Annotated in this window: 43 protein-coding genes; 22 read left to right on the top strand and 21 right to left on the bottom strand. The window is 71.0% G+C overall.

The window, feature by feature from the left end:
* Nucleotides 1–219: 219 nt before the first annotated feature.
* A complete protein-coding gene (locus ACFVJX_RS30610) occupies nt 220–1,065 on the top strand; it encodes an alpha/beta fold hydrolase (protein ID WP_384134060.1) in 846 nt (281 codons plus the stop codon).
* Nucleotides 1,066–1,075: 10 nt separating this feature from the next.
* Here the strand turns inward: ACFVJX_RS30610 and ACFVJX_RS30605 are convergent, their stop codons facing one another.
* Nucleotides 1,076–1,963, bottom strand: coding sequence for an NYN domain-containing protein (locus ACFVJX_RS30605; protein ID WP_384134057.1), 888 nt, complete (start codon nt 1,961–1,963; stop codon nt 1,076–1,078).
* 222 nt (nt 1,964–2,185) lie between these two features.
* Between ACFVJX_RS30605 and ACFVJX_RS30600 the strand changes: the two genes are divergently transcribed.
* Nucleotides 2,186–2,338: a hypothetical protein gene (locus ACFVJX_RS30600; RefSeq protein WP_384134054.1), complete on the top strand. Its 153-nt coding sequence runs from the start codon at nt 2,186–2,188 to the stop codon at nt 2,336–2,338.
* Nucleotides 2,339–2,415: 77 nt separating this feature from the next.
* Here the strand turns inward: ACFVJX_RS30600 and ACFVJX_RS30595 are convergent, their stop codons facing one another.
* From ACFVJX_RS30595 to ACFVJX_RS30585, 3 genes are all read right to left on the bottom strand, one after another.
* Nucleotides 2,416–3,021, bottom strand: coding sequence for a MarC family protein (locus ACFVJX_RS30595; protein ID WP_384134051.1), 606 nt, complete (start codon nt 3,019–3,021; stop codon nt 2,416–2,418).
* 156 nt (nt 3,022–3,177) lie between these two features.
* Nucleotides 3,178–4,044, bottom strand: coding sequence for a PHP domain-containing protein (locus ACFVJX_RS30590; protein ID WP_384134048.1), 867 nt, complete (start codon nt 4,042–4,044; stop codon nt 3,178–3,180).
* Nucleotides 4,045–4,120: 76 nt separating this feature from the next.
* Nucleotides 4,121–4,765 carry a DUF6758 family protein gene (locus ACFVJX_RS30585; RefSeq protein ID WP_384134046.1) on the bottom strand — a complete coding sequence of 215 codons (645 nt, stop codon included), beginning with the start codon at nt 4,763–4,765 and terminating at the stop codon, nt 4,121–4,123.
* Between the two features lie 156 nt (nt 4,766–4,921).
* On the opposite strand from ACFVJX_RS30585, the gene ACFVJX_RS30580 reads away from it, so the two are divergent.
* Complete coding sequence (locus ACFVJX_RS30580; protein WP_384134044.1) at nt 4,922–6,154, top strand: MFS transporter; 1,233 nt, start codon at nt 4,922–4,924, stop codon at nt 6,152–6,154.
* A gap of 60 nt (nt 6,155–6,214) precedes the next feature.
* On the opposite strand, the gene ACFVJX_RS30575 is transcribed toward ACFVJX_RS30580, so the two are convergent.
* A complete protein-coding gene (locus tag ACFVJX_RS30575) occupies nt 6,215–6,799 on the bottom strand; it encodes a suppressor of fused domain protein (protein ID WP_384134041.1) in 585 nt (194 codons plus the stop codon).
* A 411-nt stretch (nt 6,800–7,210) separates the two neighbouring features.
* Here ACFVJX_RS30575 and ACFVJX_RS30570 point away from each other — a divergent pair, with 411 nt between their 5' ends.
* Both ACFVJX_RS30570 and ACFVJX_RS30565 read left to right on the top strand, forming a co-directional pair.
* Entirely contained in the window at nt 7,211–8,332 is a 1,122-nt protein-coding gene (locus tag ACFVJX_RS30570) for a magnesium and cobalt transport protein CorA (RefSeq protein WP_384134038.1), read from the top strand.
* Between the two features lie 66 nt (nt 8,333–8,398).
* The gene (locus ACFVJX_RS30565) at nt 8,399–8,917 is read left to right on the top strand and encodes a hypothetical protein (protein ID WP_384134036.1); all 519 of its coding nucleotides are present in this window, start codon (nt 8,399–8,401) and stop codon (nt 8,915–8,917) included.
* 32 nt (nt 8,918–8,949) lie between these two features.
* Here the strand turns inward: ACFVJX_RS30565 and ACFVJX_RS30560 are convergent, their stop codons facing one another.
* Nucleotides 8,950–9,723, bottom strand: a complete 774-nt coding sequence (locus ACFVJX_RS30560) for a hypothetical protein (protein ID WP_384134033.1) — start codon at nt 9,721–9,723, stop codon at nt 8,950–8,952.
* 208 nt (nt 9,724–9,931) lie between these two features.
* Between ACFVJX_RS30560 and ACFVJX_RS30555 the strand changes: the two genes are divergently transcribed.
* The 3 genes from ACFVJX_RS30555 to ACFVJX_RS30545 all read left to right on the top strand — a co-directional run bounded on the left by ACFVJX_RS30555 (nt 9,932) and on the right by ACFVJX_RS30545 (nt 12,981).
* Entirely contained in the window at nt 9,932–11,200 is a 1,269-nt protein-coding gene (locus ACFVJX_RS30555) for a magnesium transporter MgtE N-terminal domain-containing protein (RefSeq protein ID WP_384134030.1), read from the top strand.
* Nucleotides 11,197–11,751 carry a DUF1003 domain-containing protein gene (locus ACFVJX_RS30550; RefSeq protein ID WP_384134027.1) on the top strand — a complete coding sequence of 185 codons (555 nt, stop codon included), beginning with the start codon at nt 11,197–11,199 and terminating at the stop codon, nt 11,749–11,751. The genes ACFVJX_RS30555 and ACFVJX_RS30550 overlap by 4 nt, the downstream gene beginning before the upstream one ends.
* Before the next feature lie 96 nt (nt 11,752–11,847).
* Complete coding sequence (locus tag ACFVJX_RS30545) at nt 11,848–12,981, top strand: Mrp/NBP35 family ATP-binding protein (protein ID WP_148020573.1); 1,134 nt, start codon at nt 11,848–11,850, stop codon at nt 12,979–12,981.
* 392 nt (nt 12,982–13,373) lie between these two features.
* Here the strand turns inward: ACFVJX_RS30545 and ACFVJX_RS30540 are convergent, their stop codons facing one another.
* The 5 genes from ACFVJX_RS30540 to sigE all read right to left on the bottom strand — a co-directional run bounded on the left by ACFVJX_RS30540 (nt 13,374) and on the right by sigE (nt 18,310).
* The gene (locus ACFVJX_RS30540; RefSeq protein ID WP_384134025.1) at nt 13,374–14,033 is read right to left on the bottom strand and encodes a hypothetical protein; all 660 of its coding nucleotides are present in this window, start codon (nt 14,031–14,033) and stop codon (nt 13,374–13,376) included.
* 118 nt (nt 14,034–14,151) lie between these two features.
* A complete protein-coding gene (locus ACFVJX_RS30535) occupies nt 14,152–14,628 on the bottom strand; it encodes a sec-independent translocase (RefSeq protein ID WP_384134022.1) in 477 nt (158 codons plus the stop codon).
* 99 nt (nt 14,629–14,727) lie between these two features.
* The gene (locus ACFVJX_RS30530; RefSeq protein ID WP_384134019.1) at nt 14,728–16,455 is read right to left on the bottom strand and encodes a S1C family serine protease; all 1,728 of its coding nucleotides are present in this window, start codon (nt 16,453–16,455) and stop codon (nt 14,728–14,730) included.
* A 110-nt stretch (nt 16,456–16,565) separates the two neighbouring features.
* On the bottom strand, nt 16,566–17,552 hold the full coding sequence (locus ACFVJX_RS30525; RefSeq protein WP_384134015.1) for a zf-HC2 domain-containing protein: 987 nt from the start codon (nt 17,550–17,552) through the stop codon (nt 16,566–16,568).
* Nucleotides 17,549–18,310: an RNA polymerase sigma factor SigE gene (gene sigE / locus ACFVJX_RS30520; RefSeq protein WP_384134012.1), complete on the bottom strand. Its 762-nt coding sequence runs from the start codon at nt 18,308–18,310 to the stop codon at nt 17,549–17,551. The genes ACFVJX_RS30525 and sigE overlap by 4 nt, the downstream gene beginning before the upstream one ends.
* Nucleotides 18,311–18,491: 181 nt before the next feature.
* On the opposite strand from sigE, the gene ACFVJX_RS30515 reads away from it, so the two are divergent.
* On the top strand, nt 18,492–19,157 hold the full coding sequence (locus tag ACFVJX_RS30515) for an O-methyltransferase (protein ID WP_384134009.1): 666 nt from the start codon (nt 18,492–18,494) through the stop codon (nt 19,155–19,157).
* A gap of 147 nt (nt 19,158–19,304) precedes the next feature.
* On the opposite strand, the gene ACFVJX_RS30510 is transcribed toward ACFVJX_RS30515, so the two are convergent.
* Nucleotides 19,305–19,472, bottom strand: a complete 168-nt coding sequence (locus ACFVJX_RS30510) for a DUF3117 domain-containing protein (RefSeq protein WP_003966491.1) — start codon at nt 19,470–19,472, stop codon at nt 19,305–19,307.
* Between the two features lie 312 nt (nt 19,473–19,784).
* Between ACFVJX_RS30510 and ACFVJX_RS30505 the strand changes: the two genes are divergently transcribed.
* Nucleotides 19,785–20,588 (top strand): enoyl-CoA hydratase/isomerase family protein, encoded by an 804-nt coding sequence (locus ACFVJX_RS30505; protein ID WP_384134006.1) that lies wholly within the window; start codon nt 19,785–19,787, stop codon nt 20,586–20,588.
* A gap of 34 nt (nt 20,589–20,622) precedes the next feature.
* Here the strand turns inward: ACFVJX_RS30505 and ACFVJX_RS30500 are convergent, their stop codons facing one another.
* Together ACFVJX_RS30500 and ACFVJX_RS30495 are read right to left on the bottom strand one after the other, a co-directional pair.
* The gene (locus ACFVJX_RS30500; protein WP_384134003.1) at nt 20,623–21,210 is read right to left on the bottom strand and encodes a DNA-3-methyladenine glycosylase I; all 588 of its coding nucleotides are present in this window, start codon (nt 21,208–21,210) and stop codon (nt 20,623–20,625) included.
* Nucleotides 21,207–21,620 carry a hypothetical protein gene (locus tag ACFVJX_RS30495; RefSeq protein ID WP_384134000.1) on the bottom strand — a complete coding sequence of 138 codons (414 nt, stop codon included), beginning with the start codon at nt 21,618–21,620 and terminating at the stop codon, nt 21,207–21,209. Before ACFVJX_RS30495 ends, ACFVJX_RS30500 begins: the two co-directional genes overlap by 4 nt.
* A 122-nt stretch (nt 21,621–21,742) precedes the next feature.
* Here ACFVJX_RS30495 and folP point away from each other — a divergent pair, with 122 nt between their 5' ends.
* Nucleotides 21,743–22,615: a dihydropteroate synthase gene (folP, locus tag ACFVJX_RS30490; RefSeq protein ID WP_384133997.1), complete on the top strand. Its 873-nt coding sequence runs from the start codon at nt 21,743–21,745 to the stop codon at nt 22,613–22,615.
* A gap of 249 nt (nt 22,616–22,864) precedes the next feature.
* Here folP and ACFVJX_RS30485 read toward each other — a convergent pair whose 3' ends face one another.
* Both ACFVJX_RS30485 and dapE read right to left on the bottom strand, forming a co-directional pair.
* On the bottom strand, nt 22,865–23,650 hold the full coding sequence (locus ACFVJX_RS30485; RefSeq protein ID WP_384133994.1) for a TIGR00730 family Rossman fold protein: 786 nt from the start codon (nt 23,648–23,650) through the stop codon (nt 22,865–22,867).
* Nucleotides 23,651–23,745: 95 nt separating this feature from the next.
* Nucleotides 23,746–24,825, bottom strand: coding sequence for a succinyl-diaminopimelate desuccinylase (gene dapE / locus ACFVJX_RS30480; protein ID WP_384133992.1), 1,080 nt, complete (start codon nt 24,823–24,825; stop codon nt 23,746–23,748).
* A 35-nt stretch (nt 24,826–24,860) separates the two neighbouring features.
* Here dapE and ACFVJX_RS30475 point away from each other — a divergent pair, with 35 nt between their 5' ends.
* Nucleotides 24,861–25,805 (top strand): hypothetical protein, encoded by a 945-nt coding sequence (locus tag ACFVJX_RS30475; protein ID WP_384133989.1) that lies wholly within the window; start codon nt 24,861–24,863, stop codon nt 25,803–25,805.
* Nucleotides 25,806–26,092: 287 nt separating this feature from the next.
* On the top strand, nt 26,093–26,494 hold the full coding sequence (locus tag ACFVJX_RS30470) for an ATP-binding protein (protein WP_384133986.1): 402 nt from the start codon (nt 26,093–26,095) through the stop codon (nt 26,492–26,494).
* 111 nt (nt 26,495–26,605) lie between these two features.
* Here ACFVJX_RS30470 and dapC read toward each other — a convergent pair whose 3' ends face one another.
* Nucleotides 26,606–27,703 (bottom strand): succinyldiaminopimelate transaminase, encoded by a 1,098-nt coding sequence (gene dapC / locus ACFVJX_RS30465; protein WP_384133984.1) that lies wholly within the window; start codon nt 27,701–27,703, stop codon nt 26,606–26,608.
* 117 nt (nt 27,704–27,820) lie between these two features.
* A complete protein-coding gene (fdxA, locus tag ACFVJX_RS30460; RefSeq protein ID WP_018956287.1) occupies nt 27,821–28,141 on the bottom strand; it encodes a ferredoxin in 321 nt (106 codons plus the stop codon).
* A 117-nt stretch (nt 28,142–28,258) separates the two neighbouring features.
* Here fdxA and ACFVJX_RS30455 point away from each other — a divergent pair, with 117 nt between their 5' ends.
* Nucleotides 28,259–29,260 carry a GNAT family N-acetyltransferase gene (locus ACFVJX_RS30455; protein WP_384133981.1) on the top strand — a complete coding sequence of 334 codons (1,002 nt, stop codon included), beginning with the start codon at nt 28,259–28,261 and terminating at the stop codon, nt 29,258–29,260.
* Between the two features lie 4 nt (nt 29,261–29,264).
* On the top strand, nt 29,265–30,104 hold the full coding sequence (locus tag ACFVJX_RS30450; RefSeq protein ID WP_384133978.1) for a transglutaminase-like domain-containing protein: 840 nt from the start codon (nt 29,265–29,267) through the stop codon (nt 30,102–30,104).
* Between the two features lie 27 nt (nt 30,105–30,131).
* On the opposite strand, the gene ACFVJX_RS30445 is transcribed toward ACFVJX_RS30450, so the two are convergent.
* A complete protein-coding gene (locus ACFVJX_RS30445) occupies nt 30,132–32,150 on the bottom strand; it encodes a GTP-binding protein (protein ID WP_384133976.1) in 2,019 nt (672 codons plus the stop codon).
* A gap of 430 nt (nt 32,151–32,580) precedes the next feature.
* Between ACFVJX_RS30445 and ACFVJX_RS30440 the strand changes: the two genes are divergently transcribed.
* The 3 genes from ACFVJX_RS30440 to thrS all read left to right on the top strand — a co-directional run bounded on the left by ACFVJX_RS30440 (nt 32,581) and on the right by thrS (nt 35,676).
* On the top strand, nt 32,581–33,345 hold the full coding sequence (locus tag ACFVJX_RS30440; RefSeq protein ID WP_384133973.1) for a hypothetical protein: 765 nt from the start codon (nt 32,581–32,583) through the stop codon (nt 33,343–33,345).
* Between the two features lie 167 nt (nt 33,346–33,512).
* Complete coding sequence (locus ACFVJX_RS30435) at nt 33,513–34,232, top strand: class F sortase (protein ID WP_384133970.1); 720 nt, start codon at nt 33,513–33,515, stop codon at nt 34,230–34,232.
* A gap of 130 nt (nt 34,233–34,362) precedes the next feature.
* Complete coding sequence (gene thrS / locus ACFVJX_RS30430; RefSeq protein WP_384134065.1) at nt 34,363–35,676, top strand: threonine--tRNA ligase; 1,314 nt, start codon at nt 34,363–34,365, stop codon at nt 35,674–35,676.
* On the opposite strand, the gene ACFVJX_RS30425 is transcribed toward thrS, so the two are convergent.
* Nucleotides 35,666–36,871: an MFS transporter gene (locus tag ACFVJX_RS30425; RefSeq protein ID WP_384133967.1), complete on the bottom strand. Its 1,206-nt coding sequence runs from the start codon at nt 36,869–36,871 to the stop codon at nt 35,666–35,668. The genes thrS and ACFVJX_RS30425 overlap by 11 nt on opposite strands.
* Before the next feature lie 83 nt (nt 36,872–36,954).
* Here ACFVJX_RS30425 and ACFVJX_RS30420 point away from each other — a divergent pair, with 83 nt between their 5' ends.
* Nucleotides 36,955–37,533, top strand: a complete 579-nt coding sequence (locus tag ACFVJX_RS30420; RefSeq protein ID WP_384133965.1) for a sugar O-acetyltransferase — start codon at nt 36,955–36,957, stop codon at nt 37,531–37,533.
* 14 nt (nt 37,534–37,547) lie between these two features.
* The gene (locus ACFVJX_RS30415; RefSeq protein WP_384133962.1) at nt 37,548–38,105 is read left to right on the top strand and encodes a TetR/AcrR family transcriptional regulator; all 558 of its coding nucleotides are present in this window, start codon (nt 37,548–37,550) and stop codon (nt 38,103–38,105) included.
* Between the two features lie 56 nt (nt 38,106–38,161).
* On the opposite strand, the gene ACFVJX_RS30410 is transcribed toward ACFVJX_RS30415, so the two are convergent.
* Nucleotides 38,162–38,800, bottom strand: a complete 639-nt coding sequence (locus tag ACFVJX_RS30410) for a class I SAM-dependent DNA methyltransferase (protein WP_384133959.1) — start codon at nt 38,798–38,800, stop codon at nt 38,162–38,164.
* Between the two features lie 308 nt (nt 38,801–39,108).
* Here ACFVJX_RS30410 and ACFVJX_RS30405 point away from each other — a divergent pair, with 308 nt between their 5' ends.
* Nucleotides 39,109–40,908: a coagulation factor 5/8 type domain-containing protein gene (locus ACFVJX_RS30405; RefSeq protein ID WP_384133956.1), complete on the top strand. Its 1,800-nt coding sequence runs from the start codon at nt 39,109–39,111 to the stop codon at nt 40,906–40,908.
* A 170-nt stretch (nt 40,909–41,078) separates the two neighbouring features.
* A complete protein-coding gene (locus tag ACFVJX_RS30400) occupies nt 41,079–42,071 on the top strand; it encodes an Ig-like domain-containing protein (RefSeq protein WP_384134063.1) in 993 nt (330 codons plus the stop codon).
* Nucleotides 42,072–42,175 lie beyond the last annotated feature (104 nt).

The following is a 42,175-nucleotide window of genomic DNA, read 5'->3' as shown; positions in this document are numbered from 1 at the left end:
GGGCGGGGGGCGCGCGCCGCCCGCGGCCGCCCCCAAGACCGAGCGCTGCGCCGGGCCCCGGGGGTTTGGGGGGGGGCCCGCGGGGCCGGCGGGATTCCCTCGGGCCCGTCGGGCGTTCCACGGCCGGGGGTCCGTCCGGCGGATCACGGCCGGGTCCGTCCGGCGGAGCACGGCCGGGCCCCCGGCCCCGATCCGCCGGACAGGCTCTAACCTCGTTCCATGAGCCGGCCACCGACCTTCACTCCGCCGCCCAGCGCCCGAGCCCGTGTGCTGCACACCTCGCGGGGGGACTTCGCCGTGCTGGACGCGTCGCCGAGTGGTGCGCCCCGCGGCACCGCCCTCCTGCTGCCCGGCTTCACCGGCAGCAAGGAGGACTTCATCGCGATGCTGGAGCCGCTCACCGACGCCGGTTACCGTGCCGTCGCGGTCGACGGGCGGGGGCAGTACGAGACGGACGGCCCGGAAGGCCAGGAGCCCTACGCCCAGGCCGAGTTGGCTCGTGACGTACTCGCGCAGTCGGCCGCGCTCGGTCTCGGGGACGGCCGGCTCCAGCTGCTCGGGCACTCGCTCGGCGGACTCATCGCCCGCGCCGCGGCGATCCTCGATCCCACCCCGTTCAGCTCACTGACCCTGATGTCCTCCGGGCCCGGCGCGGTCGTCGAGCCCCAGCAGGTCAGGCTGAAGATCCTCGATGAAGCGCTGGCGACCATGCCCATGGACCGGGTCTGGGAGGCCATGCGCGCGTTCGACCCGCCCGCGGAGGCCGAGACGGACGGCGCGGACATGCGGCGGCGCTGGATGCGGCACAGCCCCGCCCAGCTGATCGCCACCGGCCGCCAGCTGGCGGCCGAACCCGACCGGGTGGCCGAGGTCGCCGCGACCGGACTGCCGGTCCATGTGATCTCCGGCGAACGCGACGACGCCTGGCCGGTGCCGGAGCTCGACGGGATGGCGAGCAGGCTGGGCGCCCACCGGACCCGCATCGAGGGCGCCGAGCACTCCCCCAACACGGACCGGCCGGAGGCGACGGCTGCCGCACTCGTCTCCTTCTGGGAGAGCCTGTAGACCGGTCGGGTCAGTACTGCGCCTGGAGGTGCTGCCAGAAGCCGTCGCGCAGCGCCCGGCGCAGATGCGCGTGGCCGCGCAGCGAGTGCTGGAGCAGACGTTCGGCCTCGACCAGCAGGTCCTGGTCGACGGAGCCGGGCAGATACGGGTGTCCGGGCAGCAGATCGGCCAGCGATTCGCGGCCGCGGGCCGAGAGCCAGGTGGCGGCGATCTGCGCACCGACGAAGCGCACGTCGTCGCGCGAGGGAGCCGGCGAGTCGTCCTCGTAGGTGGTGACGGGGCGTCTGGTCACGTACGGGCGGCAGAAGTCGAGGTCGAAGGTGCGCTGGCTGTCGACCTCCCAGAGCAGCGGTTCGGCCTGGTTGCGGCCCTCGCCGGCCTCGATGCCCCACAGGTGCACACGGGCCCCGTACCCCTGTGCGGCCTCGACGGCCGAGACGAGGTCCTCGTCACCGCCGACGAGTGCGGCGTCGCTGATGGCGCGGTGCCGGGCGAGGGATTCGAGGTCGGTGCGGATGAGTGAGTCGACGCCCTTCTGCTGGTTGTTGGCGTTGAGGTTGCCGAGTCTGACCTTGACGTCGGGGAGTTCCGCGATGGACTGCTGCTCGACGGTGTGGATCCGGCGCCTGGCTCCGTCGTACCAGTACACGCGCAGGAGTCTGCTGTCCGCGAAGATCGTGCGGGCCTTGTCGATGAAGGCCTCGATCAGTCCCTCCGCGTCGAGGTCGAAGGAACGCCGGTCCTCGGTACCGGTGACGAGCAGCCCGGCCGCGGCGTACACATAGCCCGCGTCCACGAAGATCGCGTGGGTCGAGGGGGTCTTCGACACCTCGGCGAGCATGCGCTGGAGCAGCTCGTTGGCGCGGTCCAGACGCTCGCCGATCTCTGCCTCGTTCATAGCTGCCTCGTCGCGGATGTAGTCATCCGCGCATGCCCGGTTACCCGCTGGTACTTAGACATCCAAAAAATTTCCTTAGCGTAGGGAATCATTGCAGGGGGCAAGCCGTTGTACCCCTCGTGGGGCGCAAGACGAAACCAGCCTGGCGCTCCTCATCCTTGCGGACGGTCACCCGTCCTCCCAGTAGTTCTCCAGCAGGAGGATCAGACGAAGGGAAGCCATATGCGCTTCGAGATCACGCGACTCGACGATGTCGACGGTACCGCCGTGGACAGCACCGTCGTGGACGCCGCCTCCGTCAACCGGATCGTGCAGCAGGCCGCCGCAGTGGGCCAGCGCATCTACATCCGCCCGGCCGACACTTCGGCTTCGTAACGCATTTGACGACCTAAAGACGAGGCGCCCCCGCACGGATCGATCGTGCGGGGGCGCTGTGGTGCGCGGCGGAACGGTCAGGCGTTCTGGATGACCTGGGTGACACCGTTGATGATCTGCTGCACGGCGATGGCCGACAGCATCATCCCGGCGAGCCTGGTGACCAGTACGACGCCGCCGTCCTTGATGACGCGGATGATCAGCAGCGAGTAGCGCATGGTCAGCCAGAGCACGATGTGCATGGCCACGATCGCCGCCCAGACCGAGATCTGGCTGCCCACGCCGTCCGCGTGCTGCACGGCGAGGATCACCGACACGATCGCGCCGGGTCCGGCGAGCAGCGGCATGCCCAGCGGTACGAGCGCCACGTTGACGTCCTTGGTCTGCGTCGGCTCGTCGGTCTTGCCGGTCAGCAGGTCCAGCGCGATCAGCAGCAGGAGCAGTCCGCCCGCGATCATCAGCGCGGGTACCGAGACGTGCAGGTAGTCCAGGATCTGCTGGCCGAGCACGCCGAACACGGCGATCACGCCGAAGGCGACGGAGACCGCCTGGAGCGCCATCCTGCGCTGCATCTTGGCGGGGCGGCCGGCGGTGAGGGCCAGGAAGATCGGGGTGATTCCGGGCGGATCCATAATCACAAAAAGCGTGAGAAAAAGGGATCCGAAGACAGCGACGTCGAACACAGTGAGCCTTGCGGGAGAGAGCGGGAATTCGGCTGGAGGGTGTGCACCGCGGACATGCCGGGCGGCGGTCGGGGCGTCCTGACGGCAGCATCGGCGGGCCGGTGCGCGGGGAGGGGAACGGGGCGGCGCGGGCGGAAGGGTGTTGCGCGGGGGCCGTTACGGGACGAGCGGTCCGCCGGCTCCCGGCACCGGGAAGGCTCCCGTGGCGCGCCGGGTGATCTCGCCGTAGATCTCGGGGTCGGTGACGTTCTCGCCGAGCCGCACGGTCTTGCGGCTGCCGTGGTAGTCGCTCGACCCGGTGGTCAGCAGCCCCAGCTCGCGGGCGAGCCCGCGCAGCCTGGCCCTGGTCGGCTCGTCGTGGTCCATGTGGTCGACCTCGATGCCGTCGAGGCCCGCGGCGGCCAGCTCCGCGATCGCGGAGTCGGCGACCACCTCGCCGCGTTTGGCGGCGCCCGGGTGGGCGAAGACGGTGACACCGCCGGCGGCCTTGACCAGCCGGACGGCCTCGAAGGGGTCGAGCTCGTGCTTCTCGGCGTGCGCGCGACCGCCGTCGGCGAGCCACTGCGGCGTGAAGGCGTCGGAGACGGTCGGTACGACGCCGAGCTCGACCAGCGCGGTGGCGATGTGCGGCCGTCCGACCGATCCGTCCCCGGCGATCCGTGCGACCTGCTCCCACTCGACCGGTACGCCCAGCTCCTGGAGCTTGCGCACCATCGTGCGGGCACGCGGTACCCGGTCGTCGCGCACCAGCTCGCGCTCGCGCGCCAGCTCGGGCTCGTCGGCGTCGAAGAGGTACGCCAGCATGTGCAGGCCCACGCCGTCGAGCCGGCAGGACAGCTCGGCACCGGTGACGAGGGTGAGCCCCTCGGGGAGGGCGGCTATCGCCTCGGCGTGCCCGCGGACCGTGTCGTGATCGGTGAGGGCGACGACGTCGAGACCCGCGGCGGCGGCGCCCAGCACCAGCTCGGCCGGGGTGTCCGTGCCGTCGGACGCGGTGGAGTGGGTGTGCAGGTCGATGCGCACGACACGTACTCCGTTGCTCGCGGCCGAAAGGGGGACACCCAAGGATAACCGGCGAACGCGCAGCTTCCGGCCCTGCTCAGGCCCCGCCCAGCAGGCGGGGCGTCAGCGCACCGCAGGGCACGAGATCGACCTCCGCTCCGGCGTCGCGCAGATCGGTCAGCACCAGCTCGTCGTACATCAGGAGTCCCGACTGCTCGGGCCAGACGATCGCCCAGAGCCACAGGCCGCGCGCCTCGCCCGCGAAGACCGCACGGTCGTCCGGGGCGTCCTTCACGTGCCAGAGCGGGGTGGGGCGTCCGGCGGCGAGCACCTTGACGTCCGGCGGTCCGTCCACCCGCAGGTGGGGGCCCGGGTCGGGGCCGTCGATCCCCGCGTACCGCGCACCCAGTCCGACACCGAGCTCCTCGGCGACGAGCAGCAGCTCACCGATGCCGCCGAGCGGCCCCGGTCCGGAGCAGGCGACGGCGGTGGCCCGGCCGCCGCTGCGGTCGTCACCCGCGCAGGCCACGCCCGTGAAGAGCCAGCCGACCGGCAGGGGCCAGGGCATCCACACCGGCACCTGGGCGCGGTGCACCGCCACACCGAGTGCCTCGACGCTGGGCGGGACGACCGGCTGCATCGGGTGCACGCTGCCGTGCACATCGCACTGCCAGGTGTCGTCGAAGAAACCGGGCGCCTTGACCCGGCCTCCGCACTTCGGGCAACTGGGTTCGCCCCTCATAGCCACCAACGGTCCTCCCCGGCCGTCGCCCCGTCAAGGACGATCACCCTTCCGGAGCGCGGCTCCCATCAGCAGATTTAGATGTAGCTTGCATTCATTAGCTCCTCTAACTTATTCTGTGCATAACACAACGATCTAGTGGAGAGCGAGGAGACCATGCAGGGAGAGGATCCGTTCGACCAGGAGACGGTCAGCATCCTGCGCCAGCCGAAGGCCGTCTGGGCCACGGCCGGCGCCTCTGTTGTCGCGTTCATGGGAATCGGCCTGGTGGACCCGATTCTGCCGTCCATCGCCAAGGGCCTGGAGGCGACGCCGAGCCAGGTGTCCCTGCTCTTCACCTCGTACTTCCTGATCACCGCCGTCGCGATGCTGGTCACCGGCTTCGTCTCCAGCCGGATCGGCGGCCGCAAGACGCTGCTGGCCGGACTGGCGCTCGTCGTGGTCTTCGCCGCGCTCTCGGGCACCTCGTCCTCCGTGGCGGAACTCGTCGGCTTCCGGGCCGGCTGGGGCCTGGGCAACGCGCTCTTCGTCTCGACCGCGCTCGCCGTGATCGTCGGCGCGGCGGCGGGCGGCAGCTCGGCCGCGATCCTGCTGTACGAGTCGGCGCTCGGCCTCGGCATGGCCTGCGGACCACTGCTCGGCGCGCTGCTCGGTGACGCCAGCTGGCGCTACCCGTTCTTCGGGACGGCCGCCCTGATGGCCATCGGCTTCGTCTGCATCACGGCCTTCCTCAAGGAACAGCCGAGGCCCGCGCGGAAGACCTCGCTGCTCGACCCGGTCAAGGCGCTCGGCCACGGCGGGCTCGCCTCCGTCGCCACCTCGGCGTTCTTCTACAACTACGCGTTCTTCACGATCCTGGCGTTCACGCCGTTCGTGCTGAACATGTCCCCGTACAAGTCCGGTGCCGTCTTCTTCGCCTGGGGCCTGCTGCTCGCGGTCTTCTCGGTACTCGTCGCCCCGAGGCTGCAGCGGCGCTTCGGCTCTCTCAAGGTGGTCGGCGCCTCACTGGTGCTGCTCGCCGCGGACCTGGTGATCCTCGGTTACGGCAACCACACCGCGGCCGTCGTGTGCACCATCGTCTCCGGCGCCTTCATCGGCATGAACAACACCGTCTACACGGAACTCGCGCTCGGCGTCTCCGACGCACCGCGCCCGGTGGCCAGCGCCGGCTACAACTTCGTCCGCTGGTTCGCCGCGGCCGCCGCGCCCTACCTGGCCCCGAAGATCGAGGAGTGGAGCAACATCCACATCCCGTTCGTGGTCGCCGCCGTCGCCGCGGTCGTGGGCGCGATCGTCATCTGGATCCGGCGCTCGGCACTGACGCACGACGCGCGGGAGCTGGAACCGAAGCACGCCACCGAGGACGGCGTCACGGTCTTCGCCAGCTGAGGACCCGCCCCGCCCCGCGGCCACCTCCACGCCGCGCGGCGGGGCTCCGCGCGTCCCGCTTCAGTCCAGGGCCACCGAGGCGCGCAGCGGATCGCGCAGGTCCGTCCCCTGGGACAGCCACCGCTCCTGGAGCTCCTGCGCGCCCCGGACCCGCTTCCAGGCGGCCTCGTTGTGCGTCATCGGCAGCAGCGGAAGGAACCGCACCGCCTCCATGGGCGCCTCCAGCTCCAGATCCCCGACCAGGCCCCCGGACTCGGCGACGAGCACCGAGCTGAACGGCGCTCCCGGCCACAGCGGCTCACCGAGGTCCAGCGAGGCGCCGGGGGCCACGATCAACCCCTCCACCTGCGGCGAGGCCGCCAGAACGGCGAGCTTGCGCAACACCTGGTCGGTGTCGGCGAGACCGCCCCGCACCGAGAGGACCAGCTCGGCCCGCGGTCCCTTCACCGGGTCGGCGAGTGCCTCGGTCGGATCGGACATCGGCTGCGCGGACATACCGAGCGTGGCGTACCTCACCACGTCGCCGTCGATGAACCGGAGCACCTCGATCCGGTCCGTCCCGAGAAACGTCACTGCCGCGCGTGCGTCCGGTTCGCCCAGGGCCGTCCTGAGACGGGCCTCGACCGGAGCCAGAATTTCTGCCATGCGGCGAGCATAGGACGCGTATCGAACGGGCAAAGTAAGAGATTGGCCCGTTGACGGCTGATAGCCTGAGGCCGCCGGTCGGGACAGCACGCAGAAGCGTCGCTCTCAAGTCCCGACGAAACGTCATCCCCTACGGGGGACCGACCGGAGGAGGTGGGGCTGCGGTGGATCCAAGTCGACCGTGCAGTACCAATCGCTCTTCCGCTCGACACCTTTCTTCTGTGATCTGACGCCTTCGCGGTCTAGGCCCATGGCATTTCGCACGACGGAAGAGCACTCCTTTTTTGCCTGTCTGTAGCGAACGCCGTCATCGCGCCGCCGCGGTGCCGCCCGCTTTGCGGACGTGAGCCCACGTCCCCATTCCGGGCTGTTCCACGCCCTCGCCGACGGCCCTCCGTGAAGGAGCCAGCCATGTCGATGATCCGTGACCTGCGCGCTGTGGTGCGCCCGTCCCTGCGCAAGACCAACACCCTGCACAGTGGTTACGACGCCACACGTGACCCCTCGGCCTCCAGCGCGGTCGTCGACTGCGCGGTCTACCGCGACGGCCGTCGCCTCGCGGAGGTGGACGGCACCTGCCGTACGCCGCACGAGGCGATGCTCCGGGTGCGGGAGGAGGGCGGCTTCGCCTGGATCGGCCTCCACGAGCCGACCGAGGAGGAATTCGCGGGCATCGCCCGGGAGTTCGGGCTGCACCCGCTGGCCGTCGAGGACGCCGTCCACGCCCACCAGCGGCCGAAGCTGGAACGGTACGACGACACCCTGTTCACCGTCTTCAAGACGATCCACTACGTCGAGCACGCCGAGCTGACCGCGACCAGCGAGGTCGTGGAGACCGGCGAGGTGATGTGCTTCACCGGCCGGGACTTCGTCATCACCGTGCGGCACGGCGGCCACGGCTCCCTGCGCGCCCTGCGCCACCGGCTCGAGGAGGACCCCGAGCTGCTCACCAAAGGGCCCTCATCGGTCCTGCACTCCATCGCCGACCATGTCGTCGACGGGTACATCGCGGTGGCGGGCGCGGTCCAGGAGGACATCGACGAGGTGGAGATCGAGGTCTTCTCCACCCCCGACAAGGGCAGCCCACGCGGTTCGGACGCCGGCCGGATCTACCAGCTGAAGCGTGAGGTGCTGGAGTTCAAGCGGGCCGTCTCACCCCTGCTGCGCCCGATGCAGCTGCTCAGCGAGCGGCCGATGCGGCTGATCGACCCGGACATCCAGAAGTACTTCCGGGACGTCGCCGACCACCTCGTGCGGGTGCAGGAGGAGGTCATCGGCTTCGACGAGCTCCTCAACTCCATCCTCCAGGCCAACCTGGCGCAGGCGACCGTCGCGCAGAACGAGGACATGCGCAAGATCACCTCATGGGCGGCCATCATCGCCGTCCCGACGATGATCTGCGGCGTCTACGGCATGAACTTCAAGCACATGCCGGAGGTGCACTGGCGGTACGGCTACCCGCTGGTGATGGGCTTCATCGGAGTGGTCTGCTTCTCCATCCACCGGATGCTCAAGCGCAACGGCTGGCTCTGACGGCCGTCGGGCCGGACTCCGGCCCGGCCGGCCCCGGCCCGGTCCCGTCCGTCTAAGCTCTGCCGCATGACTGCTGCTGACGCGCTGCTCGGACCGGCCCTCGTCGAGGAGGCCACCAAGAAGTCGGGCCTGGTCTGGGTGCGCGGCACCGGGCCCGCGCGGGCCCTGTGGCACGTGTGGCACGAGGGCGCGGCGCTCTTCGTCGGGGACGGCCCCGGCGAGCAGCCCCTCCCGGAGGGCCTCACGGACGGTGCCACCGCCGAGGTGACCGTCCGCAGCAAGGACAAGGGCGGCCGGCTGGTCGCCTGGGCCGCCTCGGTGTCCCTGCTCGCGCCGCACTCCGAGGAGTGGGAGGCGGCGGTCGCCGAGCTCAAGGGCAAGCGGCTCAACGCACCGGACGCCGAGCAGATGACGGAGCGCTGGGCGCGCGAGTGCCGGATCGTACGGCTCACGCCCCTCGACTCCCGTACGGAGCTGCCGCGGACCTCGGGGGCGGCGGCGCCGCTGCCCACCACCGCGACCACCCGGCTGCCGGTGCCGGCCGGGCTGCCCCGGCTGCTGAAGCGCTCGCTCAGGAAGTCCTGATCGGGGAGCGGTCCCGGGAAGCGGACCAGGGGCTAGGAAGTGGACTTGGGAAGCTGCTGCCCGTAGTCGACGGTGTCGTCCTGGGCCGGGGCCTTCAGCGAGAAGTCCTTGCCCCAGTCCGCGAGCGTGATGACGCCCCCGCCACCGGCCCGGGCGAAGCGCAGCGGATACGGCTTGCCCTCCAGGGACACGTCCAGCATGCCGCCCTCGCCCTCGCCGCCCGTGACCCGGATGGTGCGCACCCCGCCGACCTTGTCGCGGTCCCCCTTGCCGACCTCGCCGTTCAGCTTGAGCAATCCGTCGAGCAGGACCTTCTTGTCGGTGAAGCCGCGCAGCTGCTTGTACGTGGGGTCGTCCTCGGGAACCTTGACGTACTTGTCGTCCAGCTTGTGCGCCGCCGTCCCGTCCGCGTCGCCCGTCTTCTTGCCCGCGGCGCTCGCGCCGTGGCTCCAGAAGCCGGCGTCGGCCTTGAGGTAGAGCACGTCGCCGATCCGCAGCAGCTCGAAGGTACTGTTCTTCGACGTGACGGAGCCGGTCCCGCCCTTGTCCTTGAGCCGCATGTCGATCTTGTACGTGCCGCCCTTGCTGACCAGCGTGCCGGCCAGCCGGACCGTGCCGGAGGAGTCGGCCGCCGCCTGCGCCTTCTTCTCGATCTGCGGCGCGTCCAGTCTGCCGATCCCGTTGGTCCCCTCGTCCGGGTCCTCGCCCGCGCACGCGGTCAGAGCCGCGGTCAGCCCGGCGCAGAGCACGACGGCGAGGGAGACGGTCCGGCGGCGGGCCCGGACGGGCGGGACAAAAGAGGTCACAGGCGCACTGCCTCTCATCTGCATGGTGGGGGGTGGCAGACGGCAGCGTACCTGTGCGGCCTACGCCATCCGGCAGAGTGTCATAACGACAGCTCGCCGGGGCGACCCGGAGCGGTACGGGCTAGCCTGATCCCGTCATAACGGTGCAATAAATGTCAGAACAGACCGGACGCGTAAGCCCGGCAGCACAGAAGAAGGAGGTGCGGGCGTGGCAGCAGGAACGCCGCGGGTCTTCGTCTCGCACCTCTCCGGTGTGCCGGTCTTCGACCCGAACGGCGACCAGGTGGGCCGGGTCCGCGACCTGGTCGCGATGCTCCGGGTCGGCGGCCGGCCGCCCCGGCTGCTCGGCATCGTCGTCGAGGTGGTGAGCCGGCGCCGGATCTTCCTCCCGATGACGCGGGTGACCGGCATCGAGTCCGGACAGGTCATCACCACAGGCGTGGTCAACATGCGGCGCTTCGAACAGCGGCCCACGGAACGCCTGGTGCTCGGCGAGTTCCTCGACAGCCGGGTCAGCCTGGTGGAGACCGGCGAGGAGGTCACCGTCCTGGACGTCGCGATCCAGCAGCTGCCCGCGCGCCGCGACTGGGAGATCGACAAGTACTTCGTGCGCAAGGGCAGGGGCGGGGCGCTGCGCCGCAAGGGCGAGACGCTCACGGTCGAGTGGTCCGCGGTCAGCGGCTTCTCGCTGGACGAGCACGGGCAGGGCGCGGAGTCACTCGTCGCCACGTTCGAGAAGCTGCGCCCGACCGATGTGGCCAACGCCCTGCACCACCTCACCCCGAAGCGGCGGGCAGAGGTCGCGGCCGCGCTCGACGACGACAGGCTCGCGGACGTCCTGGAGGAGCTTCCCGAGGACGACCAGGTGGAGATCATCGGCAAGCTCCAGGAGAGGCGCGCGGCGGACGTCCTGGAGGCGATGGACCCCGACGACGCGGCCGACCTGCTCTCCGAACTGCCCGAGGAGGACAAGGAGCGGCTGCTGACGCTGATGCGGCCGGACGACGCGGCCGACGTGCGGCGCCTCATGTCGTACGAGGAGCGGACCGCGGGTGGTCTCATGACCACCGAGCCGATCATCCTGCGCCCGGACGCGACGGTCGCCGACGCCCTCGCCCGGGTCCGCCAGTCGGACCTGTCCCCGGCGCTCGCCGCGCAGGTGTACGTATGCCGGTCACCGGACGAGACGCCCACGGGCAAGTACCTGGGCACGGTGCACTTCCAGCGGCTGCTGCGGGACCCGCCGTTCACCCTGGTCAGTTCGATCGTCGACAGCGACCTGGTCGCCCTGCCGCCCCGCACCCCGCTGTCGGTGGTGACGAGCTATCTGGCCGCCTACAACCTGGTCTCGGTGCCCGTGGTGGACGAGAGCGGCTCGCTGCTCGGCGCGGTGACCGTGGACGACGTGCTCGACCACCTGCTGCCCGACGACTGGCGGGAGACAGATTTCCACGGCCGCGAGGGGGTTGCCCCGTGACCGGTGAGGACCGCGCCAGGGCGTCGAACGGTTCGTCGGCCCTGACCCGTACCGCCAGGGCCCGGCTGGACCAGCCGAAGGACCCGAGGCGCCGGCTGCTGCCGGAGTACGACCCCGAGGCGTTCGGCAGGTTCTCGGAGCGGATCGCGCGCTTCCTGGGGACCGGACGGTTCATCGTCTGGATGACGCTGATCATCATCGTGTGGGTGGTGTGGAACATCTTCGCGCCCGAGGAGCTGCGGTTCGACCAGTACCCGTTCATCTTCCTGACCCTGATGCTGTCCCTCCAGGCCTCGTACGCGGCCCCGCTGATCCTGCTCGCGCAGAACCGGCAGGACGACCGCGACCGGGTCACGCACGAACAGGACCGCGCGCAGAACGAGCGCTCCATCGCCGACACCGAGTACCTGACCAGGGAGATCGCGGCGCTGCGGATGGGCCTCGGCGAGGTCGCCACCCGTGACTGGATCCGTTCCGAGCTGGAGGACCTGGTGAGGGACCTCGACGACCGCCGGGCAGCGGCCGGGGCCGAGAGCGACGAAGACCGCTGACGGGGCTACCCACGCGTAGGGAAGGCCCCGCCCCTCCCGCCCGTCGCCCGCCACCGCCCTTTCAAGGAGCGTTGCGCGCACCCGTACTATCGAGGTATGGCTACGGAAGACGCGGTGCTTGAGGCACTGGCGACAGTGAACGACCCGGAGATCCACCGCCCGATCACCGAGCTGGGCATGGTGAAATCGGTCGAGATCGATCCTGACGGTGTGGTCGCTGTCACGGTGTATCTCACCGTTTCCGGCTGTCCGATGCGCGAGACGATCACCAAGAACGTGACCGACGCGGTGGCCCGCGTCGAAGGCGTGTCACGGGTCGAGGTCACGCTCGACGTGATGAGCGACGAGCAGCGCAAGGACCTGGCGTCCTCGCTGCGCGGCGGTACGGCGGAGCGTGAGGTGCCGTTCGCCCAGCCCGGCTCGCTGACCCGGGTGTACGCGGTCGCCTCCGGCAAGGGCGGCGTCGGCAAGTCGTCGGTGACGGTGAACCTGGCGGCCGCGATGGCCGCCGACGGCCTCAAGGTCGGAGTCGTGGACGCGGACATCTACGGGCACAGCGTGCCCCGGATGCTCGGTGCGGACGGCAAGCCGACCCAGGTCGAGAACATGATCATGCCGCCGTCCGCGCACGGCGTGAAGGTCATCTCCATCGGCATGTTCACCCCGGGCAACGCCCCGGTGGTGTGGCGCGGACCGATGCTGCACCGCGCGCTCCAGCAGTTCCTGGCCGATGTGTACTGGGGCGATCTGGACGTCCTGCTGCTCGACCTGCCGCCGGGCACCGGTGACATCGCCATCTCCGTGGCCCAGCTGGTGCCGAACGCGGAGATCCTGGTCGTCACGACCCCGCAGCAGGCCGCGGCCGAGGTGGCCGAGCGGGCGGGCTCGATCGCCGTGCAGACCCACCAGAAGATCGTCGGAGTCGTCGAGAACATGTCGGGCATGCCGTGCCCGCACTGCGACGAGATGGTCGACGTGTTCGGCTCGGGCGGCGGCGCCCGGGTCGCCGAGGGGCTGACGAAGACCGTCGGCGCGGAGGTGCCGGTGCTCGGCTCCATCCCGATCGACGTGCGGCTGCGCGAAGGCGGCGACGAGGGCAAGCCGGTGGTCCTGTCCGACCCCGACTCCCCGGCGGGCAAGGCCCTGCGCTCCATCGCGGACAAGCTGGGCGGCCGTCAGCGAGGCCTGTCCGGCATGTCCCTGGGCATCACCCCGCGCAACAAGTTCTGACAACGGCGCACACGTGAAGTGCCGGGGGCGACAACCCCCGGCACCCACGACCGAGCCACTCAGCCCCGGCCGACTCCAGCTCCGGCTGACTCCAGCTCCGCCCGGGCAAATTCCAACCTCGCCCGGCAAATGCCGGCTCCGCTCGGCCAAATTCCAGCCCCGCCCGGCCAATGCCAGCTCCGCTCGGCCAAATTCCAGCCCCGTCCGGCCGATTCCAACGTCGCCCGGCCGATTCCAACGTCGCCCGGGCAAATTCCAGCCCGCCCGGCGATTGAGGGCGTCTTTCAAGCCCGCCCGGCGATTGAGGGCATCCTTTCAAGCCCGTCCGGCGACTGAGGACAACGCGCCCCGCCGGACGGACCCCGCGTCCCGCACCCGCACAGGCCCACCGGCTACGCGTACGACGTGATGTCCCCGACCACCGAGAACCCCAGTCCGTACGCGCTCATCCCCCGCCCGTACGCCCCGATGTGCACTCCACCGTGCGCCGACCCGGCAAGCACCCAGCCGAACTCGGACTCGCGGTAGTGGAAGTCCACCGGCACACCGTCGACCGGCAGCGAGAGCGCCGACCAGGCGGGACCGTCCAGATCGTCCGCGAGCTCGAAAGCCGTCTCCGTCTGCTGGTCGAGCCAGTCGTCGCGCAGGGTGTGGTCCATCTGCGCGGGCCAGGTGTAGGCGAGCAGGCCGGAGCCGGCCAGCCAGGCCGCGGAGGAGACAGTCGTCGCGTCCAGGACACCCGTGCCGTCGCCGGTGCGCCGCACCGGGCTGCTGGCCACGGTCACGACGACCGCGAATCTGTGTCTGTCCTCACCGGCGTCACTGCGCACCGAAGGTTCGTCGCCGTGTCCGGTGGAGCCGTGCTGCACCGTGCCGTCCGCGGCGGTGCCCACCTGCATCAGCCAGCGCGGGCCGGTGAAGGCCTCGTCCAGTCCGTACCAGGGGAAGGGCGCCTTCAGATAGCCGTCGACCGTGAGCCGGGCCGCCGGCGCCCCCTCTGCCGTGCCTGTGTCCGGCGCACCTTCCGCGCCCACCCGACTCGTTGTCTCCATCTGTCCGGCCGCCTCCTCGATCGTCAAGGTCCGGAGCGGCCCGCCCCCCTCGGGCGTCCTCACAACCGGACAGATGGAGAATAGCCATACCGTCCGGACGAGTCGGGATTGACGGGGGTCAGGTGGCGTCCGCGTCGAACGGCGGGTGATCGTCCTTCGCGGGCTTTTCGCGCTTCTTGAGCAGGTCGGGGGCGTCCGACGAGCCGTTCGCCGCGGTGATCGCGGAACCGCCCGACACGGCGCTCTTCGCCTCCACCGCCGAGGTCTCGCGGCCATTGACCGCATCGGTGACCTCGGCGACCTCCTTGCGCAGGTCGAAGCTCTCCCGGATCTCCTTCAGCCCCAGATCGTCGTTGCCGTCCATGAGCTGCTTGCGGACGAACGTCTTGGGGTTGAGGTCCTCGAACTCGAAGTCCTTGAACTGCGGTCCGAGCTCCGTACGGATGTCTTCCTTGGCGCTTTCCGAGAACTCGCGGATCTTGCGGATGAAACGCGAGGCGTCCTGAATGACCTTGGGCAACTTATCCGGACCGAAGACGAGCACGCCGATGATCACGAGCGTCACCAGCTCGAGAGGTCCTATGTCATTGAACACCTTGCGGCTCCTCGTGTTCTCCGCGACCAGGTCGGATGAGGTCCGGACTCGGCCCACGGTACCCGGCGAAACCTTCCCCGCGGTAGCTTCCCGTGGCCGTCACGTGCCTGTTGCCGAGCCGAGCGTCAAAGTCATGGACAGGTCTTTACCACCGCGGGTCAGCTTGAGCTCCAGCCGGTCGCCCGGCCGGTGCGAGCGGATCTTGACTATCAGTTCCTCACCGCTGTGCACGCGCCTGCCGTCCACTTCCGTGATGACGTCACCGGGCTCGATTCCGGCCTCGGCCCCGGGTCCGTCCGCCGTGACGGACGACTTGCCGTCGGCGCCCTTCTGGCCGACCTTGGCGCCGTCACCGGTGTACTTCATGTCCAGCGTGACGCCGATCACGGGGTGCGTGGCCTTCCCGGTGTTGATCAGCTCCTCGGCGACGCGCTTGCCCTGGTTGATCGGGATGGCGAAGCCGAGGCCTATGGAACCGGCCTGGCCGCCCTCGGTGGACGAGCCGTTGTCCGCGCCGCGGATGGCGCTGTTGATCCCGATGACGTGCGCGTCGGTGTCGACCAGCGGGCCGCCGGAGTTCCCCGGGTTGATCGGGGCGTCGGTCTGCAGCGCGTCGACATAGCTGATGTCGCTGCCGTCGCCCTTCTCGCCGCCCGCCGTGATCGGCCGGTCCTTGGCGCTGATGATGCCGGAGGTGACGGTGTTGGACAGGTCGAAGGGCGCCCCGATGGCCACCACCGGATCACCGACCTGCACGTTGTCGGAGTTACCGAGGGGCAGCGGCTTGAGCCCGGAGACCCCGCTGACCTTGACCACGGCCAGGTCGTAGCCGCTGTCCTTGCCGACGACCCGGGCACTCGCGGTCTCGCCACCGCTGAACGTCACGGTGATGTCGCCGGACGAACCGGCCGGGGCGACGACGTGGTTGTTGGTGAGGATGTGCCCCTGGTTGTCGAGGACGAAGCCGGTGCCGGTGCCGGACTCGGTGGTGCCGCTGACATGCAGGGTGACCACGCTGGGCAGGGCGCTGGCGGCGATGCCCGCGACGCTGTCGGGGGCGCGGCCGCCGCCGTTGCGTTCGTCCTGGGGCAGTTCGACCTGGGTGAGTCCGCCGTTGCGCTCTACGTAGGCGCCTATCCCGCCGCCGATGCCACCCGCCAGCAGCGCGAGGAGCAGCGCACCCACGAGCAGCGAACCGCGCCGGTTCCCGCGCCGGCCGCCGCCGGGGCCGAGCGGAGGGCCGGGGTTGGTGATCAGGGGCTGCCGGGGCGCGCCCCACGGGTCGTACTGGAGCCACTGCGGCGATGGCGGCTGCTGGTGGGAGTGCTGGGGCGGCTGCGGGGGCCCCTGTGGCTGCTGCGGCGGGGACGGGGGCGGGAACGCGGCCGACGGGGCGGGCGCCGGCGGGGTGGGAGCCGGCGCGGATGCCGTCGTGACGCCGGCCGCGTTCGTCCCCGAGTAGGGCGGGGGCACGGGGGTGCCGTGCGCCGGTGTCGGGACCGGCCGCTGCACGGGGGGTGCGGGGGCCCAGGGACCGGGGCCGCCGTAGGGCGGAGTGCTGTACTGGTCGGGCTCATGCAGCGGTACGGCCGCCGGAGCCTCGGCCGGCACGGGCTGGGGGACCTCCGCCGGCGCGGGCCCGGGGGCCTCGGCCGGCCCGGCCTCGTTCGGCTCCGCGTCCGCCACGTCGTTCACTCCGGTCGCCTCCACCGGAGGCACCGCGTCCTCGACGGGCGACGGCTCCTGAGGCGCTGTGCTCGTCACGCGCCCCGATGTGGGCCGGCTCCACCACTTCGCCTTCGGCTCGGTGGGCTTCCCGTCGTCCATGCTCTCCCCGCAACTGCCGCAACTGGCCTCTGCACGCCCCAGGGGGGCGTCCCTCCCGGAAATCCTGCCGGAATTCAACCAGGTTTACCCAGGCCCTGCGCTGACCGGTGTCAGCGACGGGGAAGGAGCGGCAGTCCGTGGTTGGCGGGAACCGGCAGTCCGGCGGCCGACGTGGGGGTGCGGGACGGCTCAGGGGAGGCCTGGGAGAGTCCGCTGCCGAGAGCCTGGGCGAACAGCGGGCTGTTGCCGCCGGGACGTATCAGCGACGGCGCGGACACATTGCTCTGGACGGGCAGTGCGTACCGGCTCGCGCTCAGACCGCCGGTGCCCAGCAGGGGTGAGGCCGAGGAGAACGCCAACGGCGCGGCGTTCGAGGTGAGGGAGACCGGGCGGTCGCCGTAGCCGGTCGCGGCGAGCGTGCCGTGGCCGCTTCCACCGCGGCGGCTGACGGTGCCGCTCTCCGCACGGGCGTCGGCGTCCAGCGGGGTCACGCTGCTGCCGGAGCCGTCGGCACGGGCGGGTCCGTCGGGCCCCGCGTCCGTCGGGAGGGCGCCGCCCAGGGCGATGGCGGCCAGTGAGACTGCGCTGGCCGCTGCGAACGCGAACCGGCGGCCGCGCCACGGCGAGCGGTCGGCCTCGCGGCTGACCTCGTGGATCCGGAAGGCGGGGCGGTCCGGGCCGGTCGGCAGGACGGCGGTCGAACCGTGCACGGTCGGGAGGTAGCCGAAGCCGTCCAGCGGGGAGCCGCCGGAGGGTGCGTCGGGCCGGCTGCCGGAGGGCTGCATCACGGGGAACACCCCGTCGCCGAAGCGGCCTGAACCGCCCGGCGGTCTTCCCCGACCGTCGTCGTCACCACCCGGTCCACCGGGAAGGCCCTGCAAGCGGGCAAGGAAGCCCTCGGAGGGAGAGGGCGGGGCCGACTGCGCGAAGACACTCTTCAGGCGCCGCTGGGCGGCAGCCTCGGCCTTGCACTTGGCGCAGGTCGCGAGGTGGGCGAGCACCCGGTCACGGGCGTCGTGTTTGAGCTCCCCGTCGACAAGCGCGGCGAGCCGGTCCCCCAGGTGTTGTTCCGCGGAGGTCGGACCTGTGCCACTCACGCCGCTCCGCCCTCCCCTGCCACGAGGGCACCGGTCAGCGAGCGCTGCTCCGCACGGGCCTCGGGCGAACGGTGCTGGAGCGCCTTGCGCAGGTGCGAGCGACCGCGGTGGATCCGGCTGCGCACGGTGCCGAGCTTCACGCCGAGTGTCGCGGCGATCTCCTCGTAGGAAAGTCCTTCGATGTCACAGAGCACGACCGCGGCCCGGAACTCGGGGGCCAGGGTGTCCAGCGCCTGCTGGACGTCCGCGTCGAAGTGGGTGTCGTTGAAGACCTGCTGCGGTGACGGCTCACGGCTCGGCAGCCGCTCGGCGGCGTCGTCGCCGAGGGAGTCGAAACGGATCCGCTGCTTACGACGCACCATGTCCAGGAACAGGTTGGTCGTGATGCGGTGCAGCCAGCCCTCGAAGGTGCCGGGCGTATAGGTCGACAGCGAACGGAACACCCGGACGAAGACCTCCTGGGTGAGGTCCTCGGCGTCGTGCTGGTTTCCCGTCAGTCGGTAGGCAAGGCGGTAGACACGACCGCTGTGCGTGCTGACGATCTCTTCCCATGAGGGCGGCGTCCACGCCTGGGATTCCGCATCCGAGGCGAAGGTCGCGGTCGTTGCGGAGTCGTTGGAAGAACGGTCAGCAATGTTGGTCACGGATTTCGGCTCACCCGCCGACCTGAGAAAGCGCCACAGCACTCCTCCCCGATCCACAGGCGCAGCCGCACCTCCCCTGTCGGCTCTGGTGGTGTCCAGTGGAGCCCCTACCATAGCCACCTCGCCCGTTAGCTCCGGATAAGCCTTTTTCCTGCTGGGGCCGGGGTCGTCCCCGGTAAACGCCTGCCCGTGGACTGCGGCCCGATCCGCGGGCCCGTTCCACAGGCTTTCCCCTGTCCTTTCATAACGCCCGGTCCCATCTGCGGGTTCCCGGGTGCAGCGGATACAGTCACCGTTGCGCCAACTACGGGGACAGGAGAGGGCCATCACCGCCAACCGGCAGACGAGCTGGGCGTTCGCCGACGCCTTTGTCGCCGAGGACGAAGCACTGCGCTGGGCCCGGGACCGGGCCCGGGAGGCAGGACTCCGCTCGGTGTCACCAGGCACCGGCGCAGCGCTGCGCCTGCTCGCCGCCACGACGGACGCCAAAGCGGTCGCCGAAATCGGCACGGGCACGGGCGTGTCCGGCATCTATCTGCTGCACGGCATGCGGCCCGACGGGGTGCTCACCACGGTCGACCCGGAACCCGAGCGCCAGCAGTTCGCCCGCGAGGCATTCCGGGCCGCGGGTTTCGCCGCCAACCGGGCCCGCTTCATCCCCGGCCGCGCCCTGGACGTGCTCCCCCGGCTGGCCGACGGCGGATACGACCTCGTGTTCTGCGACGGCGACCGGCTGGAGAGTCTCGACTGCCTCGCCGAATCGTTGCGTCTGCTGCGACCCGGCGGGCTGGTGTGCTTCGAGGGCGTATTCGCCCACGGCCGTACGGTCGACTCCGCCCCTCAGCCCGCGGAGGTGCTGCGCCTGCGCGAGCTGTTGCGCGCGGTCCGCGAGAGCCAGGAGCTGATGGCCACGCTGCTGCCGGTGGGCGACGGCCTGCTCTGCGCCGTACGACGCGGCTGAGGGGTGCGCTCGCGACTGCGGGCTGCGGCTTCGGACGACTCCCGCCCGTCCCCGGCGCGGCGGCCCGCTTCGCACCGCACCGGAACGCACTACTGCCCCGGCACGGACTCCGTGCCGGGGCAGTAGTGAAGTGTGGGCGCCTCTGCGTCAGCCGACGACCTTCTTGAGGGCATCGCCGAGCGCATCGGCCTCGTCCGGAGTCAGCTCCACGACAAGCCGACCGCCGCCTTCGAGCGGAACGCGCATGACGATGCCCCGCCCCTCCTTTGTCACCTCGAGCGGGCCGTCGCCCGTCCGCGGCTTCATGGCCGCCATGCTCGTTCCCCTTCCTGAAACCAGCTCATCGCAACCGGCGGCCCCATGACAGGCGCTGCCTCACCGGCATCGAACACATTGCTTCCAGGTCATTATCCCGCATCAGAGACCCCGATGACCAACATCGCTCTGCATCGCTTGCGCAACGCGCTCACTCAAAACCACCCAATTCGGCGAACCGACTGCGATACTCCGTCCCCCTTGTCCCTTCATCGGGGCGGAATTGTTAGACGCAGGTCACATGTTCGCCTTCGCCGAAGTCGGACATGCTTGCCCCGACAGGCTTTGAACGAGGCGCAAAGGGGACCCCACATGGCCGACGACGTGCTCTGCGACGTGAGCGACGGGCTCGCGACGATCACGATCAACCGTCCCGACGCGATGAACGCGATGAACACCGCGACCAAGGTGGCGCTGCGTGACGCGCTGACGTCCGCCGGCGCCGACCCGGCCGTGCGGGCGGTCCTGCTGACCGCCGCGGGGGGCCGGGCCTTCTGCGTCGGCCAGGACCTCAAGGAGCACGTGGCGAAGCTCGCGGAAGCCCGGGAAGCGGGCGGCGGCAACGCTCTGAGCACCGTGCAGGAGCACTACAACCCCATCGTGCGGGCCATCACCGGGATGCCGAAGCCGGTCGTCGCCGGGGTCAACGGGGTCGCGGCAGGCGCGGGCTTCGGTTTCGCCCTCGCCTGCGACTACCGGGTGGTGGCCGACACCGCGTCGTTCAACACCTCGTTCGCCGGGGTCGCGCTCACGGCCGACTCGGGCGTCTCCTGGACGCTGCCCCGGCTGATCGGCCACAGCCGCGCCGCCGACCTGCTGCTCTTCCCGCGCTCGATCTCCGCGAAGGACGCCCATGAGCTGGGCATCGTGAACAGGCTGGTGCCCGCCGCCGAGCTGGCCACCGAGGCCGCCGCGGTGGCCCGGGCACTGGCGGACGGCCCGACGGTGGCCTACGCGGCGCTCAAGGAGTCCCTCGCGTACGGAGCCGGTCACACCCTGGACGAGGCGCTGGAGAAGGAGGACGAACTCCAGACACGGGCGGGCGCGTCGCAGGACCACTCGATCGCGGTGCGGGCCTTCCTCGGCAAGGAGAAGCCCAAGTACCTCGGTCGGTAGCCGCCGCCACCGGCCACCGTCCGCCGGACGGGCCCTACGCCCCCGTGCCGCGTGCCACGCAGTCGGCGAGATGGTCGTCGACCAGCCCGCACGCCTGCATCAGGGCGTAGGCGGTGGTGGGTCCGATGAACCGCAGTCCACGCTTCTTGAGGTCCTTGGAGAGCGCCGTGGACTCCGGGGTGACCGCCGGGACGTCCCCGAGGACGCTCGGGGCGGGACGGGTGGCCGGGTCGGGGGCGTAGGACCAGATCAGCTCGTCCAGCTCGTCGGCGCGCCAGCCGGCCAGCACCTTCGCGTTGGCCAGGGTGGCGTCGATCTTCGCGCGGTTACGGATGATGCCCGCGTCGGCGAGCAGCCGCTCCCGGTCCGTGTCGGTGAACTCCGCCACGGCGGGGATGCTGAACCCGGCGAACGCGCTGCGGAAACCCTCCCGGCGGCGCAGGATCGTCAGCCAGGACAGCCCGGACTGGAACGCCTCCAGGCACAGCCGTTCGAAGAGCGCGTCGTCACCGTGGACCGGGCGGCCCCACTCGGTGTCGTGGTACGTGAGGTAGTCCTCGGTGGACAGCCCCCAGGGACAGCGCAGCCCGCCGTCCGCCGCCGCTTCCGCGCCGCCGCTCACCGGCCGTGCTCCTCGTCCGGCCGGGTGGCATCCGGCGGCAGCTGCTGCGTCTGCCAGGGCTCCACGGGCCCCTCCTCGGGCTCATCGAGGAGGTCGGGGCGGCCGGTTCTGGTGGCCTGCGCGCCGGCGAGCGCCGACTCCAGCTCCGCGATCCGCGCGTCCCGTTCGGCGAGCTCCGCGCCGAGCCGGCCCAGCGCCTCGTCGACATCCGTCATCCGGTAGCCGCGGGCGGCGACCGGCAGCCGCAGCGCCTCGACATCGGCGCGGCCGACCGGGCGCGTCGCGGGCAGCGGATCCGTCAGCTGCTCGGGCGCCACGTCCTGCAGGATGGCGCTCTTCCCTCCGCCGACCACCACCAGGGTGACCGCGGCGACCACCACCACCATCGCGAGCAGCAAGAACCAGAACACGCGCATCTCCCCGGGAGCGGAATTTCGTCCGGGTCCGATCGTGCCATGCGCCACTGACAGTTAGGGTCGCAGTCGGCTCCGGCAGGGAATCTGCCGGGCGGATTCACAAGGAGAGTCACGGGATGCGAAGCGGTGCGCTCAGGCTGGGGCGGCGCGAGTTCGGTGCGCACGAGCCGGTGATCATGGCGATCGTGAACCGCACCCCGGACTCCTTCTACGACCAGGGCGCGACGTTCCATGACGAGCCGGCGCTCTCCCGGGTGGAGCAGGCGGTGGCGGACGGTGCCGCGATCATCGACATCGGCGGTGTGAAGGCCGGTCCGGGCGAAGAGGTCACCGCCGAGGAGGAGGCGCGGCGGACCGTCGGCTTCGTCGCCGAGGTGCGCCGCCGTCACCCGGACGTGGTGATCAGCGTCGACACCTGGCGCCATGACGTCGGCGAGGCGGTCTGCGAGGCCGGTGCCGACCTGCTGAACGACGCGTGGGGCGGTGTCGACCCGAAGCTCGCGGAGGTCGCCGCGCGGTACGGGGCGGGGCTGGTGTGCACCCACGCGGGCGGCGCCGAGCCGCGGACGCGGCCGCACCGGGTCGGGTACGACGACGTGATGGCCGACATCCTGCGGGTGACGGTGGGGCTGGCCGAGCGGGCGGTGGAGCTGGGCGTCCGACCGGACGGGATCATGATCGACCCCGGGCACGACTTCGGGAAGAACACCCGCCACTCCCTGGAGGCGACGCGGCGTCTCGGCGAGATGGCCGAGACGGGGTGGCCGGTGCTGGTCTCGCTGTCCAACAAGGACTTCGTGGGCGAGACGCTCGACCGGCCGGTCAAGGAACGGCTGCTCGGCACGCTGGCGACGACCGCGGTGTCCGCGTGGCTGGGGGCGCGGGTGTACCGGGTGCACGAGGTGGCGGAGACCCGGGATGTCCTGGACATGGTGGCGACCATCGCCGGGCACCGGGGGCCGGCGGTGGCCCGGCGCGGGCTGGCGTAGCCCGCGCGGACGGGGGCGTTGGTGAGCGGGGCGCCGGATCCGGGTGAGCGGGGCGCCTGCGGCGGGCCCGTTCCTGTTCCCGTATCCGGGGCTCCGCCCCGGACCCCGCGCCTCAAACGCCGGCGAGGCTGAATATCAGGGCTCCGTCCCCGGCCCCGCGCCTCGAACGCAGGCAAGCCTGAATATCAGGACTCTGCCCCCGGCCCCGCGCCTCGAACGCGGGCAAGGCTGAACATCAGGGCGAAGGCCTCAGCGGCCGACCTCCTTCGTCACCAGGGCCACCGCCTCGTCCACGTCGTCCGTGACGTGGAAGAGCAGCAGGTCCTTCGCGGATGCCTTGCCCTGGGCGATGACCGTGTCGCGCAGCCAGTCCACCAGTCCGCCCCAGTACGCCGTGCCGAACAGCACGATCGGGAAGCGGGTGACCTTGCCCGTCTGGACGAGGGTGAGCGCCTCGAAGAGCTCGTCCAGGGTGCCGAGTCCGCCGGGGAGGACGACGAAGCCCTGCGCGTACTTCACGAACATCGTCTTGCGGACGAAGAAGTAGCGGAAGTTGACGCCGATGTCCACGTGCGGGTTGAGGCCGGACTCGAAGGGCAGCTCGATGCCGAGCCCGACCGAGACACCCTTCGCCTCCCGCGCCCCCCTGTTCGCCGCCTCCATCGCTCCGGGGCCGCCTCCGGTGATCACCGCGAAGCCCGCCTCGACCAGCGCCCGGCCGAGCCGTACGCCGGCCTCGTACTCCGGCGCGTCGGCCGGGGTGCGGGCCGAGCCGAAGACGCTGATGGCACTCGGCAGTTCGGCCAGTGCGCCGAATCCCTCGACGAACTCCGACTGGATGCGCATCACCCGCCAGGGGTCGGTGTGCACCCACTCGGAGTCACCCTCGGAGTCCAGCAGCCGCTGATCGGTGGTGCCGGGCTGCACCTGGTCCCTGCGGCGCAGCACCGGGCCGAGCCGCTGTTCCTCGGGCCGGACCGCGCCCTCGGGAACCTCCGCACCCTCAGGGATTCGCGCGTCCTCGCGGTTGCCCATGACCTGCTCCCTCCGCCGACGTCAGGCCGCCCTGCGGCGCCCTGTCTCAGGCCAGCGTAGATCGCCGGAGGTTACGGGCAGGGGAATGCCGGAGGTCAGGTCGTGAGCCAGGAGCGGAGCCGGTCCTCGCAGTGGGTGATCCGCTCGACGGCCACGTGCTCGTTGCGCTTGTGCGCGAGGATCGGATCGCCGGGGCCGTAGTTCACGGCGGGGACGCCGAGGGAGCCGAAGCGCGACACGTCCGTCCAGCCGAACTTGGGCCGGGCGGTGCCGCCGACCGCGTCCATGAACGCCTTGGCCGCCGGATGGGAGAGGCCGGGCATGGCCGCGCCCGAGTGGTCGTCGACGACGAATTCGGCGACGCCGCAGCCGTCGAAGACCTCGTGGACGTGGGCCAGGGCCTCCTCGGCGCTCAGATCGGGGGCGTAGCGGTAGTTGACGACGACCGTGCAGGCGTCGGGGATGACGTTGTTGGCGACGCCGGCCTCGATCCGTACGGCGTTGAGGCCCTCGTGGAACTCCAGCCCGTCGATGACCGGCTTGCGCGGTTCGTAGGCGGCGAGCCTGGCCAGGATCGGGGCGGCACCGTGGATGGCGTTGGACCCCATCCAGCTGCGCGCGGAGTGCGCCCGCTCGCCCTCCGTACGGAGGAGGACGCGCAGCGTGCCCTGGCAGCCGCCCTCGACCTCTCCGTTGGAGCCCTCCAGGAGGACGGCGAAGTCGGCCGTCAGCCATTCGGGGTGGGCTTCGGCGATGTGTCCGAGGCCGTTGAGGTGCGCGGCGACCTCTTCGTTGTCGTAGAAGACGAAGGTGAGGTCCCGGTTGGGCTCGGGCACGGTCGCGGCGATCCGCAGCTGGACGGCGACGCCGGACTTCATGTCGGAGGTCCCGCAGCCCCACAGCAGGCCGTCGGCGTCGAGCCGGGAGGGCACGTTGTCGGCGATCGGCACCGTGTCGATGTGACCGGCGAGCAGAACGCGCTCGCCGCGGCCCAGGTTCGTCCGCGCGACGATGTTGTTCCCGTGCCGGTCGACAGTCAGGTGCGGGAGGGGCCGCAGCGCCGTTTCGATGGCGTCGGCGAGGTCCTTCTCCGCCCCGCTGACCGAGGGGAAGTCGACGAGCCGGGCGGTGAGCGCGGGTCCGTCCAGGGTGAGGTCAAGGGTGCTTTCGGCCATGGCTACGACCCTAATGCCTCGCGTACGGTGGCCCCGTGCCCCGGACCGATTCCGCTGCCCGCCCCCGCACCGGCCGCAGCCGCCGCCTGCGCGTCTCGGCGGCCTTCGCCGTGCTCGTCGCCGTGGGCGGATATCTGACCGTTCAGTACCTGACGGGCGGCAAGGACTCCGACCAGTGCACCGTACGGTCGGCGGACGGTTCGTCCGGTGAGGGGCGTACGTACCGGCTGACCGCGGAGCAGGCCGCGAACGCCGCGACGATCTCGGCCGTCGGCACCACACGCGGGATGCCCGAGCGCGCGGTGACGATCGCGCTGGCGACGGCGCTCCAGGAGTCCGGACTGCGCAATATCGAGCACGGCGACCGGGACTCCCTCGGGCTGTTCCAGCAGCGTCCCTCGCAGGGCTGGGGCACCGGGAAGCAGATCCTGGACCCGGTGTACGCGGCCGGGAAGTTCTACGAGCACCTGGCCGAGGTCCCGGGCTACTCGCGGCTGCCGCTGACGGTGGCGGCCCAGCGCGTGCAGCGCAGCGGCTTCCCGCAGGCGTACGCGAAGCACGAGCCGGATGCCGCGCTGCTGGCGTCCGTACTGACCGGCCGGACGCCTGCCGCGCTGACGTGTTCGCCGCCGCGGGCCACGGCCGGGACGGGCGACGCCGCGAAGGCCCGGTCCGCGCTGGTCCGTTCCTTCGGCAAGGACGTACTGCCGGCCGGGGACACGGCCGGGAAGCGGTCCGCGACAGCGGGTGCGGCGGTCCAGGGTTCGCTCTCGGTGCCGGTGCGTTCGAGCGGTGCCACCGGGGAGGGTGGTGCGCCCCGGCGCGGCTGGGAGCTCGCGCACTGGGCGGTCGCGCAGTCCGAGGCGCTGGGCATCGACGAGGTCACGTACGCGGGCCGGACGTGGACCGCGGGATCGGGCTGGCGGACGGAAAGCGAGAAAACGGGCACCACAGAGGTCCGTATGCGCTTCGTGCATTAGTGCGGACGGTCCCCCGTAGAGGGGGTCCGGGCATTCCCCGCGCGACCTCCGCACAGCGGTTCGCACGCCCCCTTCGGGGGAGGTCAATTCCCTTACGGACAAAGGGGAGTGACGGTCCACCGGGCAGTCGCGGAATGCATTGTTTGCCCGGGTTCCTCCGTTGCGGATTATGTGACGCATTACCGACTCTTTACGTCGGTTCACCGCAACCTCCCCCGCCCCCACGACGGTTGTCATGGCGTCCGACCCACGGACAGACAGATTTCACCCCCCGTCGAAGGAGCATCATGTCCCTCCCCCTGACCCGTCGGATCGTCCGTACCGCGCTGCTGATCGCGGCGGGTGCGGCCCCCGTGGTCGGTGCGGCCGGCGCCGCAGGTGCCGCGGAGCTCCCGCAGGCTCCGGACCTCGGCGGTCTCACCACCGTCGACGACGCCGGTCTCGGCAAGGCGGTCGACGGCGCGTCCCAGCAGGGCGCCGAGGCCGGTGGCAAGGTCGTCGGGACCACGCTGCCGGTGGCGAGCAAGACCCTCGGCGAGACGGGCGCCAAGGCCGCCCCCGCCGCCGTCCGGACCGTCGGCAAGGCGACGACCGGCGACGCGACCGACGCGCTCGGTGGCATCACCAAGGGCGGTCTGCCCACCGACAGCCTCGGCGGCCTGCCCACCCAGGGCCTGCCGCTCGGCTGAGCCGTCGCACACCCGTAGAGACGCGCGAGGGCCTGAGGGGTGCGCACTCCTCAGGCCCTCGCGCATGCGTCCGCGGGGTCAGCCCAACCGACGCGCGTGAGTCCGCGGGGGTCAGCCCAGCCGCTTGACAGCCGCCGCGACCCGCTCGTCCGTGGCCGTGAACGCCACCCGCACGAAGCGGTCGCCCGCCGGTCCGTAGAAGTCCCCCGGCGCCACCAGGATGCCCAGCTCCGCCAGGTACGCCACGGTGTCCCAGCACGGCTCGTCGCGGGTCGCCCACAGGTAGAGGCTCGCCTCGCTGTGCTCGATCCGGAAGCCGTGGGCCTCCAGCGCCGTCCGCAGAGCGGCGCGCCGGGCCGCGTAGCGGGTGCGCTGCTCCGCCACGTGCGCGTCGTCGCCGAGCGCCGCGACGGCCGCCGCCTGGACCGGGGCCGGCGTCATCATCCCGCCGTGCTTACGGATCTGGAGCAGCTCGCCCAGGACCGCCGCGTCGCCCGCGATGAAGGCGGCCCGGTACCCGGCGAGGTTGGAGCGCTTGGAGAGCGAGTGGACGGCGACGACGCCCTCGTAAGTACCGCCGCAGACGTCCGGGTGGAGCACCGAGACCGGTTCGGCCTCCCAGCCCAGCTCCAGGTAGCACTCGTCGCTGAGGACCAGCACGTCGTGCTCGCGCGCCCAGGCGACGATCCGGGTCAGCTCTTCCTTGGCCAGTACCCGGCCGGTGGGGTTGGACGGCGAGTTGAGCCAGAGGAGCTTCAGCCCCGCCGGGTCCAGCTCGGTCGGGTCGTCGTAAGCGACGGGCTCGGCGCCGCAGAGCCGGGCGCCGACCTCGTACGTCGGGTAGGCGAGCCGCGGGTAGGCGACCTTGTCACCCGCGCCCAGGCCGAGCTGGGTCGGCAGCCAGGCCACCAGCTCCTTGGAGCCGACGACGGGCAGCACGTTCTCGTGCGCCACCGAGAGCGCGCCGAGCCGGCGCTCCACCCAGCCGGTGAGGGCGTCGCGCAGTGCGGCGGTCCCCCACACCGTCGGGTAGCCGGGGCTGTCCGCCGCGGCGACGAGCGCCTGCTGGATCAGCTCGGGCACCGGGTCGACGGGGGTGCCGACGGACAGGTCCACGATGCCGTCCGGGTGGTTCCCGGCCGTCGTCTTGTAGGGCGCGAGCCTGTCCCAGGGAAAGACCGGGAGGCGGGAGGAGACTGCTGCGGACACGGATCTCTGCTTTCTGGTACGGGTTTCGGCGCATGACACGCCGGAAGCGTGGAAACGCCTCGGTCCCGCACGGTGACGAACCGTACGGGACCGGGGTGACGCACGTGCCGGACGCTGCTACTGGTTCTGCGGCGGCAGCGCTGCGATGAACGCGTGGTCGCGCTCGATCAGACCCAGCTTGGAAGCACCACCCGGCGAACCGAGGTCGTCGAAGAACTCGACGTTCGCCTTGTAGTAGTCCTTCCACTCCTCCGGGGTGTCGTCCTCGTAGAAGATCGCCTCGACCGGGCAGACCGGCTCGCAGGCTCCACAGTCGACGCACTCGTCCGGGTGGATGTACAAGGACCGCTGGCCCTCGTAGATACAGTCGACGGGGCACTCTTCGATGCAGGCCTTGTCCTTTACGTCGACACAAGGCTGCGCGATGACGTAGGTCACGCTGTCGTTCCTCCTCGGTAGGGCGTTGGCTCTCGCGCGGGAGCGCGGCGTCGTCGATGCCCGCACCTAGTATCTCCGTTCCCGGGCACGATCCGAACAGGAGGGGCGGACAGAGCTGTGGAATTCACCATCGGCGGACGGCTGGAGATCCGGATCACACCGGCTGACGTGGGCAAACGGGTATCAGTCCGGCGCCTGCTCGATGATGGTCCGGACGGCCCGAAATTCTCTGACACGGTCGGTGTTCTCACATCATGGGACAGCGGTGTGGTGTCCGTCACACAGAAGAGCGGTGAATCCGTCCGCATCGTGGAATCGGCCCTGGTGGCGGGCAAGGTCGTACCGTCCGCGCCTGCCCGCCGGCGTGGCCCGGCGGCCTCTTTCGGCGAACTCGCCCAGGTGTGCGCTCGTGCCTGGCAGCCGGTGGAGAGCGAACCGCTGGGCGACTGGCTGCTGCGCGCCGCCGGTGGCTTCACCCGGCGCGCCAACTCCGTGCTGCCGCTCGGCGATCCGGGCGTGCCGCTCGACGCGGCGCTCGCCCGGGTTCGGCAGTGGTACGCGGACCGGCGGCTGACGCCCTACGTCCAGGCCGCGACCGGCGCCGATGGAACCCAGGAGGAGCTGTGCGCGGCGCTGGAGGAGAACGGGTGGCGGCGCGAGGTGACGGCGCAGCTGCGGATCGGGGCGCTCGCCCCGATCGGTGATCTGCCGGCCGAGGTCTCCCGGGTGCGGCTGAGCCGTACGGCGGACCCGGCGTGGCTCTCCCGCTACCAGCGCTTCGAGCAGGCGGGCCCGGAGGTGCGGGCGGTGCTGGGCAGCGGTCCTTCGGTGTGGTTCGCGACCGTGCCGGGCGATGACGGCGAGGACGCGCCCGCCGCGATCGGGCGGTGTGTGGTGGACGGGCGTTGGGCCGGCTTCATGGCCGTCGAGGTGTCTCCCGAGCACCGCCGCCGTGGACTGGCCACCACCGTGATGACGGCGCTGGCCAGGCAGGCGATGGACGAGGGCGCGTCGGCGTCCTGGCTCCAGGTGGAGGCGGACAACGAGGGTGCCCGAGCGCTGTACGACGGAATGGGCTTCTCGACCCATCACAGCTACCACCACTTCCGGCCGGCGTAGCGCGATGGCTTCCGAGAGGCACGACAAGGACGGGATCCGCCGCCGGTTCGCCGAGGAGGCCAGGTCCGAGCGGCCCGATCTGGCGCTGCTCTGCCTGCTGCTGGCCGCGGAGGCTGATCCCGCGCTGGACGCGAACGGGACGGACGCGGCGCAGATCGAGCTGGACCGGCTCGCGGGTCTGCTGCCGTACGGGCTGCGGGGCGGCCGCGCCTGGGCCTCCGCGCTGGCCGAACTGCTCGGTGGGCGCTACGGGTTCGAGGGCTCGTCGGCGGACTACCAGCGCCTGGAGTCGTCGCTGCTGCACGAGGTGCTGCGGCGCAGGCGCGGGCTGCCGATCCTGCTGTCGGTGGTGTGGATCGAGGTGGCGCGACGGGCGGGTGCCCCGGTGTACGGGGTGGCGCTGCCGGGCCATTTCGTGGTCGGTTTCGGCGATCCGGAGGAGCGGGTGCTGGCCGATCCGTTCGCCGGTGGCCGCCCGCTGACGGGCCAGGACGCGGAGCTGCTGGTGACGGGCGCGACCGGGGAGCCCCTGGAGCCGTCGATGCTGGTGCCCGCGCAGCCGCTGGAGACGGTGCAGCGGATCCTGAACAACATCCGGGCCTGGGCGGCGGCCCGCCCGGAGCGCACGGATGTGGCGCTGTGGGCGGTGGAGCTGGCCCTGCTCCTTCCCTCGCACCCGGCCCGGCTGCGGTACGAACGGGCCCAGCTGCTGGTCCGCGGCGGGGAGTTCCTGCGCGGGGCCGCGGAGATGGAGGAGTACGCGGACGTGGTCGCGGACGTCGAGCCGGAGGCCGCGGAGGTGGTCCGGCGCAGTGCGCGCGCCGCTCGGGCCCGGCTGAACTGACGGACCGCCGGGCCCGGCGGGACCTCCTCAGTCGCCGGGCTGGCCCGGACCGCGCAGCACCGTGTGCAGCAGGTACTCCTTCCGGTCGAGCGGGTTGTGGTCGGTGCGGGAGCGCCGCGGGGGTCCGCCGGTCACCGGCCGGTGGGAGGCGAACGCGGATTCCAGCACTCCTTCGCCCCGGGTCAGCGACGGGAGCCGCTGCTGCAGTTCATGCACCCTGGCGGCCGGGATCTCGCCCTCCAGCACGCAGAGCGCCCCGTCCACGGCCGGGGTGCCCGGCACGGCCGTCAGATGGGCGAGAACCGGCAGGAGCGGGCCGAGCGCGTCGGCGGGGAGTTCCAGCCGGAAGCGGTGCATCGGCTCGTACACCGTGGTGCCGGCCTGCTGGAGCGCGGCCATCAGGACCAGCGGGGTGAGGCTGCGGAAGTCCCCGGCCGTGCTCGACATGGACTTGTCGAAGACGGCGTGCGAGTGGCTCTGGCGCGGCCAGTAGCCGGAGTGCGTCATGGTGACGGTGCAGTCGGTCACCTGCCATCCGTACAGACCCTGTCCGAGCGTCTCGAAGACGGTCTCCTCGACCGCTCGCATCAGGGAGTACGGCATGGAGCCGAGCTCCACCCCCAGCCGGTACTGCACCCCGCTGCCGGCCGGGGCGGGGTCGACGCGCAGGCCGACCGTCGCCAGAAAGGGATTGTCGTCCTTGTCGATGATCTCGAACGCGGCACCGGTGCCGGACGGCCGTTCCAGACAGATGGTCGTCGTCTCCCGGAAGGTGACGTCGATTCCGAATTCCTCCGCGAGCGTCGCCTGGATGACTTCTTTCTGCACTTCGCCGTAGAGCGATACGGAGACCTCCTTCCGGATGTCGTCCTGGCGCAGATCGATCAGCGGGTCCTGTTCGGCGAGCTGAGCGAGGGCGAAATGGAGTTCCCCCCGGGACGAGGGCGGTGCCGGCACCACCACGGATTCCAGTGTCGGCGGGGCGAAATGGTGCTCCTGGGCCGCTTTCCGTACGACACCGACCGCGTCGCCGATCCGGATGTCGCCGAATCCCCGGAGCTTCGCGATGCGTCCCGGCCCGACCGATGCGGCGCGGGTGTCCGAACCGTCGGCGAAGACGCTGATGCCGGTCACCTTGCCCTCGCCGGTGGCGGCGGATCCGCGGCCGAACGGCAGCCGGTCGCGGGTGTGCACGGTCCCCGAGAACATCCGGACGTACGCGAGCTTCTCGCCGGCCGCGCCGCGTTCGACCTTGAAGACGGTGCCGGAGACCGGACCGTCCGCATCGCCCTGCGCCGAGGGCAGCAGCTTCTTGATGCCGTCGGTCAGCGCGGTGGTTCCGGTGCCCGTGACGGCCGAGCCGAAGTACACCGGGTGGACGAGCGCCCGCCCGGTCTGCGCAGTCAGCTCCTCCTGGAGCCGGCCGGGAGCGAGCGCCCCGCCGCCGTCGACGTACGCGGCCAGCAGTGCGTCGTCGTGCTCGGTGAGCAGGTCGGTCAGCCGTTCGGTGAGTCCCGGGTCGTCGGTGGCGTAGGCCGGGCAGTCCGCGTCACGCGTACCGAGACCGGTGACGGCCGGGCCCATCGCGACGGCGTGCGGCGTGAGCTTCTCCGCGATCTCCCTGAGCACCTGCGCGCAGCGGGCTCCGGCGCGGTCGGTCTTGTTGACGAAGACGAGCGTCGGGATGCGCAGCCGCTGGAGCGTCCGCATCAGGACGCGGGTCTGCGCCTGTACGCCCTCCACGGCCGAGACGACCAGCACGGCGCCGTCGAGCACGCTCAGCACCCGCTCCACCTCGGCGATGAAGTCCGGGTGGCCGGGGGTGTCGATGAGGTTGACGGTGACGTCGTCGACGGCGAACGAGACGACCGCGGACTTGATCGTGATGCCGCGGCGCCGTTCGAGCGCCAGGGAATCGGTCTGGGTGTTCCCGTCGTCCACGCGGCCGATTTCGTCGATGATTCCGGCGGTGTGGAGAAGCCGCTCGGTCAGGCTCGTCTTACCGGCGTCGACGTGCGCCAGAATGCCAAGGTTCAGCGTGTGCACAGAACTCCATGTTCTCAGTTTCGGTATGAATTCCCGTCTGAACGAACACGTGAGATCGGCGCATGGATGGCTCCTGGTCCTGTCGTCTGATGCGGCGAGTACAGCAGCCGGCCGGTATCCGGTGCAACGCATTTACCGGGCCCCGGGGCGGGCTCCGGGCCGGGCTCCGGGCCGGGCTCCGGCGCGGTGAATCCCCGTCAGCGGACGGCCCGGCCGGGGAAAGTCCAAACCTCTCCCCGGCGTGGCGTGCCGTCCAACGGGTGATTATCCGTTCTCCGCCACTCGATGAGCCCATGGCTTAGCTCCAATGCGGCGTTCTCCGATGGCGCGCCCCGGGGTTCCGACTGACGGTGGATCACGTAGCCACTGCGCCACTTCGAGTCGACGCTCCGTCACTCCTCGCAGTCGCGACGAAAGGAAATGTGTTCAGATGCGCTCTGCCCGCACACTGTTCGCTTCGGCCGCCGTCACGGCGGTCCTCACGATCACCGCTCCCTCCGCCTACGCCCTGACCGTCTCCGGTGACTGGGAGCACGACAGCGGCTCGTCCTCCAGCAGCGAGCACGGAAAGTCCGACGAGGGCGGCAAGTACAAGGACAAGGACAAGCCCAACGGTGGCGTCCACACCGGCGGCGGCGCCCTCGCCAAGACCGTGGCCGGGGACCACGGCAGCGACGAGCACGGCAAGTCGGACGACGAGGGCTGGAAGAAGGACAAGCCCCACGGTGGCGTGCACACCGGCGGCGGCGCGCTGTCGATGACGGTCGCCAAGGAGTGGCAGCCGGGCGACGAGGGCGGCAAGTACAAGGACGAGGACAAGCCCAGCGGCGGCGTCCACACCGGCGGCGGCGCCCTGTCGTCGACGGTCGCCAAGGAGTGGCAGCCCGGCGACGAGGGCGGCAAGTACAAGGACGAGGACAAGCCCAGCGGCGGCGTCCACACCGGCGGCGGCGCCCTGTCGTCGACCGTCGCCAAGGAGTGGCAGCCCGGCAGTGACGAGGGCGGCTCGTCGGCGAAGTCCGACGACGAGGGCTGGAAGAAGGACAAGCCCAGCGGCGGCGTGCACACCGGTGGCGGCGCGATGGCCATGACCGGCAGCGGTCTGGCGGCCGGTTCGCTGCTGCTGCTCGGCGGCGTCGGCGTCGGCGCGTACAAGCTGCGTCGCCGTCAGGCGACGGGCGGCGCGATGGCCTGACCCGACCGCACTGTCGGCCGGTAGCTCCACTGTCGCGGCCGTCGTCCCTCCGGACGGCGGCCGCGGCGCCTTCGTTTCCCCACAGCACCACCGCGTCCGTGCCCCTCACACCGCACCTCACCGCTTCCACGCCACCGCTGTCCCGCGCAGACGAAAGGCTCGTCCCCATGGCCGCCCCGCAGTCGCCCGGTTCCTCCTCCTCCCGGACTGCCTCCGACACCATCACGCTCGGCCGCGCCCTGCTCTGGCCCGCCGCAGCGGCCGGCCTCGGCATGCTCCTCATCTACAACTCCATCGGCGACCCGGCCGACGACAAGGCGCCCGCCCCGCCCGCGGCCGCCGCACCGGCCGTCCCGGCCCCGGCGTCCGCCTCGGCATCGGCATCGGCCGCCCCGAAGTCGGCGGACCCCGGGCCGTCCCTGTCCAGATCGGTGCCGAAGCGGCTGCGCATCCCGGCCATCGCGGTGGACGCGCCGTTCACCCCCTTGTCGATCGGCAGCTCGGGCCGGCTCGACGCCCCTCCCCCGAACGACAAGAACCTGGCCGGCTGGTTCAAGGACGGGGCGACGCCCGGCGAGCGCGGGGCCGCGATCGTGGCGGGCCACGTGGACACCACCACCGGGCCGGCGATCTTCCTCCAGCTTCGGTTCCTGCGGCCGGGCGCCACGGTCGACATCACGCGTACGGACGGCACGGTGGCCACGTTCAAGGTCGACACGGTGGAGACGTTCAGCAAGGCGAAGTTCCCCGACAAGCGGGTCTACGCCGATACGCCGGACGCCCAGTTGCGCCTGATCACCTGCGGCGGCAACTACGACAGGAAGGTCAAGGACTACGAGGACAACGTGGTCGTGTTCGCCCACCTCGACTCGTCCAGGAAGGCCTGACCCGAGGTCCTCACGCGGCCCGCGCCCGCACGGAAAAATCGCGCGCGGGCCGGCGGGGGCCGCTGCTAGCGTCCCTCGTATGAAGCGCGCTGCCATGACGACGACGCCGGAGAGTGTCCCGGCGCGCTGACTGCTGAACAGTCCGAAGCCCCGGGGCGAGTGCCCCGGGGCTTCTGCTTGCGGTGACTCGCCCCTCGTACGCGAGGAGACCGCCATGCACGACCACCGCAGGCTCGGCCGCGAGCTGGAGCTGTTCGACACCGACCCGCTGATCGGCGCGGGCCTTCCCTACTGGTTGCCGGACGGCGCGGCACTGCGGCACACCCTGGAGGAGTACATCCGCACCGCCGAGCGGCGGGCGGGCTACCGCCACGTGTACTCGCCGGTGCTCGGCAAACGGGAGCTGTACGAGATCTCGGGGCACTGGTCGCACTACGGCGACCACATGTTCCCGCCGATGGACCTGGGCGGCGAACAGGTCGTGCTGCGGCCGAGCCTCTGCCCGCACCACGCGGTGATCTACCGCTCCCGTTCGCACAGCTACCGCGAACTGCCGCTGCGGATGGCCGAGCTGGGCGGCATGTACCGCTCCGAGCTCTCCGGGGTGCTCGGCGGGCTGACCCGGGTACGGGCCATCCAGCTGAACGACGCGCACATCTTCTGCACCCTGGACCAGGTCGCCGAGGAGGTGCGGGCCGCACTCGGCATGATCCGCCGCGCGTACGAGGCACTCGGCATCCGCCCGGCCCGCTACCGGCTCTCCCTGCCGGGGGCCGGCGGGAAGTACGTCGCGGCGCCGGAGATGTGGCAGCGCTCGACCGCGCTGCTGACCGAGGTCCTCGACGCGTCCGGACTGCCGTACGAGGCGGCCGACGGCGAGGCCGCGTTCTACGGTCCGAAGATCGACGTCCAGGTCGCCGATCCGGCGGGCCGCGAGTCGACCCTGTCCACCGTCCAGGTCGACTTCCACCAGCCGGAGCGGTTCGATCTGCACTACATCGGCGCGGACGGGGCGAAGCACCGGCCGGTCATGGTGCACCGCAGCATCATCGGCAGTGTGGAGCGTGCCGTCGCCCACCTCGTCGAGCAGCACGGCGGCGCCTTTCCGGGCTGGCTCTCCCCCACCCAGGTCGTGCTCCTCCCGGTCTCGGACGCCGAACTGCCGAAAGCCGTGGAAATCGCCGGTCGTTGTGGCGCGCTCGGGCTGCGCGCCGAGGTCAGCGGCCGGGAGCGCGGCAGCCTGGGCGCCCGTGTCCGGGGGGCCCGCCTCGTCCCGTACCAGGCGGTCGTCGGTGCCGCGGAGGCCGCCGACGACCGGGTCGCCCTGCGGCTGCGCGACGGCCGCCGGATCGATCCGCTGCCGGCCGGGGAGGCGCTCGCCCGGATCGGCGCACTGGTCGGCTCCCACAGCACCGCGCTGTGGGACGACCCGCTCATGGGGTGACCGGCTCCGCCTCCGTACCGGCGCGGCGGCCGGAGTCGAGTGCCCCGGCCAGTGCGGAGGCGGTGACGAGCAGGACGAGGACGACGGTCATGGTGAGCCGGAGTCCGATGTGGTCGGCGAGGAACCCGAGTGCGGGCGGGCCGACGAGGAAGGCGAGATAGCCCGCGGTGGAGACCGCGCCGACCCGTGCCGCCACGTCGTGCGGGTGGTCGCCCGCCGCGGACACGGTGACGGGGAAACCGAGCGAGGCGCCCAGCCCCCACAGCACCGTGGCGGCGCCCGCCAGCACCGGGCTCGGCGAGACGATCACCACCGCCAGGCCGAGTGCGGCCGTGACGGCGCTCATCCGGACGACCCGGACCCGGCCGAACCGCTCCAGGAAGGGCCCGCCGGCGAAACGGCCGAGCGTCATCGAGGAGGCGAAGACCAGGAAGGTCAGCGAGCCGGAGGTGGCGCTCACCTCGTAACCGTCCACCATGAGCAGCGGCAGCCAGTCGTTCGCGGCGCCCTCCGCGAAGGCCATGGCCAGCACGATGACGCCGATCAGGACCAGCCGCCGGTCCCGCCACACCGTCAACTGGGCCCGCAGGCCACCCGGTCCGGGGGCGGCGTCCGCCGCGTCCTTGCCCGTGCCGTGCGGGATGGCGCGGACGGCCACGACCGCGGCGACGGCGACGAGCACCGCGATCGCCGACAGGTGCCCGCCGACCGGGAGGTCGACCGCGGTCAGCCCCATGCCCAGCAGCGCGCCGACGACCGTGCCGAGGCTGAAGCAGCCGTGCAGCACCGGCAGGACGGGCCGGCCGGTCACACCCTCGATGGCCGCCCCCTCGATGTTGAACGCGACCTCGGCGAGCCCCATCCCGCCGCCGAACAGGGCCAGTCCGCAGAAGACCCCGCCCGCCAGCGACAGACTCGTGCCCGCCGCGATGACCAGGAGTCCGGCGACGATCAGTGACGCACCCACGCTGATCGTCGCCCGGCCCCCGTAACGGCGTACGAGCGGACCGGAGGCGGTGACGCCCGCCATCGAGCCTATGGAGAGCCCGAACAGGATGAGGCCCATCGAGCCGGTGGAGACGTCGAGGCCGTCCCGGACGGCCGGGGTGCGGGCCACCCAGGAGGCCACCCCGGCACCGGCGGCCAGCATGAAGAGGAACAGTGCGGTGCGCCAGCGGCGTGTAGCGGCATCCATGGCAGCGGGGCCTCAGCAGACGGTTCGAGGAACGTGAACGACAGGAGCGTACGATCGTACGCCTTGAGTGTACGATCGTACGCATGACGGAGTACTTCGCGGGAGACCCCCGTACCAACCATGAGCGGATGCTGGCCGGAGACCTCTACGTCTCCGACGACCCGGACATCGCGAAGGCCCAGCAGCGAGCCGTGCGTCTCGCCGCGCGATACCTCGCGGCGTACACGGAGGACGCCGAAGCGGCGCAGCCCGTCGTCGCCGAACTCCTCGGCGGTGTCGGCGCGGGCGCGCACATCCGGCCGCCGCTGTACGTCGACTACGGCACGTACATCACGGTCGGCGAGGACACGTTCATCAACTACAACCTCACCGCCCTCGACGTGGCCCCCATCACCATCGGGCGCGACTGCCAGATCGGGCCGAACGTACAGTTGCTCACCCCCACCCACCCCGTCGAGCCGCAGCCGCGCCGGGACAAGCTGGAGGCGGCCAAGCCGATCACGATCGGGGACAATGTCTGGCTCGGCGGCGGAGCGATCGTGCTGGCCGGGGTGACCATCGGGGACAACAGCGTCATCGGCGCCGGAGCCGTCGTGACGAAGGACGTCCCCGCCAATGTGGTCGCCGTGGGCAATCCGGCCCGGGTGATCCGTTCGATCTAGCAGAGGGAAGCACCGTGGCGACCGGAAGGAACGACCCCGAGCGGCGGGAGCGCATCATCACCGCCGCGCTCGACCTGATCGCGGAGGAGGGGGTCGCCGGGACGTCGCACCGAAAGGTCGCCGCCAGGGCCGGGGTGCCGCTCGGCTCGATGACGTATCACTTCGGTGGCATGGACGAGCTGCTGCGGGAGGCGTTCTTCCGCTTCTCCAGCAGCATCGTCGCCGTCTTCGAGGAACGCCTCGGTGCCGCGAGGACGCCCGATGAGGCCCGGACGGCGGTCGCCGACCTCGTGCATCACCTGTCGAGCGGGAACCAGCGCGAACTCGTCCTCACACACGAGCTCTACACCCTCGCGGCGAGGAAACCCGCCTACCGCGAACTGACCCGGGAGTGGATGCGAAGGAGCCGCCGCGCGCTGGAGTGGCACTTCGACCCGGCGACGGCCCGACAGCTCGACGCGCTGATCGAGGGGCTCTCCATCCACCGCGCCCTCGAGATCGAACCGCATGAGCGGGAGCTGACCGTCGAGGCGATCGCCCGCATCACCAAGGGCCCGAGCGGGAGTTCCTGAGCCGCTCCCCCCGAGACCCCTGGCCGGCACCCCACCTGACGGGGGCGCCGGCCAGGTCATTCCGGCACCCTGCCCGCGAGACAGGCCCACGGCCACCGCTCCCCCTCGCCCAGCATTCGCGCGGTGGTCACGAACCCCGCGCGGCCCAGCACCGCGTCCACCCGGTCGGGCGAGTGGAGATGGATGTCGTACGACACCCCGTCGTCGCGCCTGCGCCCCGCGTACGGCTCGTCCTCGCCCGCGTGGAATCCGAGCAGGAGCCGGCCGCCCGGGGAGAGCACCCGGTGGAACTCCTCGAAGAGGAGCGGGAGCAGGGACGGGGGCGTATGGAGGATCGACCACCAGGCGATGACACCGCCGAGTTCACCGTCCGGGAGATCGAGCGCGGCCATCGCTCCCACCTCGAACCGGAGGCCGGGGTGTTCCCGGCGGGCGACGTCCACCATCCCCGGCGACAGGTCGACACCGAACGCCCGGACGCCGAGGCCTTCGAGATGCGCGGTCACATGCCCCGGCCCGCAGCCGAGATCGGCGACCGGCAGCCCGCCGTCGGCGCACACCTCCTCGACGAAACCCGCGATCATCGCGCGCCCCCACACGTCCCGCGCGAAGGCGCCCCGCACGCGCTCGGCATAATCCTCGGCCACGGTGTCGTAGTAGGCCCGGGTCGCCGTCAGCATGGGAAGGTCCGTCACACCGCCCGAGGCTAAGGGCTGTCCTGCCGGGCCCCTCGGTCGCCCCGTGCGGATCGGGGGATCCCGACCACGATGAACATCAACTCCTAAAGTCAACAGCGCCCGGAACTGAGCGCAGAACGGGTCAATTGCCTTTCCACTGCCGTTAATTGTTGCGCTCAGGCCAATCGGTTGAGGCTCCTGTTGCACACCTCTTGACGTTTCCCGGGTGACGGCGGAACCATCAACTTCCGTCGGAGAGCGCTCTCAGAGCGCTCTCCGAGAAGCTCGTCGTGTCACCCGTACCACGACTCAGGAGACGTACGTCTATGCATGCTCCCCCCACGGATTCGTCCACCGCACCCCCCACCCGGCCCCACCGTCGGCGCCGTACCCGGACGTTCGGGTTCGCCGCGTTCGCCGTCTCGCTCCTCATGGCCGTCCCCGTGGCGCAGAACGCCTTCGGCGCGGACGCCCAGGCCATCGAGGGCGGCGGCGATCTCGGGCCGAACGTCCTGGTCTTCGACCCCTCGACCCCGGACATCCAGGCCAAGGTCGACGATGTCTTCAAGAAGCAGGAGTCGGCGCAGTTCGGTGACGGCCGCTACGCGCTGATGTTCAAGCCGGGCACGTACGACAACATCAACGCGCAGATCGGTTTCTACACCTCGATCGCGGGCCTCGGGCTGAACCCGGACGACACCACGTTCAACGGTGATGTGACCGTGGACGCGGGCTGGTTCGACGGGAACGCCACCCAGAACTTCTGGCGCTCGGCGGAGAACCTGGCGCTCAACCCGGTCAGCGGCACCGACCGCTGGGCCGTCTCGCAGGCCGCCCCGTTCCGCCGGATGCACGTCAAGGGCGGACTCAACCTCGCCCCCGACGGTTACGGCTGGGCGAGTGGCGGTTACATCGCCGACAGCAAGATCGACGGGGAGGTCGGGCCGTACTCGCAGCAGCAGTGGTACACGCGTGACAGCTCGGTCGGCGGCTGGGGCAACGGCGTCTGGAACATGACGTTCTCCGGTGTCGAGGGCGCGCCCGCCCAGAGCTTCCCGGAGCCGCCCTACACCACGCTGGAGAACACCCCGGTCTCCCGCGAGAAGCCGTTCCTGTACCTGGACGGCGACGACTACAAGGTCTTCGTCCCCGCGAAGCGCACCAACGCGCGGGGCACCTCGTGGGGCAACGGCACGCCTAAGGGCGAGTCGATCCCGCTGGACCAGTTCTACGTGGTGAAGCCCGGCGCGACCGCCGAGACGATCAACGCGGCCGTGGACCAGGGTCTGCACCTGCTGTTCACGCCCGGTGTCTACCACGTGGACCAGACGATCAACATCGACCGCGCCAACACGGTGGCGCTCGGTCTGGGCCTGGCCACGATCATCCCGGACAACGGGGTCACGGCCATCAAGGTCGGTGACGTGGACGGCGTGAAGCTCGCCGGACTCCTCGTCGACGCCGGTACCAGCAACTCGGACTCGCTGATCGAGGTCGGCCCCGAGGGCGCCTCCGCGAGCCACGCGGACAACCCGACGTCGCTGCAGGACGTGTTCGTGCGCGTCGGCGGTGCGGGAGCCGGCAAGGCGACCACCGGCATGGTGATCAACAGCAACGACACGATCATCGACCACACCTGGCTGTGGCGCGCCGACCACGGCGAGGGCATCGGCTGGGACACCAACCGGGCCGACTACGGACTCCAGGTCAACGGTGACAACGTCCTGGCGACCGGACTCTTCGTCGAGCACTTCAACAAGTACGACGTGCGCTGGTCCGGCGAGAACGGCAAGACGATCTTCTTCCAGAACGAGAAGGCGTACGACGCCCCCAACCAGGACGCCGTCCAGAACGGTGACACCAAGGGCTTCGCCGCCTACAAGGTCGACGACTCCGTCACCACCCACGAAGGGTGGGGGCTCGGCAGCTACTGCTACTTCAACGTCGACCCGACGATCCGCCAGGACCACGGCTTCGAGGCCCCGGTCAAGCCCGGAGTGAAGTTCCACGACCTGATCGTCGTCTCGCTCGGCGGCCAGGGGCAGTACGAACACGTCATCAACGACACGGGCTCGCCCACGTCGGGGACGGACACCGTCCCGTCGCAGGTGGTCTCCTTCCCGTAAGGGGAAACCGCGTCACCGAGGGCCGGGCCGCCGACAGGCGGTCCGGCCCTTCGTGTCGCCGGACCCGCGAACTTGGCGTGCGCTTTACACAGCGCCCGCAACCGCGTCGCTCAACTCGATGTCTCTATAAATGTTGAATCCTTGAAGTAGTGACGCGAGTGGAGCAGGACATGCGGCGGGGCAAGGGCGTTATAGGGATCGCGTTCCTGGTGAGTGCGGTACTGGCGGGGACCAGCGCGTGCGGTGGCAAGTCGTCTTCCGGCGGTACCCAGGACAGCGCGAAGGGCGGCGCCTCGTCCAGCGCGTCCGCGAGCGCGCACCCGTCGCCCACGCACCCCACGGGCCCGCCGATGCTGCTGGACTCGATCGCGCCGCAGGACAAGGCGACGGTCGGCGTCGCCATGCCGATCTCCGTGGTCTTCACCGACCCGGTGGCCACCTCGGCCCACAAGAACATCGAGAAGCACCTCAAGGTGTCCGCATCGGTCCCCACCACCGGCGCCTGGCACTGGATGGGCGACAAGCGGGTCGACTGGCGTCCGGAGAACTACTGGAAGTCCGGGACCAAGGTGCGGCTCGACGCCGATCTGAAGTACGTCGCCAACGGCCACGGCCGCTACGGCACCCACCCCTACACGCACGCCTTCACCATCGGTGACGACGTGCGGGCCGACGCCTCGGTCACCGGTCACACCATGAAGGTCACCCGCAACGGTGCGGCGGTGCGGACGCTCTCCATCAACGCGGGCAGCGCCCAGTACCCGACCTGGAACGGCACGATGGCGGTGATCGACAAGCAGGAGAAGGTCCACATGACTTCCTGCAGCGTCGGCATCAGCTGCAACAAGGGCGATGCGAACTACTACGACCTGACCCTGCCCTGGGACATCCACCTCACCCAGTCGGGCACCTACGTCCACTACTCCACCGGCGACACCAATCCGGGCAGCGGCAGCGCCCTCGGCTCGCACGGCTGCGTGCACCTCTCGCTGGCCGACGCGAAGTGGTTCTACGGCCAGGTGAAGCAGGGCGACCCCGTCACGGTCACCGGCTCCCCGCGCGCCAAGGCACCGGCCGACAACGGCTACGCCTCGTTCAACCTGTCGTGGTCGCAGTGGCTGGCCGGGAGCGCGGGCGGCGAGCAGACGACGGCCTCCCTCTAGGAACAACCGACAACGCGGACGCCCGGCGGGCGCCCACCGCGAAGACGGCGTCCGTCACCGGGTTGTCGATGCTCTGGACGTTGCGTCCGCGCGAGGTCCAACCC

The sequence above is a fragment of the Streptomyces sp. NPDC127177 genome (genome assembly GCF_042672475.1).
In the GTDB taxonomy this organism is placed as follows: Bacteria; Actinomycetota; Actinomycetes; order Streptomycetales; family Streptomycetaceae; genus Streptomyces.
This window is presented reverse-complemented; position numbering and strand designations above follow the sequence as displayed.

What these genes read in the sequence shown, in the direction of transcription:
- ACFVJX_RS30610 (WP_384134060.1), top strand. Translation starts at nt 220, where the DNA reads ATGAGCCGGCCACCGACCTTCACTCCGCCGCCCAGCGCCCGAGCCCGT.
- ACFVJX_RS30605 (WP_384134057.1), bottom strand. Translation starts at nt 1,963, where the DNA reads ATGAACGAGGCAGAGATCGGCGAGCGTCTGGACCGCGCCAACGAGCTG.
- ACFVJX_RS30600 (WP_384134054.1), top strand. Translation starts at nt 2,186, where the DNA reads ATGCGCTTCGAGATCACGCGACTCGACGATGTCGACGGTACCGCCGTG.
- ACFVJX_RS30585 (WP_384134046.1), bottom strand. Translation starts at nt 4,765, where the DNA reads ATGAGGGGCGAACCCAGTTGCCCGAAGTGCGGAGGCCGGGTCAAGGCG.
- ACFVJX_RS30580 (WP_384134044.1), top strand. Translation starts at nt 4,922, where the DNA reads ATGCAGGGAGAGGATCCGTTCGACCAGGAGACGGTCAGCATCCTGCGC.
- ACFVJX_RS30575 (WP_384134041.1), bottom strand. Translation starts at nt 6,799, where the DNA reads ATGGCAGAAATTCTGGCTCCGGTCGAGGCCCGTCTCAGGACGGCCCTG.
- ACFVJX_RS30570 (WP_384134038.1), top strand. Translation starts at nt 7,211, where the DNA reads ATGTCGATGATCCGTGACCTGCGCGCTGTGGTGCGCCCGTCCCTGCGC.
- ACFVJX_RS30565 (WP_384134036.1), top strand. Translation starts at nt 8,399, where the DNA reads ATGACTGCTGCTGACGCGCTGCTCGGACCGGCCCTCGTCGAGGAGGCC.
- ACFVJX_RS30545 (WP_148020573.1), top strand. Translation starts at nt 11,848, where the DNA reads ATGGCTACGGAAGACGCGGTGCTTGAGGCACTGGCGACAGTGAACGAC.
- ACFVJX_RS30540 (WP_384134025.1), bottom strand. Translation starts at nt 14,033, where the DNA reads ATGGAGACAACGAGTCGGGTGGGCGCGGAAGGTGCGCCGGACACAGGC.
- ACFVJX_RS30530 (WP_384134019.1), bottom strand. Translation starts at nt 16,455, where the DNA reads ATGGACGACGGGAAGCCCACCGAGCCGAAGGCGAAGTGGTGGAGCCGG.
- sigE (WP_384134012.1), bottom strand. Translation starts at nt 18,310, where the DNA reads ATGGTAGGGGCTCCACTGGACACCACCAGAGCCGACAGGGGAGGTGCG.
- ACFVJX_RS30510 (WP_003966491.1), bottom strand. Translation starts at nt 19,472, where the DNA reads ATGGCGGCCATGAAGCCGCGGACGGGCGACGGCCCGCTCGAGGTGACA.
- ACFVJX_RS30505 (WP_384134006.1), top strand. Translation starts at nt 19,785, where the DNA reads ATGGCCGACGACGTGCTCTGCGACGTGAGCGACGGGCTCGCGACGATC.
- folP (WP_384133997.1), top strand. Translation starts at nt 21,743, where the DNA reads ATGCGAAGCGGTGCGCTCAGGCTGGGGCGGCGCGAGTTCGGTGCGCAC.
- ACFVJX_RS30485 (WP_384133994.1), bottom strand. Translation starts at nt 23,650, where the DNA reads ATGGGCAACCGCGAGGACGCGCGAATCCCTGAGGGTGCGGAGGTTCCC.
- dapE (WP_384133992.1), bottom strand. Translation starts at nt 24,825, where the DNA reads ATGGCCGAAAGCACCCTTGACCTCACCCTGGACGGACCCGCGCTCACC.
- ACFVJX_RS30470 (WP_384133986.1), top strand. Translation starts at nt 26,093, where the DNA reads ATGTCCCTCCCCCTGACCCGTCGGATCGTCCGTACCGCGCTGCTGATC.
- ACFVJX_RS30450 (WP_384133978.1), top strand. Translation starts at nt 29,265, where the DNA reads ATGGCTTCCGAGAGGCACGACAAGGACGGGATCCGCCGCCGGTTCGCC.
- ACFVJX_RS30440 (WP_384133973.1), top strand. Translation starts at nt 32,581, where the DNA reads ATGCGCTCTGCCCGCACACTGTTCGCTTCGGCCGCCGTCACGGCGGTC.
- ACFVJX_RS30435 (WP_384133970.1), top strand. Translation starts at nt 33,513, where the DNA reads ATGGCCGCCCCGCAGTCGCCCGGTTCCTCCTCCTCCCGGACTGCCTCC.
- ACFVJX_RS30425 (WP_384133967.1), bottom strand. Translation starts at nt 36,871, where the DNA reads ATGGATGCCGCTACACGCCGCTGGCGCACCGCACTGTTCCTCTTCATG.
- ACFVJX_RS30420 (WP_384133965.1), top strand. Translation starts at nt 36,955, where the DNA reads ATGACGGAGTACTTCGCGGGAGACCCCCGTACCAACCATGAGCGGATG.
- ACFVJX_RS30405 (WP_384133956.1), top strand. Translation starts at nt 39,109, where the DNA reads ATGCATGCTCCCCCCACGGATTCGTCCACCGCACCCCCCACCCGGCCC.
- ACFVJX_RS30400 (WP_384134063.1), top strand. Translation starts at nt 41,079, where the DNA reads ATGCGGCGGGGCAAGGGCGTTATAGGGATCGCGTTCCTGGTGAGTGCG.